Source organism: Bacillus sp. B4EP4a, assembly GCF_006680105.1.
Classification (GTDB): domain Bacteria; phylum Bacillota; class Bacilli; order Bacillales; family DSM-1321; genus Peribacillus; species Peribacillus simplex_E.
Genome location: NZ_VHIK01000017.1, coordinates 1 through 57,671, shown reverse-complemented (window position 1 = coordinate 57,671; position 57,671 = coordinate 1). Strand labels below are relative to the sequence as shown.

At 38.0% G+C, this 57,671-nt stretch carries 60 protein-coding genes, 2 pseudogenes and 1 riboswitch; of the genes and pseudogenes, 18 read left to right on the top strand and 44 right to left on the bottom strand.

Translation table 11 applies throughout. The features are described 5' to 3' along the window. Nucleotides 1-267 precede the first annotated feature (267 nt). The 3 genes from FNK51_RS10035 to FNK51_RS10025 are packed head-to-tail and all read right to left on the bottom strand — an operon-like array spanning nucleotide 268 to nucleotide 2,518. A complete protein-coding gene (locus FNK51_RS10035) occupies nucleotides 268-1,095 on the bottom strand; it encodes a MetQ/NlpA family ABC transporter substrate-binding protein (protein ID WP_141993216.1) in 828 nt (275 codons plus the stop codon). Nucleotides 1,096-1,113: 18 nt separating this feature from the next. Further along, on the bottom strand, nucleotides 1,114-1,776 hold the full coding sequence (locus FNK51_RS10030; protein WP_063235218.1) for a methionine ABC transporter permease: 663 nt from the start codon (nucleotides 1,774-1,776) through the stop codon (nucleotides 1,114-1,116). After that, nucleotides 1,769-2,518 carry a methionine ABC transporter ATP-binding protein gene (locus tag FNK51_RS10025; RefSeq protein WP_141993215.1) on the bottom strand — a complete coding sequence of 250 codons (750 nt, stop codon included), beginning with the start codon at nucleotides 2,516-2,518 and terminating at the stop codon, nucleotides 1,769-1,771. Before FNK51_RS10025 ends, FNK51_RS10030 begins: the two co-directional genes overlap by 8 nt. A gap of 340 nt (nucleotides 2,519-2,858) precedes the next feature. Between FNK51_RS10025 and FNK51_RS26930 the strand changes: the two genes are divergently transcribed. Both FNK51_RS26930 and FNK51_RS26925 read left to right on the top strand, forming a co-directional pair. Further along, nucleotides 2,859-3,164: an alpha/beta hydrolase-fold protein gene (locus FNK51_RS26930; protein ID WP_220126982.1), complete on the top strand. Its 306-nt coding sequence runs from the start codon at nucleotides 2,859-2,861 to the stop codon at nucleotides 3,162-3,164. 1 nt (nucleotide 3,165) lies between these two features. Beyond that, a complete protein-coding gene (locus FNK51_RS26925) occupies nucleotides 3,166-3,651 on the top strand; it encodes an alpha/beta hydrolase (protein ID WP_220126985.1) in 486 nt (161 codons plus the stop codon). Between the two features lie 159 nt (nucleotides 3,652-3,810). On the opposite strand, the gene FNK51_RS10015 is transcribed toward FNK51_RS26925, so the two are convergent. From FNK51_RS10015 to FNK51_RS10005, 3 genes are all read right to left on the bottom strand, one after another. Next, nucleotides 3,811-4,137: a hypothetical protein gene (locus FNK51_RS10015; RefSeq protein WP_098370121.1), complete on the bottom strand. Its 327-nt coding sequence runs from the start codon at nucleotides 4,135-4,137 to the stop codon at nucleotides 3,811-3,813. Between the two features lie 544 nt (nucleotides 4,138-4,681). Further along, complete coding sequence (locus FNK51_RS10010; protein ID WP_141993214.1) at nucleotides 4,682-5,005, bottom strand: hypothetical protein; 324 nt, start codon at nucleotides 5,003-5,005, stop codon at nucleotides 4,682-4,684. Nucleotides 5,006-5,392: 387 nt separating this feature from the next. Beyond that, on the bottom strand, nucleotides 5,393-5,614 hold the full coding sequence (locus FNK51_RS10005; protein WP_286178631.1) for a cupin domain-containing protein: 222 nt from the start codon (nucleotides 5,612-5,614) through the stop codon (nucleotides 5,393-5,395). A gap of 53 nt (nucleotides 5,615-5,667) precedes the next feature. On the opposite strand from FNK51_RS10005, the pseudogene FNK51_RS10000 reads away from it, so the two are divergent. Next, nucleotides 5,668-5,793, top strand: a pseudogene (locus tag FNK51_RS10000) (ornithine cyclodeaminase family protein); the annotation flags it as partial. 529 nt (nucleotides 5,794-6,322) lie between these two features. On the opposite strand, the gene FNK51_RS09995 reads toward FNK51_RS10000, so the two are convergent. From FNK51_RS09995 to FNK51_RS09975, 5 genes are all read right to left on the bottom strand, one after another. After that, entirely contained in the window at nucleotides 6,323-6,709 is a 387-nt protein-coding gene (locus FNK51_RS09995) for a hypothetical protein (RefSeq protein ID WP_286178625.1), read from the bottom strand. A gap of 181 nt (nucleotides 6,710-6,890) precedes the next feature. Further along, on the bottom strand, nucleotides 6,891-7,253 hold the full coding sequence (locus tag FNK51_RS09990) for a hypothetical protein (protein WP_286178623.1): 363 nt from the start codon (nucleotides 7,251-7,253) through the stop codon (nucleotides 6,891-6,893). Beyond that, entirely contained in the window at nucleotides 7,237-7,923 is a 687-nt protein-coding gene (locus FNK51_RS09985) for a hypothetical protein (RefSeq protein ID WP_141993212.1), read from the bottom strand. The genes FNK51_RS09990 and FNK51_RS09985 overlap by 17 nt, the downstream gene beginning before the upstream one ends. Before the next feature lie 22 nt (nucleotides 7,924-7,945). Then, nucleotides 7,946-8,443 carry a matrixin family metalloprotease gene (locus FNK51_RS09980; protein WP_286178622.1) on the bottom strand — a complete coding sequence of 166 codons (498 nt, stop codon included), beginning with the start codon at nucleotides 8,441-8,443 and terminating at the stop codon, nucleotides 7,946-7,948. A gap of 740 nt (nucleotides 8,444-9,183) precedes the next feature. Next, the gene (locus FNK51_RS09975; protein ID WP_141993211.1) at nucleotides 9,184-9,642 is read right to left on the bottom strand and encodes an SRPBCC family protein; all 459 of its coding nucleotides are present in this window, start codon (nucleotides 9,640-9,642) and stop codon (nucleotides 9,184-9,186) included. A gap of 210 nt (nucleotides 9,643-9,852) precedes the next feature. Here FNK51_RS09975 and FNK51_RS09970 point away from each other — a divergent pair, with 210 nt between their 5' ends. Beyond that, nucleotides 9,853-11,121 (top strand): ATP-binding protein, encoded by a 1,269-nt coding sequence (locus tag FNK51_RS09970; protein ID WP_141993210.1) that lies wholly within the window; start codon nucleotides 9,853-9,855, stop codon nucleotides 11,119-11,121. A gap of 100 nt (nucleotides 11,122-11,221) precedes the next feature. Here FNK51_RS09970 and FNK51_RS09965 read toward each other — a convergent pair whose 3' ends face one another. The 5 genes from FNK51_RS09965 to helD all read right to left on the bottom strand — a co-directional run bounded on the left by FNK51_RS09965 (nucleotide 11,222) and on the right by helD (nucleotide 18,243). Further along, a complete protein-coding gene (locus FNK51_RS09965; protein WP_141993209.1) occupies nucleotides 11,222-11,410 on the bottom strand; it encodes a hypothetical protein in 189 nt (62 codons plus the stop codon). Nucleotides 11,411-11,874: 464 nt separating this feature from the next. Beyond that, nucleotides 11,875-15,045 (bottom strand): ATP-binding cassette domain-containing protein, encoded by a 3,171-nt coding sequence (locus FNK51_RS09960; protein ID WP_141993208.1) that lies wholly within the window; start codon nucleotides 15,043-15,045, stop codon nucleotides 11,875-11,877. Nucleotides 15,046-15,318: 273 nt separating this feature from the next. Continuing rightward, nucleotides 15,319-15,453, bottom strand: a complete 135-nt coding sequence (sspL, locus tag FNK51_RS09955) for a small, acid-soluble spore protein L (protein ID WP_141993207.1) — start codon at nucleotides 15,451-15,453, stop codon at nucleotides 15,319-15,321. A gap of 138 nt (nucleotides 15,454-15,591) precedes the next feature. Further along, complete coding sequence (locus FNK51_RS09950) at nucleotides 15,592-15,828, bottom strand: hypothetical protein (RefSeq protein ID WP_141993206.1); 237 nt, start codon at nucleotides 15,826-15,828, stop codon at nucleotides 15,592-15,594. Between the two features lie 78 nt (nucleotides 15,829-15,906). Then, the gene (gene helD / locus FNK51_RS09945) at nucleotides 15,907-18,243 is read right to left on the bottom strand and encodes an RNA polymerase recycling motor HelD (RefSeq protein WP_141993205.1); all 2,337 of its coding nucleotides are present in this window, start codon (nucleotides 18,241-18,243) and stop codon (nucleotides 15,907-15,909) included. A 411-nt stretch (nucleotides 18,244-18,654) separates the two neighbouring features. On the opposite strand from helD, the gene FNK51_RS09940 reads away from it, so the two are divergent. Next, complete coding sequence (locus FNK51_RS09940) at nucleotides 18,655-18,912, top strand: zinc ribbon domain-containing protein (RefSeq protein ID WP_098370139.1); 258 nt, start codon at nucleotides 18,655-18,657, stop codon at nucleotides 18,910-18,912. A 131-nt stretch (nucleotides 18,913-19,043) separates the two neighbouring features. Here the strand turns inward: FNK51_RS09940 and FNK51_RS09935 are convergent, their stop codons facing one another. Together FNK51_RS09935 and FNK51_RS09930 are read right to left on the bottom strand one after the other, a co-directional pair. Beyond that, nucleotides 19,044-19,964 (bottom strand): response regulator, encoded by a 921-nt coding sequence (locus tag FNK51_RS09935; RefSeq protein ID WP_141993204.1) that lies wholly within the window; start codon nucleotides 19,962-19,964, stop codon nucleotides 19,044-19,046. Then, nucleotides 19,961-21,232, bottom strand: a complete 1,272-nt coding sequence (locus tag FNK51_RS09930) for a sensor histidine kinase (RefSeq protein ID WP_141993203.1) — start codon at nucleotides 21,230-21,232, stop codon at nucleotides 19,961-19,963. The genes FNK51_RS09935 and FNK51_RS09930 overlap by 4 nt, the downstream gene beginning before the upstream one ends. Nucleotides 21,233-21,428: 196 nt before the next feature. On the opposite strand from FNK51_RS09930, the gene FNK51_RS09925 reads away from it, so the two are divergent. After that, nucleotides 21,429-22,700: a cation:dicarboxylate symporter family transporter gene (locus tag FNK51_RS09925; protein ID WP_141993202.1), complete on the top strand. Its 1,272-nt coding sequence runs from the start codon at nucleotides 21,429-21,431 to the stop codon at nucleotides 22,698-22,700. Between the two features lie 551 nt (nucleotides 22,701-23,251). Here the strand turns inward: FNK51_RS09925 and FNK51_RS09920 are convergent. Both FNK51_RS09920 and FNK51_RS09915 read right to left on the bottom strand, forming a co-directional pair. Next, complete coding sequence (locus FNK51_RS09920) at nucleotides 23,252-24,229, bottom strand: 2-hydroxyacid dehydrogenase (RefSeq protein WP_141993201.1); 978 nt, start codon at nucleotides 24,227-24,229, stop codon at nucleotides 23,252-23,254. Nucleotides 24,230-24,323: 94 nt separating this feature from the next. Continuing rightward, entirely contained in the window at nucleotides 24,324-25,646 is a 1,323-nt protein-coding gene (locus FNK51_RS09915) for an Nramp family divalent metal transporter (protein WP_286178621.1), read from the bottom strand. A gap of 452 nt (nucleotides 25,647-26,098) precedes the next feature. Between FNK51_RS09915 and FNK51_RS09910 the strand changes: the two genes are divergently transcribed. Further along, nucleotides 26,099-26,410, top strand: coding sequence for a hypothetical protein (locus FNK51_RS09910; protein ID WP_141993199.1), 312 nt, complete (start codon nucleotides 26,099-26,101; stop codon nucleotides 26,408-26,410). Between the two features lie 304 nt (nucleotides 26,411-26,714). Here FNK51_RS09910 and FNK51_RS09905 read toward each other — a convergent pair whose 3' ends face one another. From FNK51_RS09905 to FNK51_RS09890, 4 genes are all read right to left on the bottom strand, one after another. Beyond that, nucleotides 26,715-26,984 carry an excalibur calcium-binding domain-containing protein gene (locus FNK51_RS09905; RefSeq protein WP_141993198.1) on the bottom strand — a complete coding sequence of 90 codons (270 nt, stop codon included), beginning with the start codon at nucleotides 26,982-26,984 and terminating at the stop codon, nucleotides 26,715-26,717. Nucleotides 26,985-27,157: 173 nt separating this feature from the next. Beyond that, the gene (locus FNK51_RS09900; RefSeq protein WP_141993197.1) at nucleotides 27,158-27,712 is read right to left on the bottom strand and encodes a competence protein ComK; all 555 of its coding nucleotides are present in this window, start codon (nucleotides 27,710-27,712) and stop codon (nucleotides 27,158-27,160) included. Between the two features lie 463 nt (nucleotides 27,713-28,175). Beyond that, a complete protein-coding gene (locus FNK51_RS09895; protein WP_098370148.1) occupies nucleotides 28,176-28,487 on the bottom strand; it encodes a protealysin inhibitor emfourin in 312 nt (103 codons plus the stop codon). 32 nt (nucleotides 28,488-28,519) lie between these two features. Then, complete coding sequence (locus FNK51_RS09890) at nucleotides 28,520-29,578, bottom strand: M4 family metallopeptidase (RefSeq protein WP_141993196.1); 1,059 nt, start codon at nucleotides 29,576-29,578, stop codon at nucleotides 28,520-28,522. Nucleotides 29,579-29,883: 305 nt separating this feature from the next. On the opposite strand from FNK51_RS09890, the gene FNK51_RS09885 reads away from it, so the two are divergent. From FNK51_RS09885 to FNK51_RS26525, 5 genes are all read left to right on the top strand, one after another. Beyond that, nucleotides 29,884-31,227 carry a PepSY-associated TM helix domain-containing protein gene (locus FNK51_RS09885; RefSeq protein WP_141993195.1) on the top strand — a complete coding sequence of 448 codons (1,344 nt, stop codon included), beginning with the start codon at nucleotides 29,884-29,886 and terminating at the stop codon, nucleotides 31,225-31,227. Between the two features lie 27 nt (nucleotides 31,228-31,254). Further along, complete coding sequence (locus FNK51_RS09880) at nucleotides 31,255-31,725, top strand: FixH family protein (protein WP_141993194.1); 471 nt, start codon at nucleotides 31,255-31,257, stop codon at nucleotides 31,723-31,725. Between the two features lie 195 nt (nucleotides 31,726-31,920). Next, a complete protein-coding gene (locus FNK51_RS09875) occupies nucleotides 31,921-32,403 on the top strand; it encodes a hypothetical protein (RefSeq protein WP_141993193.1) in 483 nt (160 codons plus the stop codon). A gap of 600 nt (nucleotides 32,404-33,003) precedes the next feature. Next, on the top strand, nucleotides 33,004-33,165 hold the full coding sequence (locus FNK51_RS26530) for a hypothetical protein (RefSeq protein ID WP_181762233.1): 162 nt from the start codon (nucleotides 33,004-33,006) through the stop codon (nucleotides 33,163-33,165). Continuing rightward, the gene (locus FNK51_RS26525) at nucleotides 33,162-33,329 is read left to right on the top strand and encodes a hypothetical protein (protein WP_179890993.1); all 168 of its coding nucleotides are present in this window, start codon (nucleotides 33,162-33,164) and stop codon (nucleotides 33,327-33,329) included. Before FNK51_RS26530 ends, FNK51_RS26525 begins: the two co-directional genes overlap by 4 nt. A 197-nt stretch (nucleotides 33,330-33,526) precedes the next feature. Here FNK51_RS26525 and FNK51_RS09870 read toward each other — a convergent pair whose 3' ends face one another. Continuing rightward, a complete protein-coding gene (locus FNK51_RS09870; RefSeq protein ID WP_141993192.1) occupies nucleotides 33,527-34,726 on the bottom strand; it encodes a phosphoglycerate dehydrogenase in 1,200 nt (399 codons plus the stop codon). A gap of 137 nt (nucleotides 34,727-34,863) precedes the next feature. Continuing rightward, a riboswitch (ZMP/ZTP riboswitch) is annotated at nucleotides 34,864-34,942 on the bottom strand. 258 nt (nucleotides 34,943-35,200) lie between these two features. Beyond that, nucleotides 35,201-35,647 (bottom strand): ATP-dependent metallopeptidase FtsH/Yme1/Tma family protein, encoded by a 447-nt coding sequence (locus tag FNK51_RS09865; RefSeq protein WP_141993191.1) that lies wholly within the window; start codon nucleotides 35,645-35,647, stop codon nucleotides 35,201-35,203. Between the two features lie 151 nt (nucleotides 35,648-35,798). Here FNK51_RS09865 and FNK51_RS09860 point away from each other — a divergent pair, with 151 nt between their 5' ends. Further along, complete coding sequence (locus FNK51_RS09860; RefSeq protein ID WP_353617861.1) at nucleotides 35,799-36,308, top strand: GNAT family N-acetyltransferase; 510 nt, start codon at nucleotides 35,799-35,801, stop codon at nucleotides 36,306-36,308. A 67-nt stretch (nucleotides 36,309-36,375) separates the two neighbouring features. Here FNK51_RS09860 and FNK51_RS09855 read toward each other — a convergent pair whose 3' ends face one another. Further along, nucleotides 36,376-36,792, bottom strand: coding sequence for a VOC family protein (locus FNK51_RS09855; RefSeq protein ID WP_098370156.1), 417 nt, complete (start codon nucleotides 36,790-36,792; stop codon nucleotides 36,376-36,378). 589 nt (nucleotides 36,793-37,381) lie between these two features. On the opposite strand from FNK51_RS09855, the gene FNK51_RS09850 reads away from it, so the two are divergent. Then, nucleotides 37,382-37,960, top strand: coding sequence for a hypothetical protein (locus tag FNK51_RS09850; RefSeq protein WP_141993189.1), 579 nt, complete (start codon nucleotides 37,382-37,384; stop codon nucleotides 37,958-37,960). Nucleotides 37,961-38,093: 133 nt separating this feature from the next. Here the strand turns inward: FNK51_RS09850 and FNK51_RS09845 are convergent, their stop codons facing one another. The 3 genes from FNK51_RS09845 to FNK51_RS09835 all read right to left on the bottom strand — a co-directional run bounded on the left by FNK51_RS09845 (nucleotide 38,094) and on the right by FNK51_RS09835 (nucleotide 39,878). Further along, the gene (locus FNK51_RS09845) at nucleotides 38,094-38,585 is read right to left on the bottom strand and encodes a PTS sugar transporter subunit IIA (protein ID WP_098370158.1); all 492 of its coding nucleotides are present in this window, start codon (nucleotides 38,583-38,585) and stop codon (nucleotides 38,094-38,096) included. Nucleotides 38,586-38,664: 79 nt separating this feature from the next. After that, nucleotides 38,665-39,054: an iron chaperone gene (locus FNK51_RS09840; RefSeq protein ID WP_141993188.1), complete on the bottom strand. Its 390-nt coding sequence runs from the start codon at nucleotides 39,052-39,054 to the stop codon at nucleotides 38,665-38,667. Between the two features lie 125 nt (nucleotides 39,055-39,179). Next, nucleotides 39,180-39,878, bottom strand: a complete 699-nt coding sequence (locus FNK51_RS09835; protein ID WP_353617860.1) for an alpha/beta hydrolase — start codon at nucleotides 39,876-39,878, stop codon at nucleotides 39,180-39,182. Nucleotides 39,879-40,021: 143 nt separating this feature from the next. Here FNK51_RS09835 and blaOXA point away from each other — a divergent pair, with 143 nt between their 5' ends. Next, nucleotides 40,022-40,813 (top strand): class D beta-lactamase, encoded by a 792-nt coding sequence (blaOXA, locus tag FNK51_RS09830; RefSeq protein WP_141993187.1) that lies wholly within the window; start codon nucleotides 40,022-40,024, stop codon nucleotides 40,811-40,813. Between the two features lie 142 nt (nucleotides 40,814-40,955). On the opposite strand, the gene FNK51_RS09825 is transcribed toward blaOXA, so the two are convergent. The 7 genes from FNK51_RS09825 to FNK51_RS09795 form a co-directional block, all read right to left on the bottom strand. After that, on the bottom strand, nucleotides 40,956-42,713 hold the full coding sequence (locus FNK51_RS09825; protein ID WP_141993186.1) for a SulP family inorganic anion transporter: 1,758 nt from the start codon (nucleotides 42,711-42,713) through the stop codon (nucleotides 40,956-40,958). Nucleotides 42,714-42,729: 16 nt separating this feature from the next. After that, the gene (locus FNK51_RS09820; protein ID WP_098370161.1) at nucleotides 42,730-43,323 is read right to left on the bottom strand and encodes a beta-class carbonic anhydrase; all 594 of its coding nucleotides are present in this window, start codon (nucleotides 43,321-43,323) and stop codon (nucleotides 42,730-42,732) included. 302 nt (nucleotides 43,324-43,625) lie between these two features. Then, on the bottom strand, nucleotides 43,626-44,363 hold the full coding sequence (locus tag FNK51_RS09815; RefSeq protein WP_181762232.1) for a PepSY domain-containing protein: 738 nt from the start codon (nucleotides 44,361-44,363) through the stop codon (nucleotides 43,626-43,628). An 80-nt stretch (nucleotides 44,364-44,443) separates the two neighbouring features. Further along, on the bottom strand, nucleotides 44,444-45,787 hold the full coding sequence (locus FNK51_RS09810; protein WP_141993184.1) for a sensor histidine kinase: 1,344 nt from the start codon (nucleotides 45,785-45,787) through the stop codon (nucleotides 44,444-44,446). Continuing rightward, entirely contained in the window at nucleotides 45,784-46,485 is a 702-nt protein-coding gene (locus tag FNK51_RS09805; RefSeq protein ID WP_098370164.1) for a response regulator transcription factor, read from the bottom strand. The genes FNK51_RS09810 and FNK51_RS09805 overlap by 4 nt, the downstream gene beginning before the upstream one ends. 357 nt (nucleotides 46,486-46,842) lie before the next feature. Next, entirely contained in the window at nucleotides 46,843-49,458 is a 2,616-nt protein-coding gene (gene ppsA, locus FNK51_RS09800) for a phosphoenolpyruvate synthase (RefSeq protein WP_141993183.1), read from the bottom strand. Nucleotides 49,459-49,943: 485 nt separating this feature from the next. Beyond that, nucleotides 49,944-50,441, bottom strand: a complete 498-nt coding sequence (locus tag FNK51_RS09795; RefSeq protein WP_141993182.1) for an SRPBCC family protein — start codon at nucleotides 50,439-50,441, stop codon at nucleotides 49,944-49,946. 391 nt (nucleotides 50,442-50,832) lie between these two features. On the opposite strand from FNK51_RS09795, the gene FNK51_RS09790 reads away from it, so the two are divergent. Then, nucleotides 50,833-51,243 (top strand): VOC family protein, encoded by a 411-nt coding sequence (locus tag FNK51_RS09790; protein WP_220126980.1) that lies wholly within the window; start codon nucleotides 50,833-50,835, stop codon nucleotides 51,241-51,243. A 173-nt stretch (nucleotides 51,244-51,416) separates the two neighbouring features. Here FNK51_RS09790 and FNK51_RS09785 read toward each other — a convergent pair whose 3' ends face one another. The 4 genes from FNK51_RS09785 to FNK51_RS09770 form a co-directional block, all read right to left on the bottom strand. Beyond that, nucleotides 51,417-51,704, bottom strand: a complete 288-nt coding sequence (locus tag FNK51_RS09785) for a hypothetical protein (RefSeq protein WP_141993180.1) — start codon at nucleotides 51,702-51,704, stop codon at nucleotides 51,417-51,419. A 232-nt stretch (nucleotides 51,705-51,936) separates the two neighbouring features. Continuing rightward, nucleotides 51,937-52,656, bottom strand: a complete 720-nt coding sequence (locus FNK51_RS09780) for an alanyl-tRNA editing protein (protein ID WP_141993179.1) — start codon at nucleotides 52,654-52,656, stop codon at nucleotides 51,937-51,939. Further along, nucleotides 52,625-53,701: a threonine aldolase family protein gene (locus FNK51_RS09775; RefSeq protein ID WP_141993178.1), complete on the bottom strand. Its 1,077-nt coding sequence runs from the start codon at nucleotides 53,699-53,701 to the stop codon at nucleotides 52,625-52,627. Before FNK51_RS09775 ends, FNK51_RS09780 begins: the two co-directional genes overlap by 32 nt. Nucleotide 53,702: 1 nt before the next feature. Beyond that, a complete protein-coding gene (locus FNK51_RS09770; RefSeq protein WP_098370173.1) occupies nucleotides 53,703-54,146 on the bottom strand; it encodes a MarR family winged helix-turn-helix transcriptional regulator in 444 nt (147 codons plus the stop codon). Between the two features lie 374 nt (nucleotides 54,147-54,520). On the opposite strand from FNK51_RS09770, the gene FNK51_RS09765 reads away from it, so the two are divergent. Further along, nucleotides 54,521-54,736, top strand: a complete 216-nt coding sequence (locus FNK51_RS09765; RefSeq protein WP_098370174.1) for a hypothetical protein — start codon at nucleotides 54,521-54,523, stop codon at nucleotides 54,734-54,736. A gap of 344 nt (nucleotides 54,737-55,080) precedes the next feature. Then, nucleotides 55,081-55,722 (top strand): GTP pyrophosphokinase, encoded by a 642-nt coding sequence (locus tag FNK51_RS09760; RefSeq protein WP_098370179.1) that lies wholly within the window; start codon nucleotides 55,081-55,083, stop codon nucleotides 55,720-55,722. A 73-nt stretch (nucleotides 55,723-55,795) separates the two neighbouring features. Here FNK51_RS09760 and FNK51_RS09755 read toward each other — a convergent pair. The 3 genes and pseudogenes from FNK51_RS09755 to FNK51_RS09750 all read right to left on the bottom strand — a co-directional run. Beyond that, nucleotides 55,796-55,927: pseudogene (locus tag FNK51_RS09755) on the bottom strand (recombinase family protein); the annotation flags it as partial. 427 nt (nucleotides 55,928-56,354) lie between these two features. Next, a complete protein-coding gene (locus FNK51_RS26520; RefSeq protein WP_181762231.1) occupies nucleotides 56,355-56,504 on the bottom strand; it encodes a hypothetical protein in 150 nt (49 codons plus the stop codon). 310 nt (nucleotides 56,505-56,814) lie between these two features. Next, nucleotides 56,815-57,609: a D-alanyl-D-alanine carboxypeptidase family protein gene (locus FNK51_RS09750; protein ID WP_286178630.1), complete on the bottom strand. Its 795-nt coding sequence runs from the start codon at nucleotides 57,607-57,609 to the stop codon at nucleotides 56,815-56,817. Between the last annotated feature and the right edge of the window lie 62 nt (nucleotides 57,610-57,671).

Here is a 57,671-nt window from a genome sequence, read left to right as displayed (position 1 = left end):
TATTTTAGAAGAGTTTCTTCATTTATTCAAGAATTGAAAGGACTTTTTACTAAACGGATTAAAAATGAAGTAAATAGTTATTAGTATAAAGAGGATAGGCTAATAGAATATTTCTTTAAGCTTTGGATTATTGAACAAAAATGGGCTGTCCAGGAGCCACAAAATTGGCAAGCTGAACAGTATTTTTTATAGTAGCTAGACGATGGGCGATCACAAACACGTAAAAAAGGGCTATTCCTGAGGAATAGCCCTTTCTTTGTATCAAAATTAAAATGCCGGTATGGCCGTTTCACTATATTTCTCTTCTAAAAATTTGCGTACCTCTGGGCTTGTCATGGCCTTGGCCAACTTTTGGACTGGCTCAGAATCCACGTTATCCTTGCGTGCCACTAATGTAATCGCAAAGTCATTTTCAACACCTTCTGTGAGAAGAGCGTCATTTTTTGGTGTCAGACCAAGTGGTGCAGCGTAAGCAGGTGTTATCACTATCGCATCTGCTTCATCATACGTTCTCGCTAGCATTAATAAATCCACTTCTTTAAACTTATAGTTTTTAGGGTTCTCAGTAATATCAGACATTGTATAGTATGGACCCTTTTTTTCCTTTAAAGTAATAACTTTATGCTGTGCTAGCAATGCCAATGAACGATCAATATTCGACACATCATTTGCAATGGCAATAACGGCACCCTCTGGCAATTGATCCATTGAATCGTATTCTTTGGAATACACCCCATAATTGGCAAAATAAATTGGTTTCACTGGTACAAGCTCGGCATTTTTGTTTCGATTGAATTCCTCCATATATGGAACGTGTTGGAAGAAGTTCACATCCACTTCTCCTGCCGCTAGTGCGGTGTTAGGCTGCACATTATCACCTAATACAACCATTTCCAGGTTAATGCCCTCCTCTGCCAGCTTTGGTTTAACAAGCTCAAGAATTTCCGTCATTGGGGGAATGAGTGAGGCCACTTTCAATGTTACCTCTTCCTTCTCCTGATTCTGCGCATTTTCTTTCTCTTTTACTTCATTCGTCTTTCCACATCCTACTAAAAGCAACATGATTGCTGTCATGAGAAAGAGTATTTTTTTCATGATGTTTCCCTCCATTATTTATCTTTTATCAATCATTCTGGCTACAGCTGTTCCAATGAATTGGATAAGCTGTACTAGAATAATCATAATGATAATCATATAAATCATTAGCTCTGTTTTAAACTGCTGATAGCCATACCGAATGGCAAAGTCACCGATACCGCCGCCTCCGACCACTCCCATGATCGTTGAATAGGAAATAAAGCTGATAATCGAGGTTGTTAGTCCGAGGACAAGTCCTGAACGAGCCTCCACGTAAAGAAATTTAAATATGACATCCTTTACAGAAGCCCCCATGGAAATGGCTGCCTCGATCACACCCTTTGGCACGTCCAATAAAGATTGCTCGACCAATCGCGAATAATGGGCAATGGCAATGATCGCTAATGGAACGCAAGCAGATGCTGTACCAATGGCTGTGCCGATTATGAGCCTTGTAAACGGGATTAAAAAAACAACCAATAACAAAAATGGGAATGAGCGGATAATATTCACAAGTAAATTTAAAATCGAGAAAGCCCACGGATTTTCAAGCAAATGACCCTTCCTACAAAGAAATAGCAAGGTCCCGACAGGCAATCCAATCAAAATCGCAGCTAAAATGGACACACCAACCATGGTAATGGTTTCTCCAATTGACTGCCAAATTTCTGCCTCATATTGAACTAAAATCTCAGGCATGGCCTAGCCCACCATTCTCTGCTAATTGTTCGATAAAGTATTCTGGACGATTATCCCTTTTTTGAATCCCGGTTGGTTCGATTAAGACCGTGTCATAAATCTCTCCATCTGCCATAATCGATACACGATTGCATATACTTTTAATGACATCCAGCTCATGACTAACAATGACAATCGTCACACCGAAGCGTTTGTTTATGTCCTCTAGCACGTCTAATATTTCAGCCGTTGTACTTGGATCAAGGGAGGAAGTCGGTTCATCGCATAATAACACTTGCGGGTTATTTGCCAATGCCCTTGCAATGGCAACACGTTGCTTTTGTCCCCCGCTTAATTGTGCAGGATATCTCTCCATCTCCTTCTCCAATCCGACAAATTGAAGACACTCTACAACACGGTTCCGACGTTCTTTCTTTGGGTAATTTGCCAGTTCTAAAGAGGCCGCCACATTGTCATAAACCGTTTTATTTGCCACAAGATTAAAATGCTGAAAGATCATGCCAATCGACTTCCGTGCCCCTCGAAGTGCTTTATTGTTCAATGTGGTCAATCTTTGGCCGTTTACCTCCACTTCGCCCGCATCTGGGGTCTCCAACAAATTCATTAGCCGCAGCAACGTTGATTTCCCTGCTCCACTTGCTCCGATTATTCCATGAATTTCACCTTTAGGTATTGTTAAAGTAACAGACTTAATGGCCTGAAACTGTGAAAATTTTTTACTCACTTGATCCAGGTTAATCATAAAATCCCACTTTCTATTTGTTGAAAGGTAAGCATAGCGCTCCTCATCATAGTTTCATCAAAGAAACACAACTCATTTTATCAACTAATGAGGACCTAATGCAAAGACACAAATTAACAGTTAAAGACTTCCAACCATATTAAGCTCTCTTCTATTGGCTACCATTCTTAGATATGAGTGATTATTTCATTATCATCATCCTTTATTTCTATTAATCGGATTATTCCTTTCAAAATAACTGAGCGTGTATCATAATTATAAATGATAATGGTTATCATTATCATTTATTTTTTTCTAAACTTCAAAATACGAATTTTCTAAAGGACGCGGAGGAAAATACATGATTCAATACCTTGATGAGAAAATTGCCAACTATGAGGTATGTGTCATCTTACCCTCAGGTTACGATCATACCAAGAAATACCGAACGATCTATATGCATGATGGTGGAGAAACTGCCAAGCAAGCTGCAAACTATATCGATCATTTAATTGTTTCAGGTCAAATTGAACCGCTTATCGTTATTGGAATTGAACCCATTAATCGCAAAAATGACTATACGCCGTGGGAGGCACCATCACTTGCACCACTTGCTCCTACCTTTGAAGGACAAGCACAGATTTATTTAACATACTGTTGTAACTGAAATAAAGCCATATATAGATGCCCATTATGCTACGAATCCTGAACCTTCACATACAGCTATTTCCGGCTGCTCATTAAGAGGACTTGTTTCGATTTTCTCCTCCTATTATTATCCGGAGGTATTCCATCAATATATCTCATTATCCGCTTCCTTTTGGTACGAGGACGTTCTTCGCTATCTTCAAGGAGAAAAGATTGAACGGCAAGGAAATATCCATATCAAACCAACTGTGAATCGTCAAAATCATCAGCTCTTTTTATATGTTGGGGAATTAGAGGGAATTTATAAAGAAACGATACAAAAGCATATGGTTGACTATACGAAGAAGGCCCACCTTGAATTTATCAAGGAAGGCTATTTGGAATCTAGACTATTATTTGCGTCAGATCCAGAAGGAACTCATGATGACCTGTTCTTTTCTAACTACTTCATTCAATCACTTCGTTGGTTATTTGGCATGGAAAATAAAAACGAAACGGTTAATTAGCCTTAATCGATTGCTTCACAACAGCCCCAAGAATGGTGATTTTCATCCAATCTTGGGGGCTTCAAGGCATTGACAGACCCGGCACGAAATTCATTTAGAGAGTCCTATTTTACTAAAGTAAGGTTTTCAATTCTCAAAATAAGAAATAAACTACCTGAATTATTCGCCTTTTTTCCCAAGAGCCACCCCCAAAGTAAGGAATATATAAGGATAAGTTAACAAAGCAAGCTCTAAAAAACCAAAGCTTCCAAATAGCAACATTTCCGGAGCGTGTCCGTCTAAATAATATCCTTTTCCGGTCATATACAATCCAACAAGGAGATATGTTGTTATAGATATTCCTATTAAAAAATATCCTATGATATTAAACTTAATTTTTGTAAAACTATATACTAAAATACCTAAATATAATAATCCAAGCAGTATCAATAAAATAGGTATGTATAATGGCTCATAAAAAAAATCACTCATACTTTCAATTAGCATCTTATGCTCCCCTTATAAAAATAACTTATTCTGGATGTCCAGACCTTAATATAAGTAATGGCTGCCACGGTTCTAAATTCTAAGAACATGTATAAAGTGGAAGGTTTGTATTCCGATGTTGGCCGCCCCAGTATTGACCTGTAACCCTATTAAAATTATTTTTATTCATAATTATGACTGTCCAAAAACACGGACAATTAAAATAGCAATGTCGTCTTTTTAACAACTTTATCGGTCCAATATACCAGGTAATGTCTGAGAAATATTTGTCAGTTGGTCGACAACATCAAATACTGCTTTCGTCATAAATATTTGAACCACTATTAAAATACTCAGTAATATTAAAAGAATTATTTTAAAAGTTGTATTCATGTAAACTTATTACCTCTCTTTAGTGGGCCCAACCAGCAGCAGGGTTAAAAATTTTCCCACTTTTATTTCTACTTAAATCCGTTACTCCATCATGTAACTGCCATCTAGCATAGTAACGATAACACATTTCAATAAACATCAATATATTAATAATGTTAATGATTTTTCACATCTATTTGTTTTTATCAATACGCTTTTCTACTACGACCCAAGAAAAGTAAATCAGTAGAGTGGTTATCAAAATTATGAAGCCAGCTTGTGTGATATAAGAAAAATCCCATTCTTTAATTTCTTTCTCATCAAGTCCATAATAATTTTGAATTACATAGTTCGAAGTCTCATAATCCATAAAAAGGTAACATATAATTCCTCCAATTAAAACTCCACCTAATATTGATAATAAAACTTTGTCAATATGGTGTCCCCCTAAAAGCTTAGTAAAGATGAGTGAGAAAAAACTTAATTCAGATAATCCAAAGTCTCTACCTTCATCCATAAAATTCCGATTACAAGTGCTTCTCTAAAATTGTTCAAACTCTAATTCATATGGTTCTCTTAAAAGGTATAAATACCTTCAAGTTCCTCGAGTAACTCCCTAGGCAAATCAACCACTGTATTTTCATTTTCTTCTCTCCATTTTTAATCTTTTATATTAGCATAATAACCATAAATCCAGATTGATAGATTCCAAAATTGAATTCAGGATTTTCATTTATGGAAAACTTCCCATTCTTTCCGGCTTTAATAATTTTATTTACTGTCACACATTTAACAAGGTTAAAAGAAAGAATAGATGAACAGTGAGGAATACCTGTTTACATCTATCCTTTTGTACGACATTTTTCGTTAACTGAACATACTTTCATTCCAGAACACCGTGACGTTATTTCGACGACACCACCAAAAACCGGACAATTTGATCCGAGAAGTTAAACCAGTAATGGGCTTTTCTAGCATCGAACATGAATGACTGCTGTTCATGAAGTTCTGTTCTTTCTCCCTCTATTTCCACGGTTAACTTCCCTTCGATAATGAATAAAAATTCATGTCCGCTATGGGAAAAAGCGCTTCCTTTATTTTCCCCTGGCTTTAAGGTGACAAGAATAGGCGAAAAAACAGCATCACGTATGCCGCTGGATAAATTCTGATAATGAAAACAGGGAAAATGAAGAGGAAATTACCTTCTTTAAATCAGTCGGTGCTGCTTACTTTGACCTTGCTGTCGCAAAAGGCGTTTACCGCCAATCAAAAGAACGGAACATCGGGATGGAGATTGAGGTATAAAAAGAAGCTCGTACATGTTGCGGTCTATTATTTGAGTTAAATCCAGAAGGAACTCATGGTGACCTATTCTTTTCCAACTACTTCATTAAGTCGCTACGGCGGTTATTTGACATTGAAAATAGAAACGATGGATCGTTAATCATAAAAATAGCCGCAAAGAATGGTGATGTTCACTAAGTCTCGGAGGCTGGTTTTTAACCGCACTGCTCACTACAGACGCATGATTTTCATCCATTGCTACATACAGCTCCACTGCTAACTACTTCAATGATTAATATTCAGCTTAGCCTATAGTATCTTTACATTTACTGGAACATTTCATCAGGTTATTGTATGTTTATATGAATGAGGACACTTACCTTAACTAGTTATGATTGGAATAGTACTTTCTTGGCATGAAGAGGGTGCTAAAGAAATTTCTGAATAAAAATGACATTGGATGTAGTTACTAGTGGAGACCGAACAAAAACACACCCATAAAAGTACCTGGGTGTGTTTAACTATTTAATATACAGAAATCTTTAATTACTTAACTTACGCCAGAATCATTTCCAAGTATTTTATCTAATAATCCCATCTGACTAACTATTTCAATATCATTTTTAAAATTTTGTAAACTAGCTTTATATTCATCGTATTCTAAATCTTTGGAGTAGCCAATACATAAGTTTAATATACTGTTTAGTTTTTCAGCAGAACCACTAATAAAATAGGTCGTGAGTATTTTATTATTTGTGCTTGCAAGTACTACAATTGTTGCCATGTCCAGTGCATATTCTATGTCTGTATCTGAGATCTTTCTATTCTTTTTCTTAGGGCATCTAAATTCATAGCTATTAATAGAATGAATTTTTCCTGTGAGTAATTCTAGTATCGTTTTATTATAGATTAAATATACTCCTTTAATTAGCTTCATTTCTGGAGCATAAGGATCAGCCAGTATATATTTTATACGTTCATCTTCTTTAGGAATCTCTATTCCGTCTAAATCATGCTCTAATATATAAGCTACTTCCTCAATTCTTTTAGGAGGGAATAAATTCGCGAAGCCGTATTTTTTGCCATAGAATACTTCCTTTGTAAATTAAATTGATAAATTACCAGAGCTTACCTCCTCCGTAGAATGAGTGGGTACCATATTCATGAGGTTGATAATGTGCAAATGTACGTTTTCCTTTACCAGCAGTATGTGCTGAATCAAATCTATATCGTCCAGTTGGTGAAGCACCTTTTGCTATACTGAGTGCATTTGATGAGCCAATACTCCAAGTATCTAATCCACTTTTAAATCTTGAAATTGCTTTCGATTTAGATCTACCTGGACCAACCCATAGCCCCTTAGAGTTTGAAGTTCTCATTGCTTCATAATGCACATACCTCTTATTTTTTGTGTTATCATTAGCTACCTTACCTGCTACCCATAATGCACCTGCTTTTAAATTTTTATTGCTCTTTATCAAATTCAGATTCTGAACGGTCTCTATCTGTAGGTATTTCATTTTCATATGCATTTTCATACTCAGAAACTACCTCTGTGGCTTCCTCGTTCAAAGAAGCTTTACCTTTTTCCATTTTTTCACTAGTCACATCTTGCTTAATACCTTCAACGTATTCATTCGAATTTGGACCTGATACTAATAATGAACCATCATCTTGTGCATACGCTAAAAACACATATGATTTTCTTTCTTCCGGTAATGTATCATCTTCATACAAAACAACAGAAGAGCCGTCTTCATTTATCCCTCCAGCCTTTTGAATAGGTATGGAAGTATCTGTAACTAAATCACCCTTTATATTTTGCAGGACAGTAACTTGGTAATTTGTATACGGTGTTGAAATCTCTTTAGCACCGTCACTAGTTTCAATTGTTACAGGATCTTTGTATAGAGTGTCAACATCTTCATCGACTCGGCCTATAAAAACGTAATCTGCATCACCTACAGTTTCATTTGGATCATCCACATCTACAGCAAAAGTACCATCCATTTGAATTACCTTTAGATTTTTTTTATCCTCCGAACTTACAGTGCTTACATCTTTCTTGGAATTAGAACAAGCTGAAACTATCAAAGAAAGACTACCTATAAATAATAGTGAAGCAAGTAACTGAACTTTTTTCTTACCCATTTTTTCACCCCTCCTCTTCCTTTTAGTATTTCTTATAAGCAGCGGTATAAGAAGCTTTATCATTTGCACTTAATGATGTCTTTGTAGAAACATATTTATACATGACATCACTTGATGTATTATGTGCCAACCCTAATGCATGTCCTAATTCATGTGTTGCCACATTTTGTTTTTTTGTAGCACTTAAAGTATCCATTACATATTTATTAAACCTTATAGAACCTTGAGATGAAGTTACTCCTGCAACACTTGATTTTTCACTATAATCAGAAATCGCAACATCTTGTATTACCTTTGCCGAATCTTTTCTAATTACCCCACTTTTAAAGCCATTCCATGTTTTAACTCCTGCATTAAACTGAGTTTGATATTTTGTACTACCATCCCAATCCATGTGTTTCCCAGAGTCTACAAGATTCCAAGATAATGTTTTAGCTGTGGCTGCTGAAGCACTCATTGGTATCGTAAACATAAAAACTAAAGATGCTGCTGTTACTATTATTCCCATTTTCTTCTTCAATGAATAGTCCCCCAAAGGCTATATATTTTAATAGTATTGAATATTAGGTAAATTAAATAAACATTAACGTTTTTGCAAAAAAGTTATGCTTCCATACTTCTTTTTACATCTTCACTTATAATTTGTCTCAGCAAATACAGCATTCAATTGTTCAAAAAACATAAACTACCTATAATCATCAACTGTTTTTTCTTTTTTCCTCCTCCCATTTTTGATTTTCATTCCTATAATGGCATAATAACCATAAATTCAGATTGATAGGTCTCAAAATTGAATTCAGGAATTTCACATATGGAATCGTTTCTGTGATTCACCGAAAAAGGGTTTAAAAATTAATTACTCAATTAAATTAGTAAGAGGGATAAAAAGCTGTGAACCCGTTACTCCTCTCATGTGATGCCTTTTTCCCATAAATAAAAAAAACTGACACCAGAGGTGCCAAGGGGTTGAAAGATTAATTCACGACAAATAAAAAAAAGAATCCACCTTGAATAAAGATGGATTCTTTTCTTATGTGTTGCTGTGTCAACTTAGTTTTCATGCAGAGTTGATTGGAGCGGGTGTGCGAGACTCCTGCGGGAAAAGCGTGTCCAAGGGAGACCTCACAGGTACAAAGAGCGCCAAGGGCGGACCGCCCGCGGAAAGCGAGTGCCTGCAGTGGAATGAAACGATCAAAGCACACCCTCCAACATGGGCAAGTTGTATGCCCCCCTATAATGCGGAAGATTGACTTCATTCATTCACGATCCACTTGTTTCTGCTTCAGCTACCTTTTTGACACGTTCTAAAAATTCAACGACCACTTTATCGGTGGCAAATAGTAAAAGTAATTTCAAAAACCACTTTAATGGGCGACTGGTGACTGTATATGTAAAGGAAGTTCTATTGTCATTGATTTTATTTAGTTCATAAAAAGCTGTAATGTCAAACATTTTTGCAAGTATAAATCCTACTTTAAGCTTTTTCTCATTAGTCTCATTCAAATATTCCAATGTTTCTATATCATACTCTTCTGTTCGTTTTCCTTCTCTATATTTTTGGCGATATACGCTTCCAACCACTTCTTCCGTTATTTTAACCGGCTTTTGTTCAACTACTTGAGGCATGATTTTTTGCATATTTTCTACAGAACCATCAAGAAACTTCCAAACGTGTTCAATCGGTGCGTTTATTTCTATTTCTCTTGTCCATTTTTTCAATGATAATCACCTCTGTCTTCATTATATTTCCTTTATTATGTAAAACCAACTTTCCAACTGATAAATCGTTAAATAAGTTTCATTTTTCACCTAGATACAATAAATAACTCTTTTTTTGTCTTTTTGTAAATAAATTACTTTATTAAGATTCTCTTTTTTGGTGTTATTCTTGTATAATAAACGAAACGGTTACTTTTTCAGGAGAATCCTATGAATTTTATTTATATTAATCAAAACATTTTAGATAATCTATTTTATATCTTAGTAAGTATTTTGATTTATTACATTTTATTAGATCATGGCAAAAGGTTAAGTCAGTATGGCAAGACCCTTATTACTGCATGCATGAGCATTCCTATTATATTATGTATGAAGTTTCCTATTTATATAGATGAATATTGTGTCCATGATCTCAGGCAAATTCCTTTTATAATAGGGACACTTTATGGTGGTTGGCCTGTAGGGGCTGCTCTGTTAGTCATCATATTAACTTTTAGGTTTGCTTTTTATGGTTTCAATTTACTTACGTTAATTGTTTATATCGTTATCTTTATTATAACGGCTCTTTTTTCTTCCAAATTCAAAAATTTCAATAGAAAAAATAAGCTGAATAGCTCCATACTATTAATTTTGTTTCTAGGAATACTAACCAGCTCTATTTCACTCGTTATGTCTGATTATTTTCAAATAACGGAGGCGTATGTATTTTACTTTATTATCCTCCCTCCTTTCATTATCGCTATAGCTGTATATATAATGGAAATTTTAAAAGATGCCATTTTAATCCGAACACAAATGATAAGGCTTGAAAAAATGGAGGTAGTCAGTCAGCTTGCAGCTAGTATTTCACATGAAGTTAGAAATCCTTTAACAGTTGTGAAAGGATTTGTTCAACTGCTAAAAGCTCATGATCTAACTCAAGATGTAAAAGAACAATATATAGAGCATGTCGTTAGAGAGCTTAATAGTGCAGAATCCATTATTAGTGAATATTTAGCATTTGCAAAACCTGCAATTGAAAAAGTGGATCCTATTTCAATTAACCGTGAAATAGGATATGTGCTTGAAATGATAAAACCATTGGCCAGCATGAATTTAGTTACTATATCTGAACAGTTGACTCCAGGCATTACCCGGGGGAATGTTCAACATTTCAAGCAATGCTTCCTGAACCTGATTAAAAATGGTATTGAGGCAATGCCAGACGGCGGGGAACTTAGTATTGTTTCCTATATAAATAATTTCGACATCATTATTGAAATAAGTGACAATGGAATAGGCATGAACAATGAACAAATAAATCGTTTTGGCGAACCTTATTACAGTTCCAAGGAAAAAGGGACAGGGTTGGGATCAATGGTAGCTGTTAAGACCATCCAAACGATGAACGGTACACTTCATATAACTAGCCTGATGAATAAGGGAACAACGATTTCAGTAACACTTCCCGTTTATCAAGAAGGTTATTCTGCAAAATAATAAAAAAAGTCCGCCATTATCGGCGGACTTTCAAACTGTAGACAAACTCGATGAAAACTCAGTTTGCCTGCAGTTTTTTATTTAAAAAGTTCAGATGATTTCAGAAATCCGCTCCCTTTCCGCCGACTGCCTGCCAAGCCTCCTCGGCGCAAGCGCCTGTGGTGTCTCGGCTAGCCAGTAATTCGGCAGGAGTGTCGCAAATTTCTTCAATCCAATGAGGATTACAGTAAAAAAACATTAAACCGGAGCACTTTATTCGACCAGCTGCGCTTTCTTGGGCCATTGACACAGTTTATCGACCTAAACCACACAATATTCGGCCGTTCACGCACAGTATTCTACCTACCCCACATAGTATTCGACCGTTGAGGCACTATATTCGACCGTTCATGTTCGAACTTCACTCACTATTCGTACTCTGAATCTTTTTTATATTTAAACAGAAGTCCGCCATTTACAGCGGACTTTTAGTTTGTAGACAAAAGGGGTTCTATCTAAATTTTAAAAACAAAGTTGATTGGAACGGATGGTACGAGACTCCTGCGGGAAAAGCGAGTCCAGGGGAGACCCCACAGGCGCAAAAGCGACGAGGAGGCTCCCGGACCGCCCGCGGAAAGCGAGTGCCTGCAGTGGAAATCAACGGGCAAAGTTTAAAAACCAAAAAAATTGTAGACAAACCCGATTTTCGTCGAGTTTGTCTACAGTCTGAGTCCGCCATTACGGCGGACTTTTTGCAATATAGCGCTGTCAAATTTATTTTTTCTGTTCAAGGCATTGATAAACCGCCATCATATCTCGTTTGTTCAGCTCACGATTCCGGGCGAAAATGGGGATATCGGCAACGGCCTCGGTACGTTCACTTTCAGCCACAACATCGCTTACTTTCCCTGTCAGCCAGGTCTGTACGTCGATGTCTTCGACGATTGCTTTACGCCCTTCATCATTGATGCCACTGGCATGACAACTCACACACGGTATCGTTAATTTATATACACCGTCATGGAGGTTATCTTCTGAAATGACTTTCTTTCCATTACAGAATGGGCATTTATGACTTGCTTTAATTTTATTGATTTGGGTGACGATTTTTTTGTAGCCAAATGTTTCATAGACATAGGTTAGTTTTTTGTATTTGCCATTGGTGAAGTATTTATCAATAATGGTTTCTCTTGTTTCGTTAATATCGGCAAAGTCACAGATGGTGATTTGGTTGTTGCTGCTGATTGCTTCGATATTGCCTTTGATGCTGTCCCAGAATGGTTGGGTATTTTGTAAAACCACTTCATAGCCGACAAAGCTTGCTAGTTCTAGTTCGAGCATTTTCAACGCTGCTTTTGTTTCCCTAGGAAGGAATGAGACATCATCAGTAAGGGCGATATCGCCGCCCACAATTGCTTTTAGTTTTTCCAGTTCCGGAAGCTTTCCTACAATTTTGATGACTTGATCAATCGGCTGTTGGATGATCTCGCGAATGTCCGTATCACCAAATGTCAGTTTTTTATGATGGTTCAGGACCGTTCCTTGACAGACAGGACAGGCGATTATCTCTTTTGTTTCTTTCATCTGCTCTTTAATGATTGATTTCGATACGAAGATATAACGCCCAATGATGAAATTGAATCCTTCCCAAATTCGCGATGCCTTGCCTGCTTTATCGTAAAAGGACTTTTCCCAATACCCATATAAGAAGGTGTGCTTTTCGGCATCTGTCATCTCATTATAGCTTTTACTAATGTCGTGACCGAGTTCATTCTTGATCTCATGAAACAGGAATTGCAGCTTTGAATGTTGATAATATTTTAATACTTCCATCACGTCTGGATGTAATAAGCCATCCCAGAATGGCACGTTTTTATCTTGAATGACGACATCAATGTCAAATTTTTCAATGACCCGACGCCCTGAACAGCTCGGACAATGATTTTCTGCAGAATAGAAATCAAAGCTTCTTGTATCCTTATTGGTCGGATGTGCCGTCACTATATGGTTGATCATTCCGCCCAATTCATAAAGAAACGTATATTGACTGTACAAGTGCCGTTCAAGGTCGATGGCGATGACAGGTGCAATCGTGTCTGACTCGTACTCCCCATAAATCACACGAGCGATTGGTGATAAGCTTTTTAAAATGCCGCCCTTATAGACGTTCTCTGCCTTTTTGAAATAGTCCAGGTGGTTTTTCTGTAAATAATTGATGCCATTTTTCGACCGAAGTGTGGAAGAGATTTGCAATGGCTCCACTCGATCTCCACTATCTTTGTGACGATAATGCTCATCATGACTGACAACGTCGAGATGTTGGACAGGTGCAAGCTGTCTTTTACCAAAATCAACGATATAATCCGAGCTTTCCAGCATATAACCATTATGCTCAATCATGATGATAGAGACGGATTCATCCTCCAGGATGACCCTGACACTATCGATGAATTGGTTTAAAATGTTTTGCGATAACCCTTTTGAAGGCTCGTCGAAAATGAACAGCGTGTGTGGGTTTCTTGTCTTCGCGAACAGCTCGGAAACTAAGTGGACACATTGAAATTCACCCGTCGATAGTGTTTGTGTTTTTCTTTCTAACGTCAAATAACCAAGTCCAAGTTTGATCAATAAACTCAAGCGTTTATGGGCGATGTCTTCCTTTGGCAATTCTTCGATGATATCTTCAATCGAACGCAGAAAAATATCATCAATTTCATCACTGTATTTGGTGAGTTTCTTTTTAATATCAAGAAACGTCGCAACGGTTGATCGACTTGTAATCGATTTGTTTCGGTCCTGCCCGACCATGACCAGTTTATCCTTTGGATACCGCTTCTGAAAATCCTTGGAGATACATTCATTGACAAGTGTGGATTTACCGCATCCCGACTCACCCGTAAAGGTAACGAGCCTATTCTTGGGAATCCGGATTTCCTCCATTTGAATATTACGGCAGTAAAGATCCTGAAATTGATAGTATTCCGTTGGCGTCGCTTCATTTCGTTCCCAGCTGATTGGTTTGGGACGCGGTGATTCCTCAACGATTTTCCCGCCATATTTCCCGCTGCCAGGTCCAAAGAACAATTGTTCATCTGTGCTATCTAACACCGTGTCTGAATGATCAATGAGCCAAATTTGATTTTTATAACCTAATTGCTCGATCTGTTCCAAAATTTTCAATAGGGTTTGATGATCAAGACCGACGGAGATTTCATCAATGATGATCACGGTATTTTCACTTGTTGCCATGAATTCGGCCAAATACAGCCGGGTTAATTCTCCCCCTGACACTGTCCCCATTATACGGTTCAAGCCTAAATAGCCAATATTCATATTGATTATATTTTGGAGAATATGCTGTTTAGCTTCACTAATATGTAATGTCTCTGCAAGTGAAAGGATTGTTTCAATGCTTAAGTTGTTGATATCGGAAATAGTATGCGGGCGATCTAATAATTCAATGGTATATTGCTCGACGTCTTGATTGTAGCGTTTCCCCTCACACTTAGAACACTCGACATTTTTCGTCGTACCGCGTCCTTTACAGCTGGGACACCAGCCTAAGGCGTTATTAAAGGAAAAAACTTCCGGAGAAAGATTGAATTTTTCAGCAAGACAAACACGAATCTCTTTAAACACACCAGTATGTGTGCCAATGGTTGAACGGGGATTGGCTGAAATGGATGATTTGCCGAGAAAAAGGACAAGCGGCATTTCTTCCATCTTGATGGCGCTGAAGTTGGTTTCCATAATATTAGGAAATAAATACTGATATTCAGACTTGGGCAATAAGGAAACAAGACGCTTCTTGGATTCTTCCCCAATGGTTTGACAAAAAGTCGTTTTCCCGGAACCGGATAAACCAGCAATTCCTAATGATTGATCATCTGGCAGTGCTGCATCTAAATGGTTTATATTGTTCGCTATTAATCGATTTATTTTCATTTGTAACTCCTCTCCATTTTATTAAGCTCAGTCTTTCATATTAGCACAGCGACAAATGTATTTGGCATTTTTTTAAAAGGCAGCTCCATCCTGCCATTCTTTCACATTTCACTGTTCCAAAAACCTATTAATCATCGACAAAAACCGTGGGCTTAGTGTTGGATATTTTTCCAATTCCATGCAAATTGAGCCTTCTTATAGATTATAAAAGCCCCTCTCGTCTAAGAGAAGGGCATTCTTTATGAAGTATGACCATATTTTTGCCCAATGCGCTTATTTTGTATTGGACTTTTTTGCCTTGTTTTCAAGATCACTTTTTGGCTCAGTGGAGAATTCCACATCTTTTCCATGTCCCTGCGGGTTAACACTTGGTGCGATACGGCCTCTTCCTGCTGTCTTTTTACTCATTTCCTTCACCTCCAAGTATATTATGTCCGAACTGTTGTAAATTAAAAACGAGGTCGTTTCTATAAAGATCACCCAATAAAAAACCTGCATAGAACCAAAGTCTACACAGGTTTCAAAAAAGCTGTATGTTGGAAGGTCCTACTTTAAAAGACGAGTGTAATTAAATGTGTCTTTGTTCTGAGGAATATCGCGATTTTTTTTCCCGGCAGGCTGTACTGCTCTTCCTGTATTTCCACTATAGCCTTCTTCCACGGGCCCTGGATAATGATAATGACCATCATTAACTGGTTCAATTGTTGATGCACCAGTCACATGACTTTCTCCCGTTTCCGCCTGATCAAGTCTTACAGATCTGTTTTCTTTCTCGTTAGTCAATTCATCTCCTCCTTTTCTAAAGATTCTTTATAGTATTTGATAAAAGAACAATAAAATTAAAGGAGAAAAAAGGAAGCGCTAATATGTCAGTAGTAAACGCTTCGTTGCATCGTTTTGCAAGAAAGGACTGGGTTCGCCAACCGTATATATGTGTAAGTCATGCATAGCCCTGGTACATGCGGTGTAGAACAATCTTCGCAGGCTCTCATCACCGTATGTTTGCACAGATGCATCATAAATGATGACAGCATCGAATTCGATGCCCTTGGCCAAATAAGCCGGAATGACAACAACACCCTGTTCATATTCATTTGTGCCTTTCTGTACGAGTTTAATTTCACCGAGGATACTAAGGGCATCGTATGCAGCGGCACTTTCGGCAGCGGATTTACATATTATTGCGATGGTATTATATTTACGACTTTGTAAGTCTTTGACTTTAGAAACGATATTGTGGTGCAATTCATCACGGCTGGACACTTGAGTCAGTACAGGCTTCTCGCCTTCACGATCGAATGCCTTAATTCGATGGCCTTCAGGAACTAGTTCACGTGTAAATTCTATAATCTGCTTTGTGGATCTGTAACTTTGATCCAAGGTTATACTCTCGGTTTCACCTATTCCGTATAAACTGGTAAGAGTCTGGAAATCCACCCGTTCGCTGGCATGAGCAAAGATTGCCTGGTTAAAGTCACCGAGCACGGTCATCCTTGCAGATGGAAACAACCGTTTCAAAAACTCGAATTGAAATGGAGAATAATCCTGTGCTTCGTCTACAAGCACGTATTTTATAGAAGTATTCGTCTGAAATCCTACAATTAGCTCCTTCAGCAGCAAAAATGGAGTCGCGTCTTCGTAATGCAGTTTACCTTCGTCCAGCATTTTTTGCGTTGATAAACATATTTCCCTTTCGACAGGTGTTTCACCCTCATTCCACAGTTCACTCCGTATTTGTTCGTCAAAAAGTTGCTTGTATATTTGCTTAATATTGATAAAATGAAGTGCCTTTACCCGTTTGCGTAACGTCTTCAATTTGTTGCGAACAATCATGCGCGTGAGCATTTTATGCTCTTTCTCATAATCGTCAAATGAATCTTCATTAAGGCCGCGTTTTTTCTCTAGGTAGGTGTATACCTTTTGATAGTCTTCTTTGCTAAGGTACTCGATTTCCTCCTGGACCCAAGGTTTTTTCAACTCAGCCTTTTCCGTTTCATCAAGCATCTCACATAACCACTCTTTCAACTTTTCAACCCTATTGTGAAAACGTAAGGTGGTGTCTGTGTTATAAAATCTTTCTGAGATTTGTTTGGCGGAGACGAGCGTTTCCCCCCGGAACTTTAACCCTCTAAAGATCATTCCAGAAAGTTCTAGTGATTGTCTGTATGTTTTGATTATCTCAAAGAAGCGAATCGATGCCTTAAATTTGATACTCGCTGTCCTAGTGCTATAGGAAGGATCATCCGCTGCAGTCAACAAAAATTCTAATTGCTCATAAGGATCCTCAACTTGAAACGAGTCAGTCAGACGATGATCCAAGTATTCCTGGAATGTTACCTGCTGCATATTCTCTTCGCCAAGTTCGGGCAACACATTGGATACGTAGTTATTAAACATTGAGTTAGGAGAGAATAAAATGATTTGGTCGGCTTTTAGCCATTCCCGATTCTTGTAAAGCAAGTAAGCGATCCGTTGGAGGGCAGCTGATGTCTTGCCGCTGCCAGCGGCACCTTGAACAATGAGCAGACGTCCGCGATCGTTCCGGATGATCTTATTTTGCTCCCGTTGAATGGTGGACACAATACTGTGCATATGCTTATCTGTTCCTTTGCCAAGCACCTGCTGCAGAATCTCATCTCCAATGGTGAGACTCGTATCGAACATTGATTCGATAACGCCTCCCTTGATGATATATTGCCACTTTTTCTCCAACATCCCAGAAATCATGCCTCCGGGAGTAGAGTATTGTACGGGGCCAGGAGGATAGTCATAATAAACACTCGAGATCGGAGCCCTCCAATCGTAGACAATGAAGTTTTCTCCTGTTGTATCAGTAAGAGTGGAGGTCCCGATATAAATATGTTCCGTAAGTTCGGACCCTTCTTCAGTGATATCGATCCGACCGAAATAAGGTACTTCCTGCATGCGGCGCAGTGTAGACAACCTCTTGAAGGAATATCTATGTGCTCCTTCGCGTTCAGACAAGGCTTGAGCCTGTTGCCTTAAGCCAATGATGGTCTCGAGGTAATCATCGAAAGTATCCATATTAACCTTGAGGTCATCCCAAAAGTGTTTACGGATATTAACAACTTCTTTTCTACGCTGGGAAGTTTCTCCTTCAATTTTGCTGATTTGTTTCGTAATGGTTTCCATCACCTCATCCAAACGTTCTTGCTCCTGCCGAATTTCATCGTTCATATCAGACACTCCTTCAAAAAATAAAAATAGGGGTTGACTAGAGGTGAGTTTTACCTTATACTTATAGTAAGGGGTAAACTGTTATCGAATATTTATAAATGTGTTTCTATACTAATTTATCACATTTTCAGAACTATATCAATGTATATTGCACAACAGTTGCCATAATAAATCGTCATTTTAAACTCTAATTTAACATATAAAGCCATAACCAGTTGAGCAAGTAGCTTGACTGGTTATTTTTATGATTATTTAGGCCTAAAGCTTCGCTAGTCCTGCCTTTCATAATAGCCGCAACACCCACATCAACAGTTGATTCGTCGTTTCGATGATATGTGATTCATATTGTCTTGACTTAATTTTGTTTGTTAGATAATGTTTAGAATAAAACTTTTTGCAGGAGAATTTATAATGAAAAAATATAAAGCATGTCAGAGTTGTGGAATGCCACTATCTAAGGATGAATTAGGTGGAGGAACTGAAAAAGATGGTAGTAAAAGTACTAAATATTGCAGCCATTGTTATATAAATGGTGAATTCACTCAAAATATTACTGCGATAGAAATGCAAAAATTTGTTCAAAATCATATGATGGAAAATATGAAAATGCCCAAATTTATTGCTAAGTTTTTTAGTAGAGGCATCCCGAAGTTAGAGCGATGGAAATAATCAACTATTAGAAAACGAAGAAACAAAAAGACAAATCCATATAAACGGGTTTGTCTTTTTGTTTCTTCCATTGAAAAATATGAAAATGTTTTTGTGAATTTTCAATCTATTACACTTGTGTTTCTGGTTTATTATTTCATCATCTGTCTTGCTTCCATAAACAGCACTTGGATAAACTTTTTCATGTTATTACGGCTCTGGCTGCTTACTTTTTTGCTTTTGTCTTCTAGCTCCAGCATTTTTTTGCGGACTTCCGAGAAATCAAAAAATGTGGATGAATAGGCTTCGAATTTTGGATTCATATAATCCGTCAATCCTAATGAAGCGATATGGATGAGGGCCTGGTTAAGAGCGCGGCGGACACGCTGCTCAGAGGCTTTCATTTCTTTCTGGATTTCGGCCTCTTTCGCTTGATCTCCCAGCTTTTCAGCAGCAATCCTAGCAAAAATTTCCTTTAAATATGGAAACGTGTAGGCGGAACCGAGTCTTTTCTTTTCACTTTGAAGGAATCCTAAAATGTTTAGTAAATCCTCGCTTCCCCCTTCGCCAATCATACCTAAATCGGAAATTAAGGAACGTCCGGCTTCCATAATATTTTTTGTATGAGAGGAGGACACTTTCGAAGACTTCGGGCGGCCCGTAAACACATTCAACGATTTTTGAATGCCTTGGATCGATTGATCCACCAGTATTCGCTCGTTCACTTTGTTTAATATGCATGAAATTTCAACTTGGTTCAGCGGTTTTGTAATGTAGTATTCCGCCCCTAATCTATACGCCTCTCCAATCAGTTCTTTCGATTCCACTTGCGAAATCATCACAAACTTTCCTTGAAATCCATCAGCAAGAGCCCTGATCGTTTCAATTCCGTCCCTAATTGGCATGAGCAAATCGATTAGGACAATGTCTGCCTTTTTAAAAGACAGTACGCCATTATTCACTAACGATCCGTCTTCTGCTTCTCCCACAACTTTGCCTAAATCCTCATCTTCAATCATCTCTGTCAGCATTCCTCGAATGGCAGGATCGTCATCTATAATGAAATAATTCATCTCGTTAACCCTTTCTCCATAATCGCAGCAATCGGAAGTTCTACGATGAATACGGTTTCTTTATAGTTATCCATTAACCTGATTTGTCCTCCAAATCTTTCAACAGTTTGTTTCACATACGATAACCCGATTCCTGTCGAAGGGTTTCCCGCCTCATCGAATTTCTTTGTGTATCCTGCTGTAAAAATGACTTCCTTCTGCTTCGGTGCAATGCCGGGGCCATTGTCACTGATGCAAAACTCCGCGAATTGATCTTTCCTTTTCACATGCAATGATACGTATCCCTCTTCTTTGATCGCTTCCACTGCATTGGCCAATAAATTATTTATTAATGATAATACCATATATACATGGTAGGGCGGATGGTCACCATCTATATGCAAGGAAAATGAAATATCTTTGCGAAGGGACTCAGCATATCGTCTATTGGACACGATCATGATGTTACCAAGCTCTTCGATATTCATGTATTCCTGCAGGTTTTCGGAAGACATGAGTTCCGACAGCCCCGCATAAATCCGCTGGTTATCTTTTTTGATTTCATGCACGAGACCAGCAATCTGCAACGCCGTTTGCGCATCACTTCCATTAGTCCCCTCTGATTTTAATCGACGGTAAAAGTCATAACAAGTACGGGTGATTTCTTCCGCATTTTGCATCGTTTTCTTCAGTTGAACCGATTCTTCATACAAACTTGAAATGAAAAGCAGCATTTGTTCCTTTTGCATGCGCTGCTCCGCTTCTGCGAATTTTGCTTCTCTCAGCTTTAATATATTAAAAAAGCCGAGAACGAAAAAGCTTCGAATAAAGGCGATTAAAACGAGTTGGTCAATGGCTAGCAAGGGTGTGTCCTGATTCGCCAAGAAGGAACGGATTGCCATTTCGGATACACTTGCAAAAAGCTCGATCAATACCCCTAAAAGCCCGATCATTAAAGGCTGATCGTGGCGTTCGTTCAATTTAGTCTTATGAAATGCGAACGCGTAGATGAAATAATAGAAAAAGGCGGGAAAATGAAGATACATCGCTTCCTCAACAGATATGTCCCGTATTCCGACAGCCAGTGAAAAACGAAAAACAAACACACTCATCCCCGTTAAAATGCCTGCAATAATCGGGTGGATCCCCCTCCCCCATAGCAAAAACAAGAAAAAGACGGGGGTTCCCAAACTGACTCTGAATGTGCCCTCGAAGGGATAAAACTTGAATTCACCCGCAAGAGGCACCGCAATCATAATCAATAATAATATCCTTATACTCTTTTTCAACACGGTCCCTCCCCAGTCACTTTATAAAAACATAACACATGAAATGGTAAAAAAGAGAGAGGGGTTTTAACTGAAATTTTTATTTTTTCTATCACTTGTAAATATCAGTAGGTTTCAGTAGGTTCCGGTAGGCTGATCTTAAACTTAAAATAATCTAAAAAATGAAAGCGTTAACAAAATGATAGGAGGAATTAAAATGAAAAAGTTTGGCTTAGCTACTCAAATTTTTATTGCACTTGTACTAGGTATCGTTGTCGGTGCTTTATTCCATGGTAATGAAACAGCCATGGCCATTATGGCACCTATCGGCGATATTTTCATTCATTTAATTAAAATGATTGTCATCCCGATCGTCATGGCTGCATTAGTGGTCTCAATAGCGGGAGTCGGCGATATTAAAAAACTAGGAAAATTAGGCGGGAAGACCCTTCTTTATTTCGAGATTGTCACCACAATTGCCATTGTTATTGGATTACTGGCGGCAAACTTGTTCCATCCCGGGACTGGTTTAGATACAAGCAGTCTTGAAAAAAGTGATATTTCAAAATATGAAGAAACAACAAAGACGGCTGGAAGCAGTGGCTTTGGTGAAACAATTTCACATATTGTTCCTCAAAATGTATTTGAATCAATGGCTCAAGCGGATTTATTACCGATTATCTTCTTTTCTGTTTTATTCGGCTTAGGTGTGGCTGCGATAGGCGAAAAAGGAAAGCCTATTCTTGGATTCTTTGAAGGTGTGTTGGAAGTTATGTTTTGGGTGACGAATCTAGTCATGAAATTTGCCCCTTTTGGTGTGTTTGCACTCATTGGTGTAACTGTTGCCAAATTTGGTATCGAAACATTAATTCCTTTAGGGAACCTGGTAATTGCTGTTTATGTGACGATGACATTCTTCGTGTTCGTCATTCTTGGAATTATAGCGAAAATGTCTGGGACAAGCATTTTTGTTATCCTGAAAGTGTTAAAGGATGAACTGATTTTGGCCTTTACAACAGCAAGTTCAGAGTCGGTATTACCAAGGCTTATGGACAAAATGGAGAAGTTTGGCTGCCCGAAATCCATTACTTCTTTTGTAATTCCAACAGGCTATACGTTTAATCTAGACGGCTCATCGATTTACCAAGCACTTGCTTCACTTTTCGTGGCACAAATGTATGGTATTGATCTGTCCATTACACAACAGATTACTCTGTTACTAGTATTGATGTTAACGTCAAAAGGAATGGCTGGCGTTCCGGGGGCGTCATTCGTTGTTGTTTTAACAACACTTGGTTCAATGGGACTGCCGTTGGAAGGTGTTGCGTTCATTGCCGGTATCGACCGAATTTTGGATATGGGAAGATCAGCGGTTAATGTCGTTGGGAACTCATTGGCGGCGATTGTCATGTCGAAGTGGGAAGGCGAATTTGACCAGGATAAAGCAAACCATTACGTTGATTCCATTAAACAAACAGACGTAGCATAAACTATATTCATTTAAATTATACCGTACATATTGAGAAAGATTTCATAGGATCATACCCTCCTTTATAGAGAGGTTTCTGATTCTAAAACAAAGGTGTTTGGAATGGGTGTTCGAGACTCCTGCGGGTATAGTGCGTCCAAGGGAGACCCCGCAGGCAGCGCTGAGGGCGGACCACCCGCGGAAAGCGAGTGCCTGGAGTGGAAATCTATAGTAACAAGTTTGTCAACAGCCTGAAGCCCTCCTTTATAGTGAGGGCTTCTAATTTTAAAACAAATCTGATTGGAACGGAAGGCACGAGACTCCTGCGGGAATAGTGCGTCCAAAGGAGACCCCGCAGGCAGCGCCGAGGAGGCTCCCGGACCACCCGCGGAAAGCGAGTGCCTGGAGTGGAAATCTATGGTAACAAGTTTGTCAACAGCCTGAAGCCCTCCTTTATAGTGAGGGCTTGTTTGTTTTGCAGAAGAAGTAAAAATATTGAATAATCCGGAACTAAAAAATGGATAGCCCCAAATAAGTCTATCCATCTTAATTTATAAAAGCTGTTTAAGAAATCACTTCACCTTTACGCCAGCTTTAATCAAGGTAGGCGGAGTTTCTCCCTGTAATCCGGCTACAAGGTTGGTTGCTGCCAGCATCGCCATTTTCAGGCGGGTTTCATATGTTGCTGAACCGATATGAGGCAAAGTGACGACATTCTTCATAGAAAGCAATGGATTGTCTTCCTGGACGGGCTCTTGTACAAAAACATCCAGCCCCGCCGCGTGAATTTCACCGTTTTTAAGCGCAGTGATCAAGGCTTCTTCATCAACGGTTTTCCCTCTTGAACAATTGATGAAGATGGCGGTCTCTTTCATGAGCTTGAATTCTTTTTCCCCCATCATCTTTTCAGTTTGAGGAGTCAGCGGTGTCATCAAGCAGACAAAATCAGATTGCTTTAACAGTTCTTCCAGAGAACAGTATGTAGCACCATACTTTTGTTCTGCTTCTTCGTTTCTAGATCTGTTGTGATATAGGATGTTCATATCGAATCCAAAACGGGCCCTTTTTGAAACGGCAGAGCCTATTCCGCCCATCCCGATAATCCCTAATACTTTATGATGGACGTCCAACCCAAATGATTTTTCTCCGATATTCGATGTCCATTGCCCTGACTTTACCAATTGATCCATCTCCGGCATTCTTCTCGCTGTGGACAGCATCAAGCCCATAATCGTATCTGCGACTGTTTCATTTAATACCTTGGGAGTGTTCGTGGCAAGGATTCCTCGATTGGATAACTCTGTTATATCCAAATTGTCGTAACCAACTGATGAGTTACAGACGATTTTTAATTGCGGTGCTTGGTCCAGTAAAGTTTTATCCACTTTTAATCCTGAACCTAATATACCTTGTGCGTTCTTCAGCTCTTGAAGAAATTCAGGATAATTTTGTGAGTCAAGACCTTCAAAATAAACGACATCACAAGTCTCTCGAACATAATCCAACACTTCTTGATCCACTTTCTTATAGATGATTACTTTCGGTTTCATCAATGATACCTCACTTCCAATAAAGTAGGACCCCATCGGGATCAAATGCAGACACATATATTTTGAAATACCTCTACCTATAATCTACCATTATTTAAAAAAAGGTTGTAGCTAATTGAATGGCGGACCAAACCGCTAAAATGGAAGCTAAAGATAGAATAATATTTTCGAACCAATTGTTTTTATATTTTCCCATCAAGCTTTTTTTATTTGATAGCACCAGCATCCCAATAGCGATAATAGGAAAACCGATTATGTTTATTGCATTTACGCCAATTGTCAGTGCGATGAAACCAGGCATGCCGGGAATGGACCAAATGATTGGGGTGACCAATACAAAAATCATAACCCATTTATACATTGGATCTTTTTCATATTTACCATTATACTTTTCGCGACGATCCTTATTTATTACGTAAAAGGCATCTACTATCAATCTAGGAAAACCAGTTGACTTGCCTACTACACTCGCGAACAATACGCCAAATACACCAAGATAGAAAATGTACCAGCCAAATTGTCCTAACGACATTTGTAATGCCATTGCCAAGTCATCAATCGTTTCCACATGAATTCCCTTCGGTTTTAAAATTTCTGCCCCAACAACCCAAATGGCCAAATTAATCACGATGCAAACTCCGATGGCAAACAGCAAATCATTTCTTTGAACCTTTACATGACTCGGTTTCGTCCAGCCCTTTTCCTTCATGAAATATGGATGAACAAAGTTCGAAATCGATCCTGCCACTGCACCGATAATTGAAATCGCTACCAATAATGCTCCATGAACGCCAGTATCACTTGGAATGCTAAAACCAACTGTTCCCTTAATGATTTGCCCTACATCCGGTGTTGCTTGAATGGCCAGGAACAGGAAGGCAATGGTCAATAATGCCAAAAGCACTTTCATTACACTTTCAATTCTATTATAAATATTTCTGCCAATAAGCATAAAAACTAATCCTACAACTACCATTGAAGCTAAGAATGGCTGGTTAACATGGAATAGGGTCGATAAAACCTCTCCCGCTCCCTTAATCATATATGCATTAAAAAGATGCCCCATTATTAATGCATAACCAAACATGAAGTAACCGAAAAACGGATGAATGCGTCCATATCCTTCAAGTATGGTTAACCCCTCTGTGTTACAGAGCTGGAATCTGGCGATAACATTAACGATAAGAAAACGAAGGATTAATGACAGAGCTAAAATCCACATTAAGCTATATCCATAATCTGCCCCGGCAACCGATGAAGTCACCAGATCTCCGGCTCCAAGCCACGTTAACACGGCAAGAATCCCCGGACCATAAGATGTTTTAAACTTCGTGATGAAATTTGGCTTCTTACTAACGACCTCCGGAACAATCACAGTAGATTCAGCAAGGTTTGATTGATTTTTCAAGTTATTCACTCCATTCCAACGAGTAATGTATTCGCTTTCATTTTTTCAAAAGCATTGATACTTTGATATCTCTAGACATACAGATATTGAAATTATGACAAGACTTTATGACATTTTCGAATGTCATAAAGTGTACGCTGCAGTATGTTGTCGTGCTTCATGTTGAAGTGAATCAGCTCGTAAAAAAAGCTCCCCTCCCATTTAATTGAATGTTTCGACTATTTACATTGAAATTGTAAGACAAATTAAAATGTAAGTCAATCATAATATTATTAAGTTTCTTTTAAAATCATTTTATTAAAAAATCCTTGTGACCTATCGTACTAGCTTACAAATCAAGAGGATTGGTGTTATTGCGGATTAGAAAAGACAGGATTCGTTACTATATGGATAAGGGATTAGTACAGCGTGCGAATAGATTAATGCCATCAGCGGATAATATAAGCGAAGGAGTGAAATGTATGCCACAAGATAATAACAATGATCCATTTAATAATGCCGGGAACCTTGATAGAGACCCAACTAATAATCCTACTAATAATAATGATGACAACGATACAATTGACAGACCTGTAATGATTGATGATAGTTTGAACCCCGGATTCCAAAGAGAAGAACGTCCTAGGCCTAATGGTAATATCCCAACAATAGAGGGAGTTGCAAACATTAAAGAGCGTTTTCCTTCGGACCATGAGAGACTTATGAGCAGAATCAATCTTGGTGATGCACTTATAAATCGAGAAAATACACATACTGGACGGTTTGAAAGATAAAAAAGATGTCTTAAATTGGGTTAGTGGAAGATTAACCGCGAAAAAAAAGCTAAAGACCTGAATAGGCTTTAGCTTATTATTCATTTTTCGAATAAAAGCATAAAAAAGACCGCTGGTGCCAATACACCAAACGGTCATGCTATAGAAGGTTCCCCGGTAATTCGGAGACTACTCCACCATTTGCTACCAGGATCGAGGTGGGGCATTTTTATGGAGAATTGGATTATTTTTCTACAACCATTTATGTAAAGCAGCAATCTTAATAAAAAGAGACCTACTTTTAAAAGGTCTCATAGAATAATCCTTATTTTTCACAAGCGATCAAATCTTTGTCACGATCGCTTTTTTTATTGGCATCATATAGCGCCTTTGAAACGTGAGGTTTGTATTTCGTTTTTCCTCCTTTATTTTTAACGGAAGATGTACGAGCTACGCCTCCTTTGTAGTCTTTATTCAATGCTGTACAGTTTTTATACGTCTTCACCTTTGTTTTGGCACTGGCAACATCATTCGTGCCAAACGAGAGACCTAAAACTAGTCCAAAAGATAGTAAAATAGCAAATAGTCGTTTCAAAATATGTACTTCCTTTCCTAAAAATTAACTTTTTACTAATCATAATGTATCATTCCATTTTTTACAATAACTATATTTCCATATTTAGAGTTTTCTTAAATAAAACCCGCTCTCACTTGATCTACTCCTAAGAAAAGACCGCCAATTCGGCGGTCTTCCTTTCATTGATTTAATTATTCCTTCCCTTTCACCCTGTATTGGACCTCCCCAGGTTCTTTGCAAAAGGTGATTCCGCTTCCCGGTTCGTAATAAAAGTTCTTTTTGCCTAAAGAGCGTTCATGGAAGGTTGTATGCAGATAGGATGCCTGGTCCCTTTTGAAGGCGAGCTGATTTTTGCTTAAGTTAACAGGAAGGCAATGTCCGTAGTTTGTGTGGACCAAGGTTTCTTTTTCGTTCATTTCCTCGAGATCACGAATGTGGATGTAGGAAAACCAGATCCCTCCTCTTTTCCGGAAAGAGAGGGAGGAGAACCAGACCATTCCCAGCTGGGCGTTTATGCAGACAGGCAGTCTGTATTTACCGCCAAGCACGGATTTGGCTGCTGCAAGTCCGCCATCCAGATCCAGTCCAAAGTGGTTCAGCGTGTTATTCAGGATTTCCTGTCGCGGTTGGGCAACATGGTATGTGTTCTCTCCTTCCACTACCGTGGTCATCTCCACACCATTAGAATCGTAATGCTCCATCATTCCTACCGTTTCCATATTCAATAAATAGTTTTTTCGTATCATCCTACCATTCACTCCCCATTTCCCTATTCCTTTTTATGGAGTATACTGGACATAGAGGCAGGTATACTCCTGCTCGCAAGCCCTTAGGTGATGTCTTCCAGGACGTACTCACCTAGGGGTTTTTATTTTCGTCTATCGTCACTTTCATTCTTGATATGTCATTCACCTCCACGCGACTATTATCCTATTTTATGCTTTTTTTGTAAAACTGCTCTATTTTTTCCTCTTTCCAAATTCGTTCCCTTTTGTGACTGCATTACCTGTTTGATTGGCTAACTCTATAAAAAATCTCGAATTTTCTTTTAAAATCTGCTGCTCAGATTGCTATTTCCTTGTTAATTTGTGTCCATTTAGAGAACAAACAGCCAAAATTCATATAAAAGTGAAATGAAATGACATTTTTGTGAAGTTTTAAGACACGTCAAAAAAAGTCTATCTTGATGATAGACTTTTTTTGACGTGGTTATTCTGCCATCTTTTTTTCAATCGCTAAATTCCGTAAATAGTCCAATAAGGGCCGCACGTCCTCTGGAGCTGTTATGTCAGTAAACGAGAAAGACTGCTTCTTCTTTTCATCTGCTATATCCAGTTGGTATGAAAACGAGTCGAACCCTTGCGCTTTTACTTTTTTACTTTCGGCAGCATTAGGAAGGTCAGCTGTCTTCATTAAGTTCTGCAATTCCTCATTTTGCTCTTTCGGCAATTCATCCGTATCTATCTGGCAATTCAAGTCGAGGTTGGCAAATCCCCCTATGCAGCTAAATTTGATATACATGTTAGATGAGTCCTCCTATTCATGGAATATGACTACTCAGGCAATCCAACCGCTTTAAAAGCATTTTCAATTGTTCCTATAGCTGTTTCAGGCACTTCTCCGCTATCAACAAGTTTTTGCGCTGCTTTGATGACAATTTGCACGAATTGATTGAAATTTGCCGTTGCAAATAAATTCTGCATCGCATTGAACCAGATCAATGCCGCCTTGTCCGTTCCGATCTCCATGGATACTAGATAAAAGGCCTTGTTTGGTATGCCGCTATTGATATGGACACCATGATTATCGCGTTCTCCTTTATAGAAGTTCTTCATATGATCAGGCTGAATATCTTTACCCATTAACTTATTGTCAAATGCAGTACCTGGCGCCTTCATCGAACGGAGTGCCTGCCCTTTCAGTGTTGGTCCCATTATATCAGCACCGATTAGCCAATCGGCATTTCCTGCCGTTTGCTTTAAGTGAAATTGTTTAATGGCAACTCCAAACACATCTGAAAGATGTTCGTTCAAAGCCCCGGACTGACCTTCATACTCCAATCCACTTGTGAACTGCGTAACCCCATGTGTCAGTTCGTGTCCAATTACATCGAGTGAATTGGCAAAATTGCTAAAGATGACCCCATCGCCGTCACCAAATACCATTTCATCCCCGTCCCAATAGGCATTCGTGAATTTATTCCCATAATGAACGTTCAGAATGAGATCAAGGCCTTGGTTATCAATAGAATTGCGGTGCAAGACATTCTTGAAGTAGTCACGCACAACTCCGCTATAATCGTATGCAGCGTTAACGACAGGATCTCCACTAGATCGATCTCCTTCTTTCCTAGCCTCATTCTGCCGGAGTTTCGTTCCCCCTTTACAATCGTAAACATGGCGGGCAGATTCACCTTGACGTTCAGATCCTGCATCCGTTAAAGCGACAACACCGTCAATATCATATTCTTTAAAGATTCTGCGCCTGCGCATTTGACGGCTTTTCGCTAAACTGATCCGTGCTTCTTCCACTTCATTTTGTGCCATATTCTCAAGAATGTAGTTAGGTACGATGAAACACTGACACTTTTTGGAACAATCCTTATTATGCATATTCGTCACTCCTTTAAAGTTTTTTACGATTTACACAATTTCTTTTTTCAATAGTGCTGCTTTTCTTCAACACATTCTATAGATTACTTTCGCCGTAATTACCTCATTTCCCTTCATTCCATTCCTACTCTACTACTTGCTGCAAGTTCACTCCTTAGTTACAGTTGTTCTTCTTAGTCGATGACCATTTCATCTTTAACAAATACAAACTTCCTTTTTTTATATAAATTTCATATTTTTCTCACAATTTCCTTTTATCATCTATATAGGTGAATTTAATAGTACTACTTGGAGGTCCTGTATAAATGGAAACTAAACAACAAAACACCTCTCTGTATAGAACAGTATGGAGATGGCATTTTTACGCTGGAATTATTTTTGCACCCTTACTTATTATTCTGGCAGTTACTGGCTCAATCTATTTATTTAAGCCACAGATTGAACAAGTGCTTTATCAAAACTACCAAGAGGTTATTCCGCAAGGAGATAAATTACCAGCATCCCAGCAGATTGAGAAAGTGAAGAAGCTATACCCTGATGCAGTAGTGACAAAATATCATCCCGGAGAAACCGCCTCCCGTTCAAGCGAAGTAAGCATCACTTCAAATAATGAGTCTCTTACCATTTTTATAGATCCGTATACAGGTAAATCTATTGGAGAGTTAAATGATGAAGACAAAATTATGGATAAAATCGAGGAAATTCATGGTGAACTGATGGCTGGCACCTTGGGAGATAGAATTGTAGAGTTAGCTGCGTGTTGGGCAGTTGTGTTAATTGTCTCTGGTCTTTATTTATGGTATCCCAAAAATAAACTAAATCTTTCTGGTGTTCTTTTTCCAAGAATAAATAAAGGTAAAAATACTTTCAGAAGAGATTTACATGCAGTACCTGCCTTTTGGATATCAGCAGGAATGTTATTTTTAATTATGACAGGTTTGCCTTGGTCTGGTTTTTGGGGAAGTAATTTTCAATCGGCGGCTACCAATTCCGGATCTGGGTATCCTCCTTCCATATGGACTGGAAGTGCTCCAACATCCTTAATTAAAACAAAAGACATTGCAGATGTTCCTTGGGCAGCAGAAAATTTAGATGTACCAATCTCAGATATTCAAGGCTTTATCCCACTTTCCATTGATGATGTTGTCACGATAGCGAATCGTGAGGGCATGCATCCAAGTTATAGCATAAATATTCCACAAGAAACGGATGGCGTTTATACATTGTCAGCTTTTCCACCAAAAGCACAAGATGAAGCAACTATACATATTGACCAATATTCCGGTGCAGTTCTAGCTGATTATCGTTATGAGCATTACGGTTTAATAGGAAAAATAGTTGCTTGGGGGATTACCTTGCATAAAGGGACTCAATTTGGTTTGATTAACCAAATAATCAGCCTTCTTATTTGTATAGGAATTATGCTTGTTGCATTTAGTGGTTTTTATTTATGGTGGAAGCGAAAGCCGAAAAAAGGATTAGGTGCACCAAAAGCTCCTCCTATAAAGAACATGAAATTCTTTCTTTTTCTGTTAATAGGTCTAGGTATTTTGTTTCCTTTGGTTGGTTTGTCTCTTATTGTTGTTTGGCTAATTGACTGGTTAATTATTAAAAGAATATCTGCAGTAAAGAAGTTTTTGAATGCATAATTCGAAATGTAAAGGGTGGCTTTTGCCGTGAAAAAAAATATATGTATTTCTTTAATCTTCATTTTCAGCCTATTGTTAAGTGCTTGTTCACTTGAAAAGGATGTCACTAATCTATACAAAGAAGAGACACCACTTGAAGCTGAAATAATTATACCAGCATCCTTTTCAGCTAATACACAGGAGACCATGAAGGTTGTTCTTACTCAAGGTGGTAAAAAGGTTGAAAACGCAGATTTTGTTCATTTTGAGATATGGAAACAAGATGGCTCTCTCAAATATAGTATGGAACAAGCTGAGGAAGAGGGAAACGGTACTTATACTTTAAGTAAAAACTTTGATAGTGATGGCCTATACTATATAAAAGTACATGCGAGTAACGATGGTTCAATCATTATGCCTAAAAAACAGTTTATCGTAGGAAAACTGTCTGAAAGTGAATTGAAATTCTTGAAAAAAGGGGGCCAAAAACAAGAAGAAAGTCATGAACATCATCACTAATAAATTTATTTAAAATCCGGTTTTCAATTGAAGACCGGATTTTTTATGGATCGGAGAGAATGCATTTACAGGCAGGGATGTAATACTTCACCTTTGTTTATTGGATTATTCTGTTCGTGCTGCATATACTGGATTGTTCCTTTAAACAAGGGAGCTTCCTCAGAACATAAACCACCTTTAAGGGAGGGCATAGCATTGGTAACTTCACAGGGTACTGCTTCGGTTAGCTTTCCATTCCCATCAGTATGGGGTATCCACTCTTCAATAGCTGGCAGAACGATCATTTGGGGTACACTTGCCATTAACTCTACTACGGATAATAGGGTAATTGGTACGATTAATTTTCAGGGTACACCTATTCCGATTAATGGATTTTGGAATGAAAGCACTAAACAAATCTCATTTGATTCACCTTATGCCACATTCTCTGGCAATTTAACCATGATTGATGATAACCAGATTAGGATTCGGCATTTTATTCTACAAGGACGTTTTCTTATGAAGCCTCCCTCTCTGCAAGCAGGTGAATCTGGGTCTTGGATTGCCACCACTGATATAGCTTTGAATCAATTTCCTGCTAGCGGTAGCGCCTATACCGAGCAATTACCTCCTGTTGGAGCTTTTTTAACATCGAATATTCTTCATCAGCATCAGAACTTTTTGGGAAGAACAATTTAGGGTAATCCATTCTGTGTGGAAAGGGTGTTTAACATAAGGAATCGTCTCTGTATTTCATAGGGGCGATTCTTTTACTTTTGATACGTCATCTTTTCAAATGTTATAAATAAATTTCCCATCACATTAATACATTTTGATGTAATCCAGATGCCTACATAACTTATTTACACTGCTACATAAAAAATAAGGCATATACTATCATTTTATTAATAATATTTTAAAAGTTAGGAGGGCAAAAAAACAAACCCTTTCCCAAAGGAAAAAGGCCATGCAATGAAGTGAACGGAAGCAAGGAGGCACACCAGTGACTCCAATGATTCAGGTTCGCAATAAGTTGCTCCCTGGCATCTTCGCTAGTGTTCAGCTGAACGCAATGCTTCCCTTGTTGGGGGGTGCCTTCTGAATAAGGAAATGTACCATTTTACCTATCTCACTAAGTATATATATATATATGAGGTAGTGATTTTGGTAGATAAATTTTGAATCCATTAATTCAAAATGAGTACAGATGGAATATAGATTGACAGCGTTTTCCCTGTACTTCATACTATTGTAGTAACAGAAGTGACAGAATATTTGGTAAATTAGGAGGATGAAACTATGAAACCAGCAGTAATGACAATGGATTTACAATTATTAGCAGATGTACTTAGGGAAAATAATTGTACAAGTTTAATAAACGCAATCGCAGAAAAGGATTTTCAAGCGGCTCAAATGCTTGATGTATTAATATTTGAGGATAAATGGGAGGATGACATATGACTAAGCTCAGAATCCTTTTAACCATTCCAATTTTGCTATATGGAATTTACATATTTGTTGCCATTCAAAACGATAAGAATATTCCACTTTATTTGCATCTTCTATTCGCAATCTACTTGATGTTGTTTGTACATTATGAAGAAAAAACGGAGGTGAAACCATGACAGATTTTTATCTTGGAGAATTTCGATATAACCCTTGCCAGGCTGAGTTCGTTGTAGACCCTAGGTTCTCAACACGTGAGTCAGTGTAATATGATCACCACAATAAGTGGCTTTTTTTGTTCAAAAATCATTAATAAATCCTAAAAAAAGCCCCAACTCCTTAAAGGAATTGAGGCTTTCACCATTTATCATCTCAATTAGATAATACGAGTTGTAACGATGCCTTCGATTTGTTTGATTTTTTCTTCCAAGCCAGGAATGATATCGCCGTTTACTTCACCGTCAATGTCGATGATCGTATATGCATATTCCCCACGGCTTCTGTTAACCATGTCAGCGATGTTCAGATTAAAGCCAGATACAGCCAGTGTGATTTGCCCAACCATGTTCGGAACGTTTTCGTGGAAAGTTGCCACACGACGGTTTCCTGTATAAGGAAGAGAAGTGTTTGGGAAATTCACAGAGTTCTTGATGTTCCCTGTTTCTAAAAAGGTCTTCAACTGACGAGCTGCCATGATGGCACAGTTTTCCTCTGATTCTAGTGTAGAGGCACCAAGATGCGGAATCGGAACGACATTTTTCATTTTCAACACGTTTTCATTCGGGAAGTCAGTAATGAACTTGCCTACTTTTCCGCTTTCAAGTGCAGCTTGCATATCATCTTCATTCACTAGCTCGCCGCGTGAGAAATTCAAGATATGGACGCCCGGCTTCATGATGCTGAATGTTTCTTGGTTAAACATTCCTCTTGTGTCGTCAGTTAATGGAACGTGTACTGTAATATAATCAGATTCTGCAAACAATTCTTCAATCGTCATGGCGCGCTGTACATTGCGGGACAAGTTCCAAGCTGTATCAACAGAGATGAACGGGTCAAACCCAATGACATCCATGTCCAAATCCAGGGCATCATTCGCTACAAGTGCACCGATCGCACCTAAACCGATTACGCCAAGAGTTTTCCCCTTGATTTCTTTACCAACGAATTGTTTCTTTCCTGCTTCAACAAGCTTTGGAATTTGTTCTCCTTCGCCTTCAAGCGTCTTTGTCCAGGCCACACCTGCAAAAAGGTTACGAGATGAAGCCATTAATGACGTCAGCACCATTTCTTTTACAGCGTTTGCGTTAGCACCAGGTGTATTGAAAACGACAATTCCTTGCTCGGTGCATTTGTCGACCGGAATATTATTGACTCCAGCTCCTGCCCTTGCGATTGCTTTTAACTGATCGCCGAATTCCATAGTATGCATGTTAAAGCTGCGAAGAACGATCGCATCAGGGTTTTCACTGTCATTATCGACCTTAAAATCGCCTTTATTGAATACATTCAGCCCGCTTTCGGCAATATTATTTAACGCTTTGATTGTTTTGACTTTTTCTAAAAGTAATGTGCTCATTTTGTTTGCTCCTCTTTTGACTATGATAGTTTTGAAATTTCAAAATACTGACAAGATTTTTAAGCCCATGAAAATCTGCATACTTTAAACCTTCACTATCTATTAATATACAGAAAGAGGCAAGGGATAAAATCCCTTACCTCTGCCCAGGCGAACGGCTACGACACTATGTGTTCCCTCACGGTTATCCGTGTTTCGCCAGTTGCACATAGTCTTTTTCATTTATTTTATTCTATCAAACTATTCAGCAATCTTCAATATCATTTTCTTTTTTTTTGCAGAAGCCACAACTCACCAGAAATATCGACGAATTCTATTGTTTTATCTCCGAAAATTGGAATATATCGACGAATTCTACAGGTTTATCTCCGAAAATTGGAATATATCGACGAATTCTATAGGTTTATCTCCGAAATGAGAAATATATCGACGAATTCTACAGGTTTATCTCCGAAAATATGGAGAGTTTCATTATTATCTAGGACGGTTCAATCTTTTTATTACAACTGTAAATAGTAAAATGACAAAAAATAGGATGAAAATAATCACGAACGGAATCGTTGTTGTAAGAAGGGTGACCCATCCGCTTGTCTCTATGTCTTCTGGTATAAACTCAATTTTTTCTATATCATGTTCCCTTACGGCGTTATTCATTCTGTCTAGCAAAATTTCACTATCTGGTACAGACGCGATAAAGTATTGATCCTTTTCATACCCTACCAGCTGACCTCTTATTTCATAAACACTATTTTGTGGCTCCACCTTTAAAAATGTCACTTTCCCATCTTCTAAAGTTGTAAAAAATTCATCTTCACTTAATTTCTTAGTCGGTTCTTTGTCATTATTAAAAACCAGCAAAATCCCCAAAGTAACCAAGAAGATTAATAAATAAAATACTTTACTACGGAAAATCCGCTTCATCTTATACCTTCTCCCACATTAAACAAACTATAGGCAATAGTATCATATATAGTTAATTATTAACAATTAAGCTATTATGATATTAGTAAAAAGTAGGAAGTATAGCAAACTTCAAAAAGGAGGAATCAATATGCTAATAAGAGAGGCAACGGTGGCTGATGCGGAAGGGATAGCAATAGTCCATGTGGATTGCTGGAGAACCACTTATAAAGATATAATGCCGAGTGATTTTTTAGATAATCTGTCTTATGGGCAAAGGAAAGAATTATGGAAAAAGAATATATCCAATGATGAAAATTATGTTTATGTTGCTGAAAATAACGAGGGGAAAATAGTTGGATTCATAAGTGGCGGGAAAAGGGAAAAAAATAAAGTTGAGGCTTCGGGTGATTTAACTGCGATATATATTCTCGAAAATTTTCAAACAATGGGGCTAGGTAAGAAACTCATCAAAGAATTATTTTTTAATTTCGACGAACTGGGATTTAAGACAATTTTCGTTGAGGTGCTTGAAGATAATAAATCTCGATACTTCTATGAGGCGTTTGGTGCTGAATTGCTTAAAACCGAAAAAATCAAAATGGCTGGCGCTGATTTGAATCTATTGGTTTATGAGTGGAAAGACATTAGCCCTGTATTGTTACGAATGAGCTCCAGATAAGATCACGTACTTAACTCTTCAAATGCAAGACACAGTCCTTCGTGAAGGATTGTGTCTTGCATTTGATTTAATTTTGATTAAATCCGCTTTCGTCCATGTAAAATACTTCCCAAGAATGTCCGTCGATATCCAGAAAACTCCAACCGTACATGAAACCATGATCAATGGCTTCATTGAAAGGCTTTCCGCCAACATCCAGTGCCCTATTCACGATTTCATCGACTTCTTCCTTACTTTTAACGGACAGGGCGACGATGGCTTCCGTACTTGCTGCAGAATCAGGGATTTCTTTCTTGGTAAACGTTTTAAAGTATTCTTCCACCAATAACATGACATATATGGACTCGCTGATAACCATGCATGTTGCATTTTCATTGGTCATTTGCTCGTTAAACTCAAAACCGACCTTTGTGAAAAATTCTACTGAGGCATCCAAATCTTTAACTGGCAAGTTTACAAAAATCTTTTCTGCTTGAACTCCCATCCAATTCACCCTCGCTTGATTTATTTGTTCACACACCTACTATTCGCTGCATTTTTCGATTATCCTGCTTGCAGCAGTCATTGCACTCACTTTAAGCAGATACAACCTCCATAATTCACCTGCCTAAAAGTTTATCTCAAATATTAAACAGGATGATTCAATTTTAAAACGTCCTGGGAGTTTACCTTAAAAATTTTCAAGGAGTATTTGCCACTTCCCTTGTTTCTTCAACAGACTGCCCCCCTTTTGCAATACCAGATGGTTTCAAAACTAAAACACACCTTGTCTTTTTTGAAATAAAAACGATATAGATCCATGTTTTACTAAAATTAAATAATTTCAAGGAGGTAAGCATATGAAAAATAGTATCAAAACATAAAGTATCCGGAACATTTCTCTTTACTGGTTTTGGTTTTGATTTCAGTTATTTTACCAGGATTCAGCCCAATCATTTCGTCCTCCGATAGCTAACCAACCGCTCGAAGCATCACCTATTATGTAAGTAAGAGCAATCCTCGTTTTGCAAATGCAGCACAGTTCAAAAACAGATGGGAAACGACAATTACCGTATGGGATAGGTGATTCATTGATGGTTACCATTCAAACATATATATCAAAAAATAGTTATGATGCCATTGTTAATAAACATTTATTAGCTAACGGAGATTTTATCCCAATCCATCACTCAAGTGCTAAACAACTGGGAAATCAGCAGTTATTTACTTCAAAAGGAACTTCCTTATACGGCACGGTCATTATATCTTATCAAGGTCAATTTCTCTCGAGCTTTTATGATTGGGATGATGTTGATGGTATTTGGCTTTCCATTTTACAGGCAATGTATGATTGTTTAAATACCGGTATTGGCAACTTTGGCTTTTCTGAACGCTCTATGGATTGGCAAATGAAAAGGCTAATGGAACAAAATCCTGCCATATCATTTACATGGTACCATGGTTTCGCTAGCAAGGAATGGAATGATATTCCTAAGAAATCCACCCTACGATTCCCTGAAAATGTATTATTGAATAGTTTAATAGAAAAGGGAACTAAGTACTTAAAATTTAGAAATGCTCTTTATGATAACGGTCCAAGCCAAAATATTAACCAGTTAATTAACGATCTTAAAACTTTTAGTAGTGATTTAGGGCATGTGCAATTGGAATAGTTCACCTGTGCTAAGTGAAGCTGAAGTCTTGCAGCTGTAGTAAAAACAGTCCTTGCCAACATACGCCAGCAAGGACTGTTTTTCTTGTTTAGAAGACTCTATTTCACTAAAAGGCACCTGACCACCTTTTGTTTTACTTCAAATAAACACTCATAATCTCCGTTTCGTTAATATTCGCTTGGGTACTATTTGTTTTTTCAAGTTTTTCAACTAGCTCGCCATTCGTGATAACAATCGGAGTTACGATGCTTGGAGCTTTGGATTTTAGAAAATCGATATCAAATGTTACAAGCTTGTCTCCTGCTTTTACATTTTGCCCTTCTGCGACATGGACTTCAAATCCCTCACCTTTAAGGTTAACTGTTTCCAGTCCAATATGAATCAACAATTCAATGCCATGCTTTGTACGGAGGCCTAGTGCATGTTTAGTATGAAAAACCTGGATTACTTCTGCATCGATTGGAGATACGACCAACCCCTCCTCAGGAAGTATCGCTATTCCATCCCCCATCATTTTACCGGAAAACACCGGATCCGGAACATCTTCAATATTTATTACTTGTCCATTAATAGGAGCAAGCAGCTGTTCCACACTTTCTTTTTTACTAAATAATTTTTTGAACATACTATTTCCACCCTTCTCTATCGTCTTGAATCTCACAATCAAATGTTAAATATTTAGTGAATTCCGATAATTGTTTCTGTTATTTTTTCTTTTTCAATTTCCCTTCTGCTTTCTTCTTTTTGTTCTCTTCCACTCTAAATATAACCATCTCGGTTATTAATTCATAAGGAATTGACTTGTTTAGCGGAAACTGAACGGCCCCTTTTGAACATTTATATTCAGTTAATGAAGCTTCAAAAGCAGTGATCGCGCTTGGAGTTGGATAGAAACCTATATGTTTTTTATAGGCAGCGAAATGTACCAGATTTCCATATAAAACAAAGGTAGGCATTTGATAGCTTATCTTTTCTTCTGCCTCCGGCGCTGCATCCTTTATGACTTTTCTTAAAGTTTTTAATATCTCCTGAACTTCTTCGGGAAATTGTATAATGTATTCATCAATTGAATGAAAAGTATTGGTTCCTTCCATGATTTCTCCTTTCATAAAACCAGCTACAATACCTTTATTATAACATTTTTCCTCTCCACCAACCCGAGCACCCGTTAGTGGATTGTATCCCATTTGTATTTTTTCGCTAACCTATATAAAGAGAGTCATTTTTTTAAGAACTCTTCCATTCTATTCATTACACCTTCTAGCATGGTAATCGACCTTGAAGTATTCAATGGTTCAATATCCAAAGAATGATTAGCATGTGGGATTTTATCCATGCTTATGTTCGATTTATTTTCAATCCTTTCAATTTTACCTGGAATATAATGATGATCTTTTTCTCCTATAACTATATGTGCTGAATGGTTGCTGCATAACCCTTCAAAAATCGAATCGAACTTCAATAGTGGCGTGAGCAAAATCATTTTGGCATTCATAAACCGCTCATTTTTCATCATTCCGTTGATGATAGGTATTGTACCAAGTGATTTGCCTAAAAACACTGTTCCTTGATATTCTTGATTTTGAAGTACTTCCGTAATGACGGGACTAATATCATTAACGATCACTTTTGTGATATCTACCAATGGATGCTTGAAAATATCCTGGTCGTAAGCGTAATGAATATGCACGACATCAAACTGATTTTGAAGCATCATCATTGTTGAATAATAGAATAACGGCTTCTCATACGTGTACCCCGCACCTGAAAACATAAAACAAACGGCTGGACTTCCGTTTTCAATATGTGTGTATGTAATTTCCTTTTCATTACCATTAATTTTTCTTTGGTTAACCTTCAAGATAGATTCCTCCCATTCTATCGTTTGCTCTATATATTCATTAGCTACCTGCTGCATTCCTCCTTGATTGATACTATCTAGATAGAATCCAAGAATTAGGTTTCGTTTTTTATCGGGAATAGGTATACTTTAGCTGTCAACCTATTTTATGGAAATTACTTCTGATGATCGATCAATCCAGCCTTAAAGGAGAGTGTGTAATGAAAATTAAAACTTTATGTTTCATCCTTGTCCTGCTAGTCACTGGTTCCATGGGCACAATTCATGCAAGCGCAAACGATCAAAAGGTGAAAGAACTGGATATCGGGGAGTCTTTCGATGGTGCGGAAGGCACGATGGTTCTCCAAAACTTAAAAAATGATAAAGTATTTATTTATAACAAACAGAGAAGTAAAGTACGCTACACTCCAGAATCGACATTCAAAGTCGCGAATGCATTAATCGGCTTACAGACAAAAGCGGTGAGCGATGAATATGAAGTGAAGCGCTGGGATGGCGTAATAAGGGAATTTGAAGATTGGAACAGAGATCATACGTTGGCTTCAGCCATGAGGCATTCCGTGATCTGGTATTATCAAGCAATGGCCCGCGATATCGGGGCGGAAAACATGCAGAAATATGTGAACCTGATCAATTACGGCAATCGTGATATCTCCGGTGGGATCGATCAGTTCTGGCTCGACAGCAGCATAAAGATTTCTGCCCGGGAACAAGTCCAATTCATCGAAAACCTTGTAGAGGAAAAACTGCCTATCGATAAGCAGCATATGAGAACCGTTAAGAGAATCATGATCAATGAAGAAGCAGACTCATATGTCCTCCATGGAAAAACCGGTACACGCCTTTCTGATATGGGATTGGGCTGGTATGTGGGTTACATCGAAACGGACAAAGGCAAATGGGCCTTCGCAACGAACCTGGACGGCAGCGGAAGCAAAGCCAAAACGATTACGCTTGATGCGCTGAAAGAGTTGGATATCATAAAAGAATAATAGTTCACGCATGCTCAAAATTCTTGGGCATGCGTTTTGCTTTGTCTTGAAGATATCTGATAAACCATGGGTATAGGTATACTTTATAATCAAAGAAAATGAGCATCTGCCAATAGCAGATGCCTTATCTTCCTGACAGGAGTCATGTTAAACCTATCTCCCGTTTTCTTTTTTGTTTTAATAACGCAGGCTTTTGGACCTGCTGTGAGAGTGCGGTACATTCAGCAAAAGAAAACTGTTTACATCCTTTACAACGGTTCTCATCCAGTTTGGATAAAGCTTTATTAATGGCATCACCCGTACTGGAAAAGAATTGTTCCTCACCTACCAGTTTAATGAATCCAGTTTTTTTCAGCATTTCTTTTGGTTCCTGTTGAATCCCGGAAATCAACACTTGTAGATTATGAAACTTGAATTGCTTCACGATTTCGGTGAGAAGCGCTTCTCCCGATGTATCGATAAATGGCACATTGCTCATTCTTAATAGGAGGACTTTAGGTTTTGAAAACATTATTTCTTCGATTTCTTCTTGCAGCCTTTCGATCGAACCGAAGAATAATGGTCCTTCTATCGTATATATGTTTATCTGCGGACAGCTTGAACCTTGTTGCACCATTTCTGGTTTAACTAGTTTATCAGCTGGATCTGGTAATACCTTGGATAATTTCAATGTACCGCTCATCAGTTTAACGAAAGATAGAATCGCTAATAGTAATCCGATCCCGACGCCTGTTGTCAGATCAATCAATACGGTTAACACGAAGGTAACGATCAATACGATCGAGTCCATGGTTTTTGCTTTTAAGATATGCGAAAATTCCTTTCGTTCGCTCATGTTCCATGCGACAAACATAAGAATGGGGGCCATGCTGGCCAATGGAATCGCCGAAGCATATGGAGCCAGGCTGACCAACACGAGCAATACCACCAGCCCATGAATCACACCTGATATAGGGGAAACGGCACCGTTTTTAATATTCGTTGCTGTACGCGCGATGGCACCTGTAGCTGGAATGCCTCCAAATAAAGGCGTAATCATATTGGTCAATCCTTGCCCTATCAGCTCTTTATTGCTGTTATGCTTACTGTTGGTCATGCCGTCTGCCACTACAGCTGATAATAGTGATTCAATTCCTCCAAGCATGGCAATGACCAAAGCAGCCGGAAGAAGTTCAATCACTAGGCCGCCAGTGATCTGGGGAAACTGAAATTGGGGCAATGCATTAGGAATGGCGCCATAGGCCGAGCCAATTGTCGCTACCTGACCTGGAAAGAATAAGCTGGCTGCTAGAGTTGATACAAGCAATCCCAGCAATGCTCCAGGTATTTTCGGTACATATTTTGGAGTCAGTATGACGAGAGTTAAACTTATGATAGCGACCAGTACACTATAGAAATTCACTGTATTGAAGTTCAATAAGATTTCTTTCATATTTAAAAGAAAGGCTTCTTCTTTTTTTAAGTTACTGAGCCCAAAGAAATTGGCAATCTGCCCAGAGAAGATAATCACGGCAATTCCAGCAGTAAAGCCGATGGTAACTGGACGTGGTATAAACTTGATGAATCTTCCCAGTTTGAATATACCCATAAGAAAAATCATGATGCCTGCCAAGAAACCGGCGATTAACAGTTTTTCATATCCGTACTGCATGACCACACCGAACAAGACCGGGACAAAGGCTCCAGTCGGGCCTGCAATTTGATATTTGGATCCTCCAAAAAGGGAGACCATGATTCCGGCAATAATGGATGTGTACAGTCCATATTCCGGTCTTACTCCAGAAGCAATGGCAAAAGCCATCGCTAAAGGAATCGCTACAATCCCAACTACCACCCCGGCAACCAGGTCTTTCTGAAAATGGCCTAAGTTGTATCCTTCAAGCCTGCTAGATCCCATCATTTTATCGCTCCTTCTTTTATTGAATATGTATTTTGTCCTTGCTGATAACGTTGCTATATCCATCTATGATTCGATCCAATTTACCTGTTTCGGGATGGATGACCATACCGTGAACGGCAATGGATTCCGGTAATAATGGATGATTTTCGATCAAGCGGACACTATTCGTTACACTCTCCTCTACGCATTGAAAACCTGACAGCCACTTTGATAAATCAATACCAGAGTTTGTAAGGACATCAATATGCTCCTGACTGACTTTCTTCTGCTTTGCGGCATCAAGAAGTGAAGAGGATCGAAGCCCCACCATCCCGCATCCGTGATGTCCGATCACACATACTTCCTCCACTTTCAGCTCATAAATAGCGACAAGGATACTGCGCATAATGCTGCCAAAAGGATGGGAAACAATAGCTCCAGCGTTCTTAATGATTTTCGCATCTCCATTCCTTAAACCCATCGCCTTTGGAAGCAATTCCAACAGACGGGTATCCATGCATGTTATGATGACGATCTTTTTATCTGGATACTTTGTCGTTTGAAACTCTTTATATTTGTTTTGGTCGACAAACGTTTTGTTGTAATCCAGAATGCTAGAAATAACTGACATTACTTATTCTCCTTTCTCGTTGAAATATGTTGGAAATGTTCTATGTACAATAATCCAGATGCCTTTCATCCAACCAATTTATTTGGCTCTGTTTTATCATTTGGTGCTTTATTTCATGTTAGAGATATTAAATTAGAGTTAAATGATAGAAGGATTAGAAATTAGTGAGAATTATTACATTTTCTTCTCTTTTCTTTTGCATTTTTCTTACTCACCTTAGCCAAAAAGGGTGATGCCCATTAATAGGCATCACCCTTTTTTTATGATTTGTTCCATTGCGTCTTGATTAATAAACCCTTTAATTAGTTTTCAGGGCCATCATTATCATTCTCTTCATCATCTTCCCATGTGATTGTTTTTACTTCTTTTGTGTAGCCGTCCACTTGGACGACCGCGTCTCGATCATCCTCTAATTCAACTTCGATCAAATAATAAGGTGTCTGATCTGGGGGCTGATAAAATTCTGTATCGTCACCTGTTCCTTTTACATGTTTTTCCGCAATCGCAATTGCTTCCTTTTCTGTAATGATACTATCTGCCACCATTGTCGAGTCAATAATAGCTCCAGTATATGGGTCGAGTATTAATGTGATTTTTTCGTCATTCTTATTTACCACTGCTTTATAAAAGGAATTGTCTTTCTCCTGCACAAAATCAATTTGTTCCAGATCACCTTGCGAGGAAATACGGTCCTTTATTTCTTTTTGGGTAAGTTGCTTTTGGGGTATGCTTTCCGTCGTTTCTTCAGCTGAATGAACTATGGTTTCTTTTTTTAGTGAACGAACTTCACCGCTTTTCGCATCCATCCTAATTTGATACACTCCGGTTTCAAGCTGCATTTCAATCTGATATTCTTCACCTTCACTTTTCGTTGTCTTTATAATGGTTCCAGGATATTTATCCTTTGCCGTCTGGTTCACTTCTTCTTTCGTCAAGCTTTCCGCGGATAATGATGGAGCCCACCATTGAAATCCGACGAATAATAGCAGACCGAAAACGAGAGTTGATCCAGCTGTTATCAGCATTTTTCTACTCTTCATCGTAACCCCCATCCAACGTCATTCTAACTTTATTAATCTTGATAAAATGAGACTATATAAGAATTCACTATTTAAGAGACTTAATTAAATAAAAGAGTGACGATCGTTCCCCTGCCTTCGAGACTATCCATTTCAATCCGTACATCAATTGCATCAGCAATTTCCTTTGCCATGGAAAGCCCCAATCCTGATCCGCCTTGCTTTCGGCTTCTCGCTTTATCTACACGATAAAAGCGATCGAACACTTTTGGCAATTCAGCCTTTGGAATTCCATCCCCTCTGTCTTCGATGCGGATATATGCTTCATCACTTGTTTGTCCTATGTAGACTGCGATATGCTCGTCACTATACTTTCTTGCATTGTCTAAAAAAATGAACAAAAGCTGTTTTAACTTTTGAATGTCCGTTACTGCTTCAATTGCATCGCTACTATAAATCTCCACTGTTCGATTGTACGCATTTTTATACACTTTCGCTAACTCTGCAATGATGTCGTTCAGAATGATGGTTTCCTTCTCTATATTCCATTTTTCCTGATGCTTTGCTAGCAGGAGCATTTCCTCTGTCATCTCTCTCATTCTTATGGCTTCAGAATGGATGGCCTCTATTGATTCAGCAAACAAATCAGGACGCTCCAACCCTTTTCTCTTCAAAAGACTTGCATAGCTTTCGATGACTGTTAGCGGTGTTTTTAATTCATGTGAAGCATTCGATACGAATTGCTCCTGTTTTTCGAAGTTAGCTTGCAACAAATCGATCATGTGATTAAAGGTTTTTCCCATTTCCACAAGTTCATCTTTTGATTTTTCCTCTAGGCTAAGTCGCTTAAATTGGCCGCTTGTTTGAATCTCCTTCATCGTATCAATCATCGATCGAATCGGACGGGCGATGAAGTTACTAAGAATGGCGCTTGATATCAGAACAGGTATCATGGCAATGACCGTTACAGCGATTAATACGATGCGCAGAACAGCGAGCATTTCTTCGGTTGCTGTAATGCTTTTGGTGATTTGTAGATTAACTACACTTCCATCGCCCCAAACGATCGGGTTTGAAACGAATACATACTTTTTCTGTTGATAAGTGATGATCGCGCTCTTCTCACCCCGATAAAAGCTACTATCCCGATTGCTTAATTGTTTTTCAGAATTGGATGTAACGACTGTTCCTTTTCGTTGACCTTCGTTTACAATACCGATCATGCCATCTATAGGCAGATAGGCCCGAAGTAAATCATTTGGTGAAATATCATTAACATTTTTACTAACATCAAAGGAAATTTTCTTTGTCTCCGCTTTCGCACGATTAAGTTCATTCACCATCATCAGATTACTGAATACAAAATAAATGGAAACATTCATTAAAAGGAGCAGGAAAATGAATAACACCGCTGTATATAAATTTATTTTCTTCCGAAGTCTCATTTTGCATCCTTCATGACGTAACCAACGCCTCTTACAGTATGGATAAGCGGCGTATCAAAGCCAAATTCGAGCTTTTTGCGAACATATCGGATATACACATCCACAACGTTTGTTTCTCCATAGAAATCATACCCCCAAACCGCTTCCAGAATTTGATCCCGGTTTAGCACTTGACGCTTATTCTTCAGTAAATAAAGAAGTAAATCATACTCTTTGGGCGTTAGGGCAATTTGACTTTCACCTCTAATGACTTCGCGTGTTTTGACATTCACCTTTAAATCAGCGGTATTGAGCCATCCATCGTCCTCATCTTCTATTGAAGGTACAGCAGTCCGCATTCTTAAAACCGCACGAATTCGGGCTAGCAATTCCTCAATTTGGAAAGGTTTAGTAATGTAGTCATTCGCACCGAGATCAAGACCGGAAACTTTATCTTCAACCGAGCCTTTTGCAGTTAACAGGATGACTGGAGTGGAATTGTTTTTCATACGAATTTTCCGAAGCAGCTCGATCCCGCTTATGCCTGGAAGCATCACATCCAATAAGATCAAATCCCATTTTCCTGATCGATACGCTTTAAGGGCTTCATTTCCGTCCATTGCCTTTCCGATTTGGTAGCCTTCGATTTCAAGCTCCAATTCAAGCAGTCTTAAGATTTTTTCTTCGTCTTCCACGATTAGTATTGATTCTTCACTCATTTGTAAGGCCTCCTCTGCGGGGGTTGTTTGTGTGGGACTGTCCCTATTTATGTATTCTGTCAAACAAAGATACTACAGTTAGAATACTAATAAAATAGGGTATTATAACGGGTTAATAGGGCCTAATACCAGAGGCTATCGTGAGTACATGGAAACGATTTTTTTTTCGGAATGGTTCCCATCCAATAGATACGAACATGCTGAAATAGCATCACTTGAATAGAAAACTGCGAATTTACGACGTTATTAAAATCCAAATATAAAAAAGCCCAATTTCCCGGTGTTACAGGCGGGAAATTGGGCTTTGGTTACTACGTGAAAGCGAATGGTCTTTATTTATGATTTAAATGTAATGAATTATATTATTTCGATATACCCTTCTGTTCCATGCACGCGAATTCGTTGCCCGTCTCTTATTATCTTGGTGGCATTTTCCACCCCGACAACCGCCGGTAAGCCATATTCACGTGCGATAACTGCTCCATGGGTCATCAGTCCACCAACCTCGGCAACTAAACCTTTTATGGAAACAAACAATGGTGTCCAGCTAGGGTCGGTAAAGGGGGTGACCAATATATCTCCCTCTTCTAGATCAGCATCTTCCATGCTTAAGATGACACGCGCACGTCCCTCAATAACTCCGGAAGAAACAGGTAGACCTACAATAGCTTCGGCTGGGAGATTTTCTCGTTTATACTCACCTACAATGATTTCACCATCAGACGTGATAACACGTGGAGGAGTTAGTTTTTCATATAATTTGTACTCGTCTTTTCGTTTGCTGATGATCTGGTAATCCAATTTATTTGTGCGGACGACTTCGTGAAGTTCTTCAAAAGTGAGATAGTATATATCTTCTTTTTCACGAATGACTTTGGCTTGCACGAGCTGTTCGGCTTCTTTCATCAAAGCCTGCTTATAAACGAAGTAACGATTAACCATGCCGTATTTTGGATATTCCCGATAACCGATGAAATTCCGGATTAGGCTTATCATTCGTTTTGTTTCTTTGGCTTTTTGTTCACCATCCGGTAATTGCTTCAATCGATCTAATAACTCTTGTTCTTTTTTCAAAGCTTCCTGTCGCCCTTGCTCAAATTTCCGATCGCTGGCATTAGGCTCAAAGTTTTTGATATTACTGAGAATCATAGGGATGAGTGTAGTTGGTTTTTCGCTCCAACGAGTTTTAGTAATATCGATTTCTCCGGTACATCGCATTCCGTATTTGCGGAGATAATCATGGAAAGCGTCTTGGGTTTCCTGTCCACCATCAAACTTAACCAGTTCATCCAAAAAGTTATCATCATTTACATGTTGTAAATAATCAATTACTTCTGGATAAGGACGAATCACATCTGCGAGCTCCAATAGCGCCAGACCCATTTCCGAAGTAATATTGTTTGGTACAGATTGAGAAAGGGTGTCGGCTGCGTTTTTTTCACCTAACCACTCGTTCATATTTTCATTGATCCATGATGAGGCATCTATAGCAGCCATAAACACAGCTGAACTTTGTGGGTCAAATAAAATCTTCTTTAATATCTGGATATCTTCCAGAATAAAATCAAATAAATCCGATCCTAATTTCGTTTGGATGTTTTGTTTTAACTCTTCTATCGATGTTTGACTACTCTTAATCAAATCAGAAACGATGGTCGGGTCGTTTTCGATTTGTGCCCTAGAATCCGCAGAAGACACACTTTTATTGCTTTTACCGGAACTCTGTTCTTGCTTATCATTTGGTAAAGATTTTATGAAATCTCCTCGCTCTATTATGGTAATGAGTGCGTCTTTCATGAGCGGATCGTGTTGTCCCATGGCATCTAATAACATTTTTCTGCTGTCAGGTGAAGCCAGCCTATGTGTAACATCAACAAACAACCTTCCACCAGCTTTAAACCTGGGTCCAAATGATGTTAACTGGAATATCGACATTCCCAATGGTTTTATGGGGTCAGTCATCATTTGTTGATGACCAACAGATACATAAACGTGATTTTCTTTATCATTTGCTTCAGGGATGGGGTATAAAGTAGTGATCGGCCGACTCTGGACAATATAAAATGTATCATCAGCCAAACACCATTCGATATCTTGCGGGCAACCAAAATAAGCTTCGATCTGTCTTCCTGTACGTGCTAGTTGTAAAATTTGTTGTTCAGTAAGTGTTTGAGTCTTTTGCTGATCGGGATCGATCTGCTGGGTCTCTGTTCCGCCTTCTTTTAGTCCATAGATAGCCAATTTTTTGGTTGCTATCATCTTATCAACGATTTCCTCTTCCTTTACTTTATAACAATCGGGAGATACCAAGCCAGAGACCAGTGCTTCTCCAAGTCCAAAACTGGCATCGATCGATAGCAGCTTTCGGTTAGAAGTAATCGGATCAGCTGTAAATAAAATCCCTGAAGCCTGTGGGAAAACCATCCTTTGAACGATAACGGATAAATAAACTTGTCTGTGGTCAAATCCATTTTGCATACGGTAGATTACCGCGCGATCCGTAAACAGGGAAGCCCAGCATTTGCTGATATACTGTAAGATTGCTGCCTTACCGATGATGTTTAAATAAGTATCTTGTTGACCAGCAAAAGAGGCATGTGGCAAATCCTCAGCAGTCGCACTAGAACGCACTGCATAAGCATGTTCATCGCCAAACCGGGAGAGATAGTGAGCAACTGCTTTCACAACATCGGAAGGAATTTCTACTTCCATAATGATTTGTCGAATCTTCCTGCTGATTTCACCAATTTGATCTCGATCCTCTACTTTTAGCAGAGATAGTTGATCCACCAATGCGTAGAAGGCTTCGTTTTGTTCGAGGGCTTTTTGATAACCTTCTGTCGTAACACAAAATCCTTCTGGCACTTGTATTCCATGAATCTTCGATAGTTCCCCTAAATTCGACCCTTTTCCTCCGGCGAGCAAAAGTTGCGTTTTATCGATCTCCCGAAACTCTAGTACATATGGTTTCATTTCTTTCCCTCCCATTTATCGCTCAATACCAAGACGAATTCTATGACAAAAATTGTTCATCTGATCAACCAATTGCGCGGTTCGCTCGTTCTTGCTCCTGGCGAAGTTCCATGTTCATCAAACACTCCTTTAAAAAAATAAAATTAGGGGTTGACTGAAAAGGATTTTATGAAGTATAATTAAAATAGGGATGATTTATATAAAAATCCTTTTACAGTGTATAGCTATATAAATTTACCACAGTTTTTCTTTTTTATCAATGATTAAAGGAAGAAAAATTCCACAAGACAATTGACTGCAAAAAATGCAATCGTCATGAAAATGCAATTTAAAATGATAATGAATTCCAATATTAAAAAGCCCAATTTCTATATTAAGAAATCGGGCTTTTTTCGTTACCCCATTAAAGTTCCCTTTAATAAGAACAATGAGAACACTGCTATTAACAGTGTTCTCATTGTTTTTTTGTTCTTCATCGATCTATATCAGTTTTCAGAAATATTCGAGAGGTAATCAGCGAGTTGAACGAAGGTTCCTGAAAAGCCCGCCTGTACCATTTCCTGCGACTCCTCGTAAGTTTTCATTTCCTCCTCAGTCGGTGATACAGGTGTCCCAATCATCGTAAGTACTGCTTTACCTTCATGCTCGGTGAATGTAAAAGTATTGAGAATTTCCAATGGCCAGCCGTCGTTAAAAGGAGCACGTACGATATTACCCTTTTCATCAGAAAAGAAAGAGGTGTAAACAAGTTTCTCTGGAGCATTTACTTCTTGATAAACGAATTTGACCCACATTACATTACCGTCAGGAGATGTCTGGCTGTAATGGAGGACACCATCCTCACGAAGCTCAAACTTGGAAATATTAAAAGCCCATCCTTTTGGGCCCCACCAGTTCTGCAGATGTTCTGATTCGGTAAATGCCTTAAATACAAGCTCACGAGTAGAGTTGAAACTTCGGGTAATTTCAGTTTTTGTAAACATTTTATTCCTCCGATTATTGTGTTTTATTTTGTAGCTCCTTCAGATAAAGTTCCAAGCTGTCGAGTTTTTCTTCCCATATTTCACGATACCGTTCCAACCAAATGTTTAATGCCTTAAAGGGTTCTGAACGAAGCTTATAAATTCGACGATCAAGAGCACTTAATAATGTAGTATTCATCTTTACACCACGATTTATTAGAATTATATTCCTTCACGTGGAGAATAAGAAAATGATATTTTTGTACATAATGATACATGTTTAAGTTTTTAATAAAAAAAGAATGCTTTAGAAGTTTTTACTTGAAAACAGAACTTATGTTCGTATATACTGATAAGAAGACAATCTTGGTAGCAGTTATCACTAAGGAATCCAATCTTAATTCAAAGGAGAATGAAAATGATTAAACCGTATTTAATGTTTAATAGAGAATGCGAAGAGGCTTTCAAACTTTATATTGAGGCTTTTGGCGGGGAACTTATTGCGATGCAAAAATATAGTGAGCTCCCTTCAAGTCCAGACTTTCCTGTTGAAGAGAGTGATAAAGAACTTGTTCTACACTCACAATTAAGAATAACAGAAGATGGATTTATTATGGGTTCTGATTCAAAACGCGAATTGAATGATAGTGACAAAGTGGTTGTAAGCGTGGAGCTTAACTCGGAGGAAAAAGCCAGAAAGGCATGGAACATTTTAAAAGAAGATGGATCTATACATATGGATCTTCATGAAACATTCTTTGCGAAACTTCACGGTTCGTTGAAGGATAAATTTGGTATTTCATGGATGTTTACTGTCAATTAAAACGATACTTGAATCCAAGGCCAAAAGACAACCGGTTATTTGACTGGTTGTTTTTTATTATTCGGTAAAAGTTCCTCAACATCTGGCCCAATTGTTGAACAATCTTTCTTTAGCTCCATAAAAAAAGAGCTGCCGATGCCACTCCTTTATTGAAGTAAGGCCGGTTAATTCGTTCAATACAAAAAAAATAGTGTGAACCATATAAACGCAACACCAAAATCTAATAACATCCAACTCTTATTTTCCTTTTTTAAGAGTTTTTCGAATGCGTCTATTATTGAACCAATTCCTAATAAGATTAATAAATATTTTATGAAATTAAAATTAAACTCATTTATTAACCCTAATATTAAATTCAAGCCCATTAATATTATCATTAAATATCTAATCAGAGTAAATGGTCTTGTACTCTCACTTTTTTCAAAAAACAATCCCATTACATCTTTCAACTTATTTGACATTAAATTCCCCCCATAAAACTACAATCTAAATTTAATAAACTATACCATAAGCAAACTGGTCTTCTTCAACATAGCTGACCTTTTGGTGCATAAGAAAAGGAGCTGCAGATCAGCTCCTGGTAATTACAATTGGCAGCTGCAGCTTGGGATAAAAATATTGTTCTATTTGATGCTGCCGTTTATGGAACTATTCCCGTATATTCCTCATTGATAAAAGAAGGGATAGCAGAACTTAATCCAATAGTTGAATTTTAATCCTTTTTTTCGTGGGACCTTTTTGTTGAATTTTCATAATGGAAAAGTCTTTAATTTCATTTGTGTTGTTGACGTGGGTTCCGCCACATGCTTGCTCATCAATATCATTTATTTGAACGATTCGAATTTCGTTAAGAGAAGCTGGAAGTAAATTAATGACCGTTTTAATAACCCCTTCCTTTTGCTCTGCCTCAGTCCTGCTAATTGTTTTCGTGTAAACATGATGGGGGTGTGCCAGTACCTTCTTTATCGATTGTTCTAATTGTTCAAATGGTATTTCTCCCATTATTTCAGGAGAAAAAGACAGCTCTAATCTCGCATGTTCTTTTTCAATTTGACTGCTTGTAGCTAAAGCATTGTAATGTTGATATAAATAACCTGAAATGACATGCAATAATGTGTGATACTGCATATTCTGAAACCGCCAAGACCAGTCAATCTCCATTTCTACCGTTTGATTAATATCCTGTAATGGGCGTTCTAGTTCATGAATGATTTCACCATCTATTTTTTTTACTGTTAATATATTATAAGTTTCATCACCTTGTTTAATAACCCCTCGGTCACAAGGCTGCCCACCGCCACCTGGATAAAAAATGGTTTGCTCGAACACGACAAACCGGTCTTGTATCGAAACAATATTTGCCGAACATTCTTTTAGATAACTATTGTCTGAATATAACTCTATCGTGGCCATTTTTTTCTCCTTTTGTTGCCTTGATATCCTCTACCAGCATTTCAACATGTTCTTTTTTCGTAGCCCAACTGGTGCAAAATCTCACAGCACTGTGTGTAGCATCGACCTTTTCCCAGAAGGAGAATGAATACTTTTTGCCTAATTCCAAAATTACATCTTCAGGCAAAATGGGAAACTGCTGATTTGATGTGGAATCATTTCGTAATGAAAATCCATTTTCAACAAATGCTTCTCGAATCATCATTGACATTTCCACGGCATGATTAGAAATTTCATAGTATAAGCCATCTTCAAATAAGGTTTCAAACTGGATCCCCAATAGTCTCCCTTTAGCCAGTAATCCTCCCTTTTGCTTGATAAAATACCGGAAATCCTTTTTCAGGGCATCATTCATGATGACTGCCGCTTCACCAAACATTGCACCAACTTTCGTTCCCCCTATATAGAACACATCACATAGCCTTGCAACATCTGCCAAGGATAAATCGCTGTCTTTTGAAGCCAAACCATACCCTAATCTAGCTCCATCCAATACCAATGGCAAACCACATTCCCGGCAAACTTTACTTAATGCTTCCAATTCGGCTTTACTATAAGTCGTTCCATTTTCCGTAGGGTTAGAAATGTAAACCAAGCCTGGCTGTACCATATGCTCATGAGTAACATCATTCCAGTGAGCATCATATAATTCTTTCACCTGTTCAGCTTGAATTTTTCCATCATCACTCGGCAAAGTAAGTATTTTATGACCAGTGGCTTCAATTGCTCCTGTTTCATGTACCGCGATATGCCCGGTAATTGCAGCAACTGCACCTTGGTGCGGCCGCAAAATTGAAGCGATGATAGTTGTATTCGTTTGTGTTCCCCCTACTAAAAAGTGTATATCTGCATTCGCCGCATCACACTCTTTTCGAATGTAAGCTCTCGCCTTTTCACAGTGTTCATCCACTCCATATCCGGGTGTTTGTTCTTCATTGGTTTCTATTAATCGTTTCAGAATTCGCTCATGAGCACCTTCTGTATAATCATTTTCAAAACGTATCATCCTATATTCTCCCCAAACTATCTAATTTTTTCTGAATGAACATCATAGAAGCATGGATTTCTTTTATTTCATTTTGTGATAATCCTTGGAATAACCTCACTATTTGTTCATCAGATCTTTCATTAAGCTGGTTAAAAAGAGTCATCCCTTCAGGGGTCAACCGAATCAGACTAGTTCTGTTATCCAAGGTCGAGTTTTCCTTCATGACCAGTCCATCTTTACTCAGCTTGTTAATTATTCTGCTCATATAGCTGCGGTCGATTTCCAGCTTATCAACCAAATTGTTTGCTATACACTGCTCCATCAAACCGATTTCTAAAATTACCCTTGCCTCAGTGAAAGAATACCCGGTATCCAAAATATGCTTATCCAATACACCAAGTATATTCGTATAAAATCTATTGAATTGCCGTATATCAGCCATGGTATTTTTACTTATATTCATTCTTTACTTCCTTTTTTAGTGGACTTAATCCACTAATACATTATTGTAATTAGTGGACTTTGTCAACTTTTTTCGTAAATCTTTGAAGAATCAATCGATACACTAGTTTAACCAATTTCAAAAAATTCACTTTTAGCTTGAAACTGATTTAGTTTTTTTAGGGTGATTTTTTCTTCTCAAGGAAGTTACAATACTTCAATTAGAAATAATTGTAAAATTCCTCACTTAAACTAACCTCCCTCTATTGTTGAAAAAGGTAATCCTTTGATTTATAACTTTAATCTATAAAATTAGAGATTATCGAACACGGGATGAGTTAAGGTGCATAATATAGGATAGTGATATTTAACTATATTTTGAAAGGATGTAATATTGTGTATCCTTCTTACACTAACCCACACCATCTCAAACAAGAAACACTGTCACAGGTTGGACCATGGGTACAGTATGGTTTAAACGAAGCTCAAAAAACATCCATCCCTCATGCAATGATGGAAATTGCAGCTATTGCCTATCTGATGGGTAAAGGATATGATCCAAGGATGGCGCATCAAATAGTTGAATCATGGGAAGTTAATGAAATGTTTTAACTGCTGTAGCTTTGAAATAAAGATTAATCAATATGTCCTCTTTAACCCACATATTAGCGTAAATAAAAAAAATCCATTTTGAAAAATGATTGATCAAAATGGATTTTCTTGTGATTTAGTATACAGTTTTTATAAAATATTTTGATTATTTTTAGTGAGTCTTAAAGAATAGCACATTCCAGATCTTAAGCTAACGCACCCGTTAGTCTAAGTACATTTCTTCACAATCTTATTCACTCTGTTGATAAATAATCAGTAAAAGCAACTTTCACAAAAATGGAAAGTTGCTTTTTTTTAGGGTATCTTGGTTATGATAACAGAATAATAACAGGAGGGCTGTGGACATGCTGAAAAAAAAGATGAAAATCGAGGTTATTCAAAAAGTATTAGACAATTGGAGGGGGTTCTTTTTACCTTACCAAATGGCATTACATGAATTAGAAAGTGATTTCAAGGTTATTGACTTAGAATGGAAAACACAACATGGCTATTCTCCTATTGAACATATGAAAACACGTATGAAAAAATTAAGTTCTTTGGTGGAGAAAATACAAAGAAAAGAAATTCCTTTAACACAAGAAGCGGTGAGGAATGAAATAAGAGATATTTTGGGAGTTAGAATTGTCACAAGTTTTATTGATGACGTATATATGTTGAAGGAGCATATCGAGCAACGTGAAGACATTCGAATGATACGCGTAAAGGATTATATTCAGGACCCGAAAATGAGCGGATATAAAAGTTTGCACCTGATTGTAGAAACCCAAGTCATCCTATCCAACGAAATAATATGGGTTCCTGCAGAAATACAAATTCGTACTTCCGCTATGGATTTTTGGGCATCCACCGAGCATAAACTAAACTATAAATATCAAGGCGAGACTATACCAGAGGATGCTCAAAAGCAGCTAATTGAGCTTGCCAAAGCTTCTTCCTTAATGGATAAAGAAATGTCAAGATTAAGAACAAAATTACTAGCCAATTAAGCAAACAATCGTGACACCTTTCTCATTTACAACCTTAAGTCAATCTGACAAATAAAAACACTTAGTCTTAGAATCTAAGGGTTTCATCCTTGTTCCGTCCAAAACGATCCAGTGAATGAATGTAAAGAACATCCCCTTTCCGGATCATTCGTTTTAACAATTGATATTGTTCTCGTTCAAAATTTTTCCCACTTTGTTTATCCATACTTTAACGGACGTTAAAAGTAGGTGATTTTATAAAAAAATGCGCCGTTCGCAAAAATGTACTTTTACGAACGATAGGAACAACACTATACCTCCCATATCGGAAATTTTATACTCTAAGAGAATTCCAACCTAAAAAGTCGATCTTCTCTACGTGAACTGACCCCATAAAGTTAGACAGGTTATCTCGTTAGGCAGCCCGTTGGGCATGAGCTCGGTATTGTACCGGGCTCATACCTTTTAATTTACCTTTCTCATATGTCACAGTTTTTGTTTAAAAAGAGGGAGCAAGACAAAAAAAGTATGATTATATAAAGAATCATACTTTTAAAAGGCCACCAATTAGCGGCCTTCTTATGGCGCTAACGCACCCGTTAGTTGAATAAGACTTATTGTAGAGTTAACACAAGCTATGACATAAAAAACAGTTAAAAGGTTTTAAAAATTGAATTTAAAACAATGAATAGAAAAATGATAAGAGCAACTACGATTGCTTCAAGTGTGAATTTTTTATTCTGTTTCTTTTGCTGTAATTTCTCCCTATATTCCATTTGAATCTTTTTATCATCTAATTTCATATTGCAGGTAGACTCCTTAATGAAAATAATCAAGTTGATTTTACCATAAAAAACCATGTTCGTTCTTCAACTATTCTGCCCCGATAGTTCCATAAGAAAAAGCTGCCTTAAAGACAGCTCCGATCTTCAGCTAACGCACCCGTTAGTTCTATAAGAAAAGCACATTATTTGTCTATCTCTTTTACATAATCAGTTCTAGGTAGTATACCTAAATATAAATAGCCTCATCAAGTTTTTGATGAGGCTATCCACTGCGTATAGTGTATTAAAGTTTTAGCACTAGAACCAATATATCTTTAGGAGCATTTCTTTAGTTTTGAACGGCTCTAGTATAATAATATTCTTCAAGAGTAATTCCTTGGCTCATAATAGTTTGAGCTATTGATTTGCCTACATATCGAAGATGCCATGGTTCATATTTATAACCAGTAACTGATTCTTTTCCTTTAGGGTATCGGATAATAAATCCATAATCATCTGCATGTGCCTGGAGCCATTTTGCTTCTTTAGTACCTCCAAAGCAATCCTGTGCCGCGCATTTACCATTTCCTCCTGTCACATCAATAGCAAGGCCTGTTTCATGCTCACTTGTTCCAGGTAATGCACTGTATGTGATTGCTTTGGCATAACCATCCCTTTTTACATAATAATCAAATAGAGCAACTTGTGTAGCATGTGATCTGTATGCAGATACACCGAGAAGACTTACTCCCTGCTTCTTGGATTCCGCAAATAATTTGCTAATGGCAGCAGCTGCTTCACTTCGCATTTTTCTTTTTTCTGTCTTTTCTTTAAAAGTAAACGGTATCGACGTATATACTAAGTCTTTTGGTACATAGTTTTCTGGTAGCTTATTTTTTTTATTGACTAGCACTGGAATACTTTCAGGCTTTGCAACAACCTGAATGGCGTCAGATGAAGGATTGGATACCTTTACATATTGACTACTAACATAACCTGTTTGACCATTTAAGCTTACCTTTAGCCATCCATTTGGATCTTTTCCAGTAACCGTTAACTTTGTGCCCTGTTTAACTGTTGCTATAATTTTATTAGCAGTAGATGGTCCTGTACGGACATTCAGATTAGCAGTTGCTGTATAGATTACAGTTGCTGTACTAGAGCCAGATGAAGAGTTTGATATTTTTACATATTGGCTACTAACAT

Coding starts and splice junctions, on each gene's coding strand:
- FNK51_RS09780 (WP_141993179.1), bottom strand. CDS start 52,656: ATGGCCACGATAGAGTTATATTCAGACAATAGTTATCTAAAAGAATGT.
- FNK51_RS26930 (WP_220126982.1), top strand. CDS start 2,859: ATGATTCAATACCTTGATGAGAAAATTGCCAACTATGAGGTATGTGTC.
- FNK51_RS09760 (WP_098370179.1), top strand. CDS start 55,081: ATGCTGAAAAAAAAGATGAAAATCGAGGTTATTCAAAAAGTATTAGAC.
- FNK51_RS09845 (WP_098370158.1), bottom strand. CDS start 38,585: ATGTTCAAAAAATTATTTAGTAAAAAAGAAAGTGTGGAACAGCTGCTT.
- FNK51_RS09805 (WP_098370164.1), bottom strand. CDS start 46,485: ATGAGTGAAGAATCAATACTAATCGTGGAAGACGAAGAAAAAATCTTA.
- FNK51_RS09840 (WP_141993188.1), bottom strand. CDS start 39,054: ATGGAAGGAACCAATACTTTTCATTCAATTGATGAATACATTATACAA.
- FNK51_RS09790 (WP_220126980.1), top strand. CDS start 50,833: ATGAAAATGATTAAACCGTATTTAATGTTTAATAGAGAATGCGAAGAG.
- FNK51_RS09970 (WP_141993210.1), top strand. CDS start 9,853: ATGAATTTTATTTATATTAATCAAAACATTTTAGATAATCTATTTTAT.
- FNK51_RS09810 (WP_141993184.1), bottom strand. CDS start 45,787: ATGAGACTTCGGAAGAAAATAAATTTATATACAGCGGTGTTATTCATT.
- helD (WP_141993205.1), bottom strand. CDS start 18,243: ATGAACGATGAAATTCGGCAGGAGCAAGAACGTTTGGATGAGGTGATG.
- FNK51_RS09935 (WP_141993204.1), bottom strand. CDS start 19,964: ATGAATTATTTCATTATAGATGACGATCCTGCCATTCGAGGAATGCTG.
- FNK51_RS09890 (WP_141993196.1), bottom strand. CDS start 29,578: ATGCATAATAAGGATTGTTCCAAAAAGTGTCAGTGTTTCATCGTACCT.
- FNK51_RS10025 (WP_141993215.1), bottom strand. CDS start 2,518: ATGATTAACCTGGATCAAGTGAGTAAAAAATTTTCACAGTTTCAGGCC.
- ppsA (WP_141993183.1), bottom strand. CDS start 49,458: ATGAAACCATATGTACTAGAGTTTCGGGAGATCGATAAAACGCAACTT.
- FNK51_RS09820 (WP_098370161.1), bottom strand. CDS start 43,323: ATGTCAGTTATTTCTAGCATTCTGGATTACAACAAAACGTTTGTCGAC.
- FNK51_RS09795 (WP_141993182.1), bottom strand. CDS start 50,441: ATGTTTACAAAAACTGAAATTACCCGAAGTTTCAACTCTACTCGTGAG.
- FNK51_RS09900 (WP_141993197.1), bottom strand. CDS start 27,712: ATGATACGAAAAAACTATTTATTGAATATGGAAACGGTAGGAATGATG.
- FNK51_RS10010 (WP_141993214.1), bottom strand. CDS start 5,005: ATGGATGAAGGTAGAGACTTTGGATTATCTGAATTAAGTTTTTTCTCA.
- FNK51_RS09870 (WP_141993192.1), bottom strand. CDS start 34,726: ATGAGCACATTACTTTTAGAAAAAGTCAAAACAATCAAAGCGTTAAAT.
- FNK51_RS26530 (WP_181762233.1), top strand. CDS start 33,004: ATGAAACCAGCAGTAATGACAATGGATTTACAATTATTAGCAGATGTA.
- FNK51_RS09785 (WP_141993180.1), bottom strand. CDS start 51,704: ATGTCAAATAAGTTGAAAGATGTAATGGGATTGTTTTTTGAAAAAAGT.
- FNK51_RS10015 (WP_098370121.1), bottom strand. CDS start 4,137: ATGCTAATTGAAAGTATGAGTGATTTTTTTTATGAGCCATTATACATA.
- FNK51_RS09855 (WP_098370156.1), bottom strand. CDS start 36,792: ATGGGAGTTCAAGCAGAAAAGATTTTTGTAAACTTGCCAGTTAAAGAT.
- FNK51_RS09850 (WP_141993189.1), top strand. CDS start 37,382: ATGGTTACCATTCAAACATATATATCAAAAAATAGTTATGATGCCATT.
- FNK51_RS09865 (WP_141993191.1), bottom strand. CDS start 35,647: ATGAAGCGGATTTTCCGTAGTAAAGTATTTTATTTATTAATCTTCTTG.
- FNK51_RS09885 (WP_141993195.1), top strand. CDS start 29,884: ATGGAAACTAAACAACAAAACACCTCTCTGTATAGAACAGTATGGAGA.
- FNK51_RS09835 (WP_353617860.1), bottom strand. CDS start 39,878: ATGCAGCAGGTAGCTAATGAATATATAGAGCAAACGATAGAATGGGAG.
- FNK51_RS09910 (WP_141993199.1), top strand. CDS start 26,099: ATGCCACAAGATAATAACAATGATCCATTTAATAATGCCGGGAACCTT.
- FNK51_RS09775 (WP_141993178.1), bottom strand. CDS start 53,701: ATGATACGTTTTGAAAATGATTATACAGAAGGTGCTCATGAGCGAATT.
- FNK51_RS26520 (WP_181762231.1), bottom strand. CDS start 56,504: ATGAAATTAGATGATAAAAAGATTCAAATGGAATATAGGGAGAAATTA.
- FNK51_RS09995 (WP_286178625.1), bottom strand. CDS start 6,709: ATGAAGCTAATTAAAGGAGTATATTTAATCTATAATAAAACGATACTA.
- FNK51_RS09920 (WP_141993201.1), bottom strand. CDS start 24,229: ATGAAACCGAAAGTAATCATCTATAAGAAAGTGGATCAAGAAGTGTTG.
- FNK51_RS09895 (WP_098370148.1), bottom strand. CDS start 28,487: ATGTATATCAAATTTAGCTGCATAGGGGGATTTGCCAACCTCGACTTG.
- FNK51_RS09925 (WP_141993202.1), top strand. CDS start 21,429: ATGAAAAAGTTTGGCTTAGCTACTCAAATTTTTATTGCACTTGTACTA.
- FNK51_RS09985 (WP_141993212.1), bottom strand. CDS start 7,923: ATGGGTAAGAAAAAAGTTCAGTTACTTGCTTCACTATTATTTATAGGT.
- FNK51_RS09770 (WP_098370173.1), bottom strand. CDS start 54,146: ATGAATATAAGTAAAAATACCATGGCTGATATACGGCAATTCAATAGA.
- FNK51_RS26525 (WP_179890993.1), top strand. CDS start 33,162: ATGACTAAGCTCAGAATCCTTTTAACCATTCCAATTTTGCTATATGGA.
- sspL (WP_141993207.1), bottom strand. CDS start 15,453: ATGAGTAAAAAGACAGCAGGAAGAGGCCGTATCGCACCAAGTGTTAAC.
- FNK51_RS10035 (WP_141993216.1), bottom strand. CDS start 1,095: ATGAAAAAAATACTCTTTCTCATGACAGCAATCATGTTGCTTTTAGTA.
- FNK51_RS09825 (WP_141993186.1), bottom strand. CDS start 42,713: ATGATGGGATCTAGCAGGCTTGAAGGATACAACTTAGGCCATTTTCAG.
- blaOXA (WP_141993187.1), top strand. CDS start 40,022: ATGAAAATTAAAACTTTATGTTTCATCCTTGTCCTGCTAGTCACTGGT.
- FNK51_RS09940 (WP_098370139.1), top strand. CDS start 18,655: ATGAAAAAATATAAAGCATGTCAGAGTTGTGGAATGCCACTATCTAAG.
- FNK51_RS10030 (WP_063235218.1), bottom strand. CDS start 1,776: ATGCCTGAGATTTTAGTTCAATATGAGGCAGAAATTTGGCAGTCAATT.
- FNK51_RS09960 (WP_141993208.1), bottom strand. CDS start 15,045: ATGAAAATAAATCGATTAATAGCGAACAATATAAACCATTTAGATGCA.
- FNK51_RS09815 (WP_181762232.1), bottom strand. CDS start 44,363: ATGAAGAGTAGAAAAATGCTGATAACAGCTGGATCAACTCTCGTTTTC.